Source organism: Streptomyces sp. NBC_01571, from assembly GCF_026339875.1.
Lineage (GTDB): Bacteria > Actinomycetota > Actinomycetes > Streptomycetales > Streptomycetaceae > Streptomyces.
On sequence record NZ_JAPEPZ010000001.1, the window covers coordinates 4742697 to 4800161 of the forward strand.

A 57465-nucleotide genomic window follows, 5' to 3' on the forward strand; every position below is an offset into this window, starting at 1 on the left:
GTCACGGTGGCGTGGACCTGCGCCGGCCCCTCCGAGTTCGACATCACCGCCGCCGGGAAGCCCCTCGCCGGGTCTCGGTGCGGGGACGGCACCGGCGTGTTCACCGCCGAAGTTCCGCACGCCCATATGCGCGAACTGGCATGGAAGTTCTCAGCTGCCCCTTCGGTGGTCTGGCGGATCGTCGTCACCCAGCCACCCGGGACGCAGAAATGAGCGCGCCGACTCCACCGCGCCGGCCGTCGCCGCGACCAGGGAGTGGAGCCGGACGCGCCTGTCCCGGCGTTGCGGCGGCGGCCGGGGCAGCCGGTCCGGGCTAGAGGAGGCCGAGGTCGCCGAGTTCCTTGTGCAGGTCCGCACGAGGGTTGTCGGCCGCCGTCCGCGGGGCGCGGCGGGAGGTTCCCCCGGTGGCGCCACCTGAGCGGGCGGGCGGGAGGGACCGTGGGCGCCGGTCCCGGAAGAGCCAGGCTCCGAGCAGACCGCCGACCAGACCCCCGAGGTGGCCGAGCCAGCTCACCCCGGGTGTCCCGGGTACGGCAACGGTGAGCAGGTAGGCGAAGGAGGCCGCCATGACGATGCCGATCAGCGTGTCGATCAGGTGCCGGTCGAAGATCCCGCGGACCACGACGTAGCCGAAGTACCCGAAGATCAGGCCGCTGGCGCCCACCGTGTCGACGCCGCCCCGTTCGAAGAACCACACCATGAGTCCGCTGGTCACCGCAACGAGCAGGCTCAGCCCGAGGAAGCGGACGACACCTCGGTACGCCGCGAGGAACCCGAACACGAACAGGGGCCCGGAGTTGCTCTCGATGTGTGCCCAACTCCAGTGGAGGAAGGGAGCGCTGAGGATGTCGGGCAACGCCCCGAGGTCGCCCGGGACAACCCCGTAGTCCCGTGAAAGGGCGTAGTGGTCCGCCGAGTTGGCCAACTGCACCAGCCAGACGACCACCAGGAACGCGAACATGACGAAGAACGCCTTGCGCGCCTCCGCGACCATCTGCTCGGGGTCGACCGGCCCTCCGCCCGCCCGCTCCTGATCCGGTCTGCCGCCCATGGCGCGTTCCCCTCCCCCGGCGGATCCGTATCCGCGTCACCGCGAACTCTACGAAGTCCCGGCGGGACCGCCCAGGGGGAGGCGGGGTGCGGAGTACGGGGGGGGGGAGGGGTGCGGGGCCGCGGGGTACGGGCTGGTCCTGGTCCGCGCTCCTACGGAAGGGGCTTCGCCTGGTGCGGCGTCGACTCCGGCGCGGCTCCGGCGACGCTCCCCCGGTCGCCCGACCCCGACCCCGACCCCGCTCCCGCTCCCGCTCCCGCTCCCGCTCCCGACAGCGTGACCGCCGCCGTCACGGCGATCGACGCCGTCGCCATCACCGTCATCGCCGCGCCGGGCGAGGTCAGTTGGGCGACCGAGCCCGCCAGGGCCGCGCTCGCGCCCTGCAGGGTCAGCATCCCGGAGGAGTGCAGCCCGAGGGCGTGGCCGCCGAGTTCCTCGGGTGTCAGCGCCATCAGCCGTTCCTGCTGGATCAGGCTCGACCCGAAGCCGATGGAGGCGACGGCCGCGCAGGCCGCGGAGACCGCGATGCCCGGGTGGAGGGCGAAGAGGAGGTACGGCGCGGCCAGGAGCACGAGGAACGGGACACCCAGCCGTGCCCGGACGCGCGGTGCGAGGAGACGGCCGGTGGTCACGTCGCCCACCAGCATGCCGAAGGCCGCCGAGGCGAAGAGGACACCCGCGTGCTCGGGGGCGTACGAGACGAAGAGGGACTCGCAGCCGACGATCAGACCGTTGGGGATCCAGAGGAGCAGATAGACGGTGCGGCGGGGACCGTACGACCACAGGAGGGCGTTCGTGCGCCAGGTCCGGGCGACCGACGGGCGGCCGGAGGCACGGGGCGCGCGGCGCGTCAGGCCGAGGCGGGTGCCGGCCGCCGCCGCCAGGTACAGCGCCGCCGCCGTCAGGAGTCCGACGCGGGGGGACACGGCGGCCACCAGGACGCCGCCTGCCGCGTACCCCGTGACCTGGGTGATCCCGCTCATCATGTTGAAGACGGAGCGGCCCAGCAGATAGCCGTCCCTGGGGAGGATCTCGTTCAGCAGGCCCCAGCGGACTCCGCCGCCCAGGGAGGCGATCAGGCCGAGCGCGAAGAGGATGCCGAAGATCGCGGCCACCGGGAGGCCCGGCAGCGCCACCGCCGCCGTACCGAACGCGAAGGCGAGGGCGATGCCCGTCGTCGTCGCGCGCGGCGGCAGCCGGTCCGCCGCGGACAGGAGCGTGGTCGCGCCGAGCACCTGGGCCAGGGACGGCCCGAACATGCTCAGGGCGGAGAGCAGGGGCGAGTCCGTCGCCCGGTAGACCAGGGTGCCCAGGGCCAGGCCGCCCACCGTCGAGGCCGCTCCCTGGAGCGCGGACGTCAGGAAGAGGGGGGTGAACTCCGGGGTGCGGAAGAGGTCGGAGTAGCTGCGCATGCGCGCAGTCTCGGGCGGGGTACGAGGCTGTCGGTATTGTTTCGCGGGGTGGCGAAAGCAAGGGGAGTACGGGGCGGCCCGGCGAGGAGGGTCGCCGAGCTGGACGGCCCGCCGGCACGTCCGGGGACCAGCAGGTATGCGGAACCGGAGGGGTGCGGGGGCGGCCGCATGGGCAGGAGCAGGCCCGGAGGGACAGGTCCGGGACGGGAACATGCCCGGGGACAGGCCCAGGGACAGGAAACGCCGGGGACAGGAAACGCCCGGGGCCGGAGCGGACGCCGGGACGGTTGCGGCGGAAGGGACAGGGTGCGGACATGGGGTGGTGGCAGGTCAATGCCGACACCCTCGCCGGCAGCCGTTTCGTGCTCTCGCCGCTCGCCGAGACCTTCGCCAGCCTGAAGGTGCTGCAGTCGGGCACGGCCGCGCACCCCGGCGAACGGGCCTGGCTCGACGCCCATCTGCCCGCGTACCGCCGTCGGCTTGCCGAGGATCCGGTCACCGCGCTGCTCATCCGGTCCGGGCTCGGCCGGGAGTGGATCGCGGACTTCCTGACGCCCACGCCACGGGGCGAGGCCGGCTTCGAGGAGGAGGTCGCACGGGTCAGGGAGGTGCCGGCCGCGGACGCCCGCGCCCACCTCGCCGTCGCTCTGCGCGGGCCGCTCCCCGACGCCCTGCACCGCGACGATCTGCCGGAGCGTGCCGCGGATCTCCTCACCGACGTCTGGACCGAGACCGTACGCCCCTACTGGGCCCGGCGTCGGCGCGTTCTGGAGGCCGACGTCGTCGCCCGCAGCGCACAGCTCAGCCAGGGTGGCTGGGCGGCCGCCCTGGACGCGCTGCGGCCCGGAATGCGCTGGCTCGGCGACAACCGGCTGCAGGTCAACCCTCACGAGTATCCGCCGCGCGAGATCTCGGGTGCCGAGCTGTACTTCGTACCCGTCACACCGCAGAGTCACGGCTGGGTGTCGTGGGAGGAGCCGCACCGGTACGCGGTGGTCTACCCGTGCGTCGGGGCGCTCGCCCACGCCGGACCCGAGGCCGTGCCGGCGAGCCTGGGCGCGCTGCTCGGTCCCGCCCGCGCCGGTGTCCTCGTCCTCCTCGGCTCTCCGCTGAGCACGACCCAGCTGGTGGCGCTGACCGGGCAGGGGCTGGGTTCGGTCGGCCGGCATCTGAGGGTGCTGCTGGACGCCCGGCTGATCCAGCGGCGGCGGGCCGGGCGGTCGGTGCTGTACTCCCGTACGGCCGCCGGCGAGGTGCTCGTGAAGGCTCAGGGCGGCTGAGTCCGGTGGCCGTACCGGGCGGAGTTAGCATCCGGTCATGACTACTGACAACTCTGTGTTCGACGTCCGGATCGATTCTCTGCAGGGCGGCTCCGCGGATCTCGGGCAGTACCGCGGCAAGACCGTGCTCATCGTGAACGTGGCCTCCAAGTGCGGGCTGACCCCGCAGTACGCGGGCCTCGAGCGGCTGCAGGAGCGGTACGCCGCCCAGGGCTTCACCGTGCTCGGTGTGCCCTGCAACCAGTTCATGGGGCAGGAGCCCGGTACCTCCGAGGAGATCGCCGAGTTCTGCTCCGCGACGTACGGGGTGACCTTCCCGATGACCGAGAAGGTCGAGGTGAACGGGGACGCGCGGCACGAGCTGTACCAGCGGCTGGTGGACAGTGCCGACGGTGAGGGCCACACCGGTGACATCCGCTGGAACTTCGAGAAGTTCCTGATCGGGCCGGCTGGGGATGTGGTGGCGCGGTTCTCGCCGCAGGTCGAGCCGGAGTCGGTGGAGGTCGTGGCGGCGGTGGAGAAGTCGCTCGCGTAGTTCGCGGCTCGGCTCGGGTCTCGCTTTCGGTGCCGGGGCCGGTGCCGGTGCCGTGCGGCTTTCGACTCCGCTTTCGATTCCGGTTCCGGTTCCGTATCCGTTCCGCGGGGTTTGACCTTGCCCCTGGGGCAGGGACCACTGTTCCTCGTCACCGGGCGGGCCTCGCCCGGTGACGGAGGATGGGCTCGTGCATCAGGAACTGCTCACGATCGGCGCGTTCGCCGCCCGCGCGCGGCTCTCGCCGAAGGCACTTCGGCTGTACGACCGGCTCGGACTGCTCGCTCCGGCATACGTCGACGAGCTCAGCGGCTACCGCTACTACCGCGCCGACCAGGTCGAACGCGCCCGTTTGGTCGCGCTACTGCGCCGGCTCAACATGCCGCTCGCGCGGATCGCGGAGGTGGTGGAGGCCGACGGGACCGACGGTGCCGCTCTGCTCGCCGCGTACTGGGCGGAGGCCGAGTCGCGGTTCGCATCGCAGCGGACGCTCGCCGAGTACCTCCGTGGACGGCTGTCGGGAAGGAGCTCCGAGATGTACGGGAAGTTCGTGGTCGAGACAGTGGACGTACCGGAGCGGGTGGTGCTGACGGAGACGCGGCACACGCTCGCGGATGAGCTGCCGGTGTGGATCCCCGCCTCGCTCGGGCGGCTGGAGGAGGGGGCGCGGGAGTGCGGGGGGACGACCGGGGCGCCCTTCGTCGTCTACTACGCCGAGGTCAGCATGGAGAGCGACGGGCCTGCCGAGTCGTGCGTGCCCGTCGCCGACGGGGACGCCGCGCGGGTCTGGGCCGAGCGGTGGGGGCGGGGTTCCGGGGTGGGGGTGCGGGTCGAACCGGCGCGGCGGTTGGCGTATGCGCGGATCGCCAAGGCGCAGGTGGCTCATCCGCAGATCGTGGCGGCGTTCGAGGCGGTGGAGGCGTGGGTTCGGGAGCGGGGGCTCTCGGTCGACGGGCCCTGTCGGGAGGTGTACTTCGGGGACTGGGATGCGGCGGGGCCGGAGGACGCGGTGTGCGATGTGGCGTTTCCGGTGACGTGACCCTCCGGGGGCGGGCGGAATTCCTCGGCCCCGCCGCCCCTACCCGACCTCTCCCGTACCTGGGGGCTCCGCCCCCGGACCCCCGCCTCGCCCGAAGGGCTCGTCCTCAGACGCCGGACGGGCTGAAAGACATGACCCCGGGCGTCGGAAATACGCGACCCCGGGCGTCGGCCTTCCAGCACCCTTTCGGCGCGGGCCCGCATCTCCAGCCCGTCCGGCGCTTGAGGACGAGGCCGTCCGGGCCGAACGGGGGTCTGGGGGCGGAGCCCCCAGGGGTCAGCGGAGTTCCTCCGGGCACGGGGTGCCCCTGGGGAGCTGATAGGGCGCCGCCAGGCGATACGTGCCGGGGCCCGGCGCCAGGAGTTCCGTCCATTTGTCGCCGGAGGCGTTCTCCTGGGTCTCCATCAGGCAGCCGTTGAGGTTGTCGTACGTCTTCGGGGCGCCCCCGGCCCGGTGCTTGGACTTCTCCGTCTCCTGCGGCGGCTTCACGCTCTTGCCCCCGGCGTCGACGAGGCCCAGCCACGGCGAGTACGGCACGCGGATGAGAACGCGGCCGGCCTTCTTCACCTCGATGGTCAGCTCGCCCTGCTCGGCACGGTCGACGACGGCCGGCGGGTCGGCGAGCGGCGTCGGATCGGTCACGGCGAAGAGCTGCCAGTTCGCGTCGCCCCAGATCTGCCGGAGATAGGGCATGCCGCGCTGGACCAGCTGACGTTCGCGTTCACCGCCGTTGCCGTCCGGCTCCCCCTTGGGCAGCACCACGTAGTGGACGGCCCAGCGCTGGAGCCACTCGTGGTAATTCGCCGAGTTGAGCGTGTCGTCGTAGAAGAGCGGGTTGCGCTCCATGTCGGCCTGCCGGTTCCAGCCGCGGGCGAGGTTCACGTACGGCGCGAGCGCGGACGCCTCGCGGTGGGAGCGGGCCGGGACGACCTCGACGCGGCCCTTCTCGGCACCGACGACCTGGAGCTGGTTCACGAGCGGGGCGAGCTCCCGCGCCCACGACGCCGCCGGTGTCGTGTGCACGATGTCGTCGACGGACTTGAAACCGATCCACCCGGTGAATCCGACGAAGGCGATGAGGGTGACGTACCACTTGCGCGTCCTCGGCACGGTGAAGGGAAGGGCCGCCAGCAGCGCCACCCCGGCGAACAGCATCGCCAGCCGGGTGATGTTGGAGCCGATCTGCGAGCTGATCAGCCAGACGAGGAGGACACCGAGGCCGTACACCGCCGACGTGATCCGTACCGTCTTCCACTCCTTGGGCACGAGCGCGAAGACCAGCACGGAGTAGATCAGCGGCAGCGAGGCCGAGCCCACGGACATCGGCTGGGTCCCGGAGAACGGGAACAGCCAGGCCGAGGCGGCCACCACGAGTGTCGGCGCGATCCCGAGCGCGTACGCCCCCGGGCGCCGCTTCTGGAGGAAGAGGGCCGCCGCGACCAGGCCCACGAACAGCCCGGCCACGGGTGACGCGGCGGTGGCGAGCGCGGCGAGGGGCGCCGCGCACAGGGCCTTCGCCCAGCGTTTGTGGCGCCAGCGGTAGGGCCAGCAGAAGACGACGGCGGCCGCGGCGAGCGCGAACACCATGCCCAGGCCGTACGTGACGCGGCCCGACGCCGCGTTGCACAGCAGCGCGAAGACCCCCGCGAACGCGGGCCACAGCGGCTTGCGCACGGCACGGCTGCGGATCAGGATCATCGTCAGCAGCCCGGCGGAGAGCGTCCCCGCGATCATCATGGTGGTCCGGACGCCGAGCACGGACATCAGATACGGCGACACCACGCTGTACGACACCGGGTGCATACCGCCGTACCAGGCGAGGTTGTACGCGGAGTCCGGATGCCGTCCGACGAACTCCGCCCAGGCGTCCTGCGCCGCGAGATCCCCGCCGCTGTTCGCGAACGAGAAGAACCACGCGAGGTGGAGCAGCCCGGCCAGCACGGTGACGACTGCGACGGGGTGCCGGTCCAGGAAGCCCTTCAGGCGGGCGGCACGGGTCCCGGGCTCCTCGTCGACGCTGTTCGGTCCGTCGACACCGTTCGGTCCATCAGCGCCGTTCGGTCCGTCGGAGTCGGCGGGACGTGCGGGTAGCCGTATTCGCGAACCCGCTCCGGGGCCCGGATCGGCGTCGTCGGCGTGTGTCGGCTCCGCTGTCGCCACTGCAAGGCACTCCTGTGTCCCGTTTTCCTCGCGCTCGCCCCGGGACCCGCGGCCCGCGACCTGCCCCGATCTCGCGACGCTAGCACGCACCCCGCCGGGGAGCGCCCGGGTGGGGCGCCCCCGACGGGGTGCGGCACGTTCGCGCTGCGCTCACCGCGCGTTCAGGTGGTGTTCCGGGGCACGCTCGCGGCGCACGGTGACGCACCGCCGTGAGCACGCCCCGCAGGAACATCCGCTCAGCTCACGCGGGTCAGCTTGGCGCCGAAGCCCGGTTCGGCGAGGTCCTTCTGGAGCGCGACGGGGATCTTGACGGCGTCGCTCGTACCGTCGCCGACCGTCAGCACCCCGACGGTCTCGCCCGCCTTGCCCGTGTGCGGGACCGCCTGTCCGCCCTCACCGATCGATAGCTTCGTCTTCAGACCGGGCCAGCCGACCGCCGTCATGTTCTTGGTGGCGACGACCGGGGTCCGGCCGCCGAGCTGGTCGTCCACGTACCCGACGACGTCGCCCTTCTTCACCACCGTGGCGGAGGTCAGGCCCCTCTGGACCTTGTCGATCAGCTTCTGGCTGTTGGTGAGGGCGAGCTGGAGGCTGTCCCAGACCTTGCCGGTCCCGGCGTTCTGGCCGAGGACCGCGCCGTAGATCGTCTGCTGCTTGCCGTTCACCGTCTTGGTGGCGGCCCACACCAGGTTGCCGCCGGCGGGGGTCGACGAGCCGGTCTTCAGGCCGATCACACCGACCTGCTTCACCAGCAGGTCGTTGTTGTTGTAGATCTTGCTGTCGAGGCCGGGGATCTGGGCGCTGGCCATCCCGACGATGCCGCGGAACACGTCGTTCTGCATGACCTCCTTGGCCAGCTTGAGCTGGTCGGTCGCGGTGCTCACCGTCGTCTTCTGGAGACCGCTCGGGTCCGTGTACGTCGAGTTCGTCATGCCGAGCTTCTTGGCGGCGGCGTTCATCTTGGCGACGAAGGACTTGCTGTCGGAGTCCCAACGGGCGAGCAGCCGCGCCGCGTTGTTGCCGGACGGGATCATCAGCATCTGGAGCATCTCGCGCTCCGTGAACTGCTGCCCCTTCGACATGGCGGCCGTCGACTCGTCCGGCAGCTTCGACTCGTCCTCGGCCTGCTGGTCGACGGTGATCTTCTCGCCTCCCTCGTTCCCCTTCAGAGGGTGCTCCTGGAGGATCACGTACGCCGTCATGATCTTGGCGACGCTCGCGATGGGGGCGGGTGCCTGCTTGCCGTCCGTGCCGAGGCTGCCGACGCCCTCGACCTCTATGGCCGACTGTCCCCGGCCCGGCCAGGGCAGGTCGAGGGCGCCGCCCTCGAAGGTGTACGTGGCGTTGGCGGTGAGCCCGAGAGACGCGCTCGGCAGGGGACGTACGGCCTGCGCGATCGCGAAGATCACCACGAGCAGCAGGACCAGCGGGGTCCAGATCTTGACGCGGCGCACCAGTGTGCGCACCGGAGTCTGCGGAGGCGGCGGCGTGTTCGTCAGCTCGGCGAGCAGGTCGAGCGGCGGCTTCGGCGGAAGCGGCTGCTGGGTGGTGCGCTCGGGGCCGACCTGGGGCATCGCGGTGGTGGCGTCGGCGGGGGTCACCCGCGGCTTCGCCGGTGCCGGTTCGTCCAGGGGCCTGAGGGCGACGAATTTGCTGGTGCGTTCGGCCTCGGCCTCGGTCTTCGACTTCGGCTTCGGCTCGCCCTCGGGCTTCGCTCCGGTCTTCGGCTCGGGCTTCGATCCCGGCTTCGACACGGGCTTGTCCGTCGGCGTTCCGGTGGATCTGGCGGCGGACTCGGCGACGGGCTTGTCCGTGGCCGCCTTCGCGTCCGCCTTCGCGCCAGGCCTCGCGTCGCCCAGCTTGAGCATGGTGGTGGGCTGGTCCACGGCCGGGCGCCGCGGTGCCTTGAAGACGGCGGTGGGCTGGTCGACGGGGGACTCCGAGGGCACGGAGCCCGAGGGCGTCGCCGATCCCCCGGCGTCCTTCGGGTCCTCGGAGTCGTCCCGCGAGTCCTTGGACGAGTCCTTCGGGGCATCCTTCGGGCTCGGCTCCACGTCCGACCTGGAGCCGAACTTGCCGTCCTCGACCGGGCCGCCATCGGAACGGGAGTCGTCACCGGACCCGGAGTCGGCCTCGGTTTCGGTTTCGGTCTCGGTTTCGGCGTCGGCGGTCTTCGTCCCGGCCGCGGCCTTCACTTCGCCGGCGGCCGCGGGCTCGGCGTCCTTCTTCGGCCCGGCGCCGGCGTCCACATCCGTGTCCGCCTCGGCTCCGTCGGCCACCGCACGATCGCCCTCGCCCTCGCCCTCGGCATCGGCAGCGGCATCGGCATCGTTGTCGTCCGCGGACTCCTCAGCCGACGCTCCGTCAGTCGCGTCGCCGGCATCCCCGGCATCTCCGGCGTTCCCGGCCGCCGCGTCGGCGTGCTCCTCGGCTCCGGCCCCCGCCTCCGCGTCCTCAGCGGCCGTCCCCGAGTCCTCCGCAGCCGTCTCCGCGCCCTTCGTGGCCGAGGTGGACTCCTCCGCCTCCTCGGCGCCCGCAGCCCCGCTCCCGGCCTCCTGCGGAACCTTCGGCTCCTCCTCGTCCGCGCCCGACACCCACGCGGCCACCGCGGCCCGCAGCCGGGCGTCCCCGCCGGAACCCTTCTCGCCGGACCCGCCGGAACTCTCCTCCTCGGACCCGCCGGAGGCCTTCTCCCCGGACCCCGCGGAAACCTTCTCCCCGGTTCCGGCGGAACCTTCCGCCAGGGCCCGCGTCGAGAACACCGCCGTGGCCTGATCCACCCGCACGGTGGCGGCCCGCTCGCGGGCCACCGCCAGCCGGGGGTCCGCCGACGCGGCCGCGGCGGACCGGACCGGCCCCGGAACCGCGGCGGGGGTCCCCGACGTCGCTTCTGCCGACGACGCCGACGACTCGTGCTGCTTCGACCTGTCGGGGGACTCGCCCGCCACCGATGCCTCCTCCGTGCGCCACCCACCGGGCGCCCAACGACCCATGAAACCCTTGACCCGCTGCCCGGACATCGCTGTCCGAACCATGTACCAGTGTCCTGTGTGCGGGCTTAACCCCTGCGGTAGACGAGAACGACATACCTGCCGGTTCCACTACGAACCGGTCACGCACTCTCGACAGACCATTGTGAGAGGGGTCACCCTGTCATTCATCCACGCGGGGAGGCATGGATGGGCAGGAGCCGCAGAACACTTCCGGAGGAGCTTCTGCTGCTGGCGTTGGACCCGACCACGGGTACCACCGCACAGCCGCAGTCGCTCGACCTCGGTCTGGCCGGAGCACAGCTAGTAGAGCTGGCGCTGGCCGGACGGATAGCCCCAGACGGGGATCGTATCGCCGTGGTGGCACCACGGCCGACTGGAGATCCAACACTGGACTGTGCGTTGGAACTGCTTCGCCGACGCGGAGCACCCGTACGCGCGGTCAACTGGATTGGCGGGCCCCGACTGGGACTTCGCCAGACCTACCTCTCGCATCTGGAGAGGTGCGGCATGGTGCATGCCGTGGCCGGCCAGATGTGCGGGGTGCTTCCGACGACTCGCTACCAAGCGACGGACACGGAGATCAGCCGGGAGATCAGGTCCCGGCTGGACAGCGCGATCCGCACCGGCGTACCGCCGGACCCGCGGACCGCGGCGCTCGCCGCGCTGGCCCATGCGGTCGGTCTCGGCAAGCACCTGTATCCGGGTAATGAGGGACGCTCGTCCCGCTCCCGGCTGCGGGACCTGATCAGACACGACCCCATGGGCGGCCTCGTGGCCCACGCGGTCATGGACGTTCAGAACGGTGTGGCCGCACAGCCGCGCCGCAGCCCGGCACCGGCAGGCCGTCCGGCCACCGCCGGAGTCAGGTCCGCACCGGAACCCGCCCGTGGGGTTCCGATGCAACCGCGCCACGGTTCCATGGCGCGCGCCGTGGTCCACTGAGCCGCAGTCCCTCGGCACGCACCAGCGGGCACCGTAGTACGCACCGGCCGCGCCGCGTTCGCACGGCGCACGCACCACACGCAGTACCCAGCACCGCCGGCACCACCCCAGCATCACCCAGCGCCGCACCGCAGTCCCCAGGATCCGGTTCGGGAGCCGCTGGCTCGCGCGGGGCGGTGGGCCGTACGTCCGGACGACGACACGGCTCCGCCGCCCCGCGCGGCCGCATTCCGGGGTGGCGCGCATATGCGCGCGGTATGCGCCGACGGAAGGCGCGGGTGCCCGGGAGGCACCCCGGTACGCGCCGCGTCCCCGAACTGGCCCGTACCCAGCGCATATCCGCGGTTTCCCAGCGGTAGAAAGCACCTTGGTGGCAATCTGCTCAACAGCAGATACGCAAAGTAGAGGCCCGCAGCCGGAGGTGCACGTCCCGTGGCGTCAAGTGTCAATCCCACCGTCCGGCGGCGCCGGCTGGGCCAGGAGCTGCGCCGGCTCCGTGAGCTCAAGGGCATGACGGCCGAAGAGGTCGCCGAGCGTCTGCTGGTCTCGCAGTCGAAGATCAGCCGGCTGGAGAACGGGCGGCGCAGCATCAGTCAGCGCGACGTCCGCGACCTGTGCGGGGTCTACGAGGTCGAGGACCACCGGATCGTCGACTCGCTGATGCAGATGGCCAAGGACTCGCGCCAGCAGGGCTGGTGGCACTCCTTCGGCGACATTCCGTACAGCGTCTACATCGGCCTCGAGACCGACGCGGCGAGCCTGCGCGTGTACGACCCCCAGGTCGTCCCGGGCCTGCTGCAGACCCGGCCGTACGCCGAGGCACTCATCGCGGGCGCGCTGCCCGAGACCGCGCCCGCGGACATCGACAAACGCGTCCAGGTACGTCTGCGCCGACAGGAACGTATCTCCGCCCCGGACAACCCGCTGCGCCTGTGGACCGTCCTCGACGAGTCCGCGCTGCGCCGGGTCGTCGGGAACCGCTCCCTCATGCGCGACCAGCTGGAGCACCTGGTGGAGCAGTCCCAGTTGCCGCACGTCACGGTGCAGGTGATCCCCTTCGAGATGGGCGCGCACCCGGGCCTCAACGGCCAGTACGCGATCCTGGAGTTCCCCGACGCGGCCGACTCCAGCGTCGTCTACATCGAGGGTGTCACCAGCGACCTGTACCTGGAGAAGGCGAACGACGTCCAGAAGTACAGCGTGATGTACGAGCATCTGCGGGCGCAGGCGCTGAACGTGGAGCAGTCGCGGCAGCTCATCGCGGACATCGCCAAGGAGTACGCGCGCTGAGGCGTGCTCCTGTGCTCCGAGCACACCCCTGATGGAGAAGTGGGGCACCCTACACTCCCCCTACTACGGGGCGGAAGACCCCACTGGAATATGCCACCCGGTCGAGTGAATAGTCGCTTCGCCCGCCGATGTTGGCGAGTAGCGTCGATCACGCCATCAAGCAACAACGTTGGCGTAAACCGCACCGCGGTTCCGTAGCGAATCCGCGGTGCGGTGACAGCAACTCGACGACTGGCTATCGGAGCAATCATGGCAATCCAGCAAGGCGCCACGGACACGTGGACCAAATCCTCGTACTCGACCGGCAACGGCGCTTGTGTCGAGGTCAAGTCCCCGGTTCTCGCGGCGATGGCCGTCCGGGACTCCAAGGTCCCCGAGGGCCCCACGCTGGCGTTCCCCGCGAACTCGTGGAACGCCTTCGTGGCAGAGGTGAGCCGGGGGGCTTTCGACCTCGCCTGATGCATCGACATCTTCGCCGACACCCACAACTGCACCGACCAACCGCATACGCATCACAGACAGAGCCCTCTCGACTGGCCCGCCGTCCCGGCCGAGGGGGCTCGGCCCTTTCCCGGCAGCTCCCCCGGTTCAGCGCAGGCGGTCCACGTACCGGTCCGTCCCCGGCACCGTGGGAACGAACGGCGCCACCAACTCGACCTTTCCCAGGCCGCCTTCGGCCACCTCCGCCTCCCGCCCGGCGAAGTACCCGTCCCAGCACTCCCGCGGATCCGTCTCCAGGAACCACAGCAGGGTCAGCCGTGTGCCGACGCCCTCGACCTGTTTCACGTACGTCATGCGGTCGCCGGGGAGCGGGGTGGGGCGGAAGACCGTGACCAGGGCGGCCGGGGAGTGCGCGAGCCGCCCGGGGAGGTGGCGGGAGCGCAGCCACTCCAGCAACTCGGCCCGCTGCTCCGGCCCTTCGGCGTCGATCACCTCCAGGACCAGCCCGGCGTAGGGGTGGTCGAGGGCGTGGAAGTCGCGGGGCCCCGCGGCGCCGTCCCTGTACACCGTCGCCTCGTGGTCCTGGAAGGCCGTGAAGACATGTGTCCGGTCCCGGTACACCCGGCCGTCGCGATTCAGCCGTTTGTTGATCCCGACGGTCCACCTCATGTGGTCGCCGTAGCGGCCCTCGGTGACCCAGTACGTCGAGAGGTAGCACCCGGCGGTGACGGGCTGGGCGATCGCCGACTTCTCCGGCCGGCGCAGGAGTTGGAGGTCACGGGTGGCGACCCAGCGGCGGCCCGCGTACATCCAGGGCATGGCCATCGCCCCGGCGTAGTAGTGGTCGTCCTCGTACCAGCGGTTGTACGCGTACTCGTGGCCCGGGTGCGGCTCGACCATGGTGATCAGCGCGTGGCCCGGACGGACTCCGTACGGGCCGAGGGCGGCCAGTTCCGCGTACACCTCGCTGCGGGTGTCCTCACTCACGTCGCTCCCCTTCCTTCCTCCGCCGGTCGCCCATACTCTGACGCTCCGTCAGGCAAAGCGCCAGAGCCACGGCGCCCCGCGGCACGTGGACCGGAGGGGCGGGCCGGCCCGGAGGCGGACCGAGCCGCAAGAGGGAGGGGAGACTGCGATGTCACTGCTCGCGGGCAAGACCGTGGTCGTTTCGGGGGTCGGCGCCGGTCTCGGCCATCAGGTCGCGGCGGCGGTCGTACGCGACGGGGGGAACGCCGTGCTGGGGGCGCGCACGGAGGCCAATCTGGCCAAGTCCGCGGCCGACCTCGACCCGGACGGCGCGCACACCGCGTACCGGGCGACGGACATCACGGACGAGGCGCAGTGCGAGGCGCTGGCCGCGCTGGCGACGGAGCGGTTCGGCCGGATCGACGCGATCGTCCATGTCGCCGCCTGGGACAGCTACTTCGGCGGCCTCCAGGACGCGGATTTCGCGACCTGGCAGTCGGTCATCGACGTGAACCTGCTGGGCACCCTGCGGATGACCCGTGCCTGTCTGCCCGCGCTGAAGGTGTGCGGCGGCTCGGTCGTCATCATCGGGACGCAGTCGTCGGTGGCCGCCCCGTCACAGGTGCGGCAGGCGGCGTACGCGACCTCGAAGGGCGCGCTGACGAGCGCGATGTACTCCATGGCGCGGGAGCTCGGTCCGCACCGGATCCGGGTCAACACCGTGCTGCCGGGCTGGATGTGGGGGCCGCCGGTGGAGGCGTACGTCCAGTTCACCGCGTACACCGAGGGCGTACCGGAGGCGGACGTCCTGAAGCGGCTCACCGAACGGATGGCCCTGCCCGAGCTGGCCACGGACGGGGATGTCGCGGACGCCGCGGTGTTCCTGGCCTCCGACCGGGCGCGGGCGGTCACCGGGCAGTCCCTGCTCGTGAACGCCGGCGAGATCATGCGGTAGCCGTACCAGTCCCGCCGTCCCTTCCCAGCCGTACGGGACCCGCATCCCGTACGCCCGTGTCACCTAGGTCGTCCTGTCGATGTGCTGGCGAAGTGCCCGCTCATGGTGTGGTCCGCGTCACGGACACGACAACAGCCCGGTGGGTAAAGTAGAGGCAAAATCGTTCTGCTTTCTGATCTGCGTTCATATCTGTGACCGCGAAGGGTCTTGACCGCCCCCTCCGAACGGCGGTTCAATCCCCGAAGTCCCCGCTCCCGCACGGGGGCGCCGCCCTCCCTCGTTCGGCTCCGCCCGAGCAGGGGGAACCCATGCGTACTGGCGAAGTGCCGTCCGGTATCTGCAGGTTCACAAGGCGGACCCCTGGAGGGGGCACATGAACGGTCTCGACTGGGCCGTCCTGGTCGCGTACTTCGGCGTCATGACCGCGATCGGCTTCTGGTCCCACAAGCGTGTGGACGACGTCAGCGACTTCTTCACCGCGGGCGGCAAGATGCCGTGGTGGCTGTCCGGCATCTCGCACCACATGTCGGGCTACAGCGCGGTGATGTTCACCGGGTACGCCGGCATCGCGTACACCTACGGCATCACGTCGTACGTCACCTGGGCCCTGCCCATCGCCATCGGCGTGCTGCTCGGCGCCAAGCTCTTCGCGCCCCGGCTCAACCGCCTGCGGTCCCGGCTGCACGTGGCCTCACCGCTCGAATATCTCAAGGACCGCTACAACGTCTCGACCCAGCAGGCACTCGCCTGGTCCGGCATCCTGCTGAAGATCGTGGACGTCGGCGCGAAGTGGGCGGCCATCGCCACCCTGCTGAGCGTCTTCACCGGGGTCACGCTCACCCAGGGCATCCTGATCACCGGCGGCATCACGGCCGTGTACTGCACGATCGGCGGACTGTGGGCCGACGCGCTCACCGAACTCGGCCAGTTCGTCATCCAGTTGCTGGCCGGGCTCTCGATGCTGATCATCGCGCTGAACAAGATCTCCGACCAGGGCGGCCTGTCCAAGGCGCTGGACTCACCGAAGCTGCACGGTCACGCGAACGGCTTCGCGGGTCCCTATCTGACCGTCTTCTTCATCGCGTACCTCTTCATCAAGCTCTTCGAGTACAACGGCGGCATGTGGAACCAGGCCCAGCGCTACATGGCGACGGGCAGCGCGAAGCAGGCCACGAAGTCGGCCTTCCTCTCCGCGGGACTGTGGTTCGTCTGGCCGGTGATCCTCTTCATCCCCATGTGGCTGTCGCCGCTGCTCGTCACGGCGAAGAAGCCGGACGGTTCCGACGCCTACGGCCTGATGACCGAACAGCTGCTTCCGCACGGGCTGTTGGGCCTGGTCGTCGTCGGCTTCTTCTCGCACACGATGGCCATGTGCTCCTCGGACGCCAACGCCATCGCCGCCGTGTTCACCCGGGACGTCGTGCCGGTCCTGTCCAAGGCCGCGCGGACCTGGGACACCCGGGCCGGGCTGATCGCCGGACGCGTCACGACCGTCGCGTTCCTCGGCCTGTCGATGGCGGTGGCCACGCAGGTCAACTCGCCCACCTTCAAGGACATCATCACGGTGGTCATCAAGTGGGTGGCCGGTCTGATGGGTCCGATCGCGATCCCGTTCATCCTGGGACTGCTGCGGCAGTTCCGGAAGTCCGGACCGACGGCGGCCCTCACCAGCTGGGCCTGCGGGCTGCTCGCGTTCTTCTTCGTCAACTACCACCTGGACTTCTCGCAGCGCACGGACGTGAAGCTCGAGTACCAGGTCTCCCTCCCGATGGTCATCTCCCTCGTCCTGTACATCCTCATCGGCCTGATCAAGCCCGAGGACACACCGGAGCGGGACGCGATCATCGAGAAGATCAACACGGACGACGACGGGGACGGGGCGGCCTCGGCGGCGATCCCGGCCCAGGCGGACGGTGCGTCGGCCAGCCCGTCGGGCGTCTGAGGGCAACGCCCTTCCGGCGCCCGCGCACGCGTCGTGAGGACCGACCCCGGGGACGGCGTTCCAGTACGGCCCCGGGGACGGCCCTCAGGCCCGCGGATAGCGGGCGAGCCACCCGGGGGACGACGCTCCGGGGCTGTGCAACGCGGGCCCCTGCGTCATCTCCATCGCGAAGTCGTCCGCGAGGACGAGCATCGTGGGACGGCCCTCCAGCTCGGCCAGCCAGGCCGGCGGGAGGGCCGTCTCGCCGTGCAGGGCCCCCAGCAGCCCCCCGGTCAGGGCCCCGGCCACCGCGGAGCGCCCGCCGTGGTTCACGGCCAGACACAGCCCGTGCCGGATGTCCTCCCCCACCAGCGCGCAGTACACGGCGACCGCGAGCAGCCGCTCCGCCGTGCCCTCCCCCGCCAGATCCTCCACCCGGGCCGGCGACGGCATCCCCTGCCGTACGGCCCCCAGCGCGTGCTGCAGGGCGTCGCTGACGGGCTGCTGCCCCGGCCGCGCGGCCAGGATCGCGAGCGCCCGCTGCACGGCGCTGTCGAGGCTCTCGCCGCGTGCCAGCGCGTGGACGATGACGGCGTACGCGCCCGCCGCGAGATACGCCGTGGGGTGCCCGTGCGTCTGCGCGGCGCACTCGACGGCGAGCTGCACCACCAGCTGCGGCTCCCAGCCGACGAGCAGTCCGAAGGGCGCGGAGCGCGCGGCGGCCTCGGGGCCCAGCTCGCCGGGGTTCTTGGGCGCGTCCGGCGTGCCCATGGTCTCGTCGCCCAAGCCGGTCAGGCAGGCCCTGGCGGGGTCGCGCCGGGCGTACAGCCACTCCTCGCGGGCCAGCCAGCCGTCGTCCTCGCGGCGCTCGTCCGGACCCCAGTCGCTCTGGGTCGCCGCCCAGCGGCGGTACGCGCGGTGCAGGTCGGTCGGCGGATGCCAGGCGCCGGTGTCGCGGCGCACCTGGGCGCGGACGAGGCCGTCGAGGGTGAAGAGCGTGAGCTGGGTGAGGTGGGTGACGGTGCCGCGGCGGTCGTGCCCGACGGCGAGGTCGTTCAGCCCCTCCGCGCCGTACTCCTGACGGATCTCCTCCAGGGTGAGCCCGTCGAGCGGAGTGCCCAGGGCGTCGCCGACAGCCGTGCCCAGCAGGGTTCCACGGACCCGGCTGCGGAAGTCCTGCTGTTCGGCACGGCCCCAGACGGCACCGGCTGTCGCACCCACCGAGACCTCCCCAGGCACCGTCCGCACGTCCGACAGTTCAGCACTGTAATCGACAGGGAACGGTCCGTTCAGAGCACGGAACGGTATGCGAAGTGTGACCCGACTGAACCAAGTGATCGCTTATGGACGCCGTTCGGTCGGCTTCTCCCGGATCACGCGAGGCGGGTCATCCGGGACGCGGGGCGGACCGGGCAGCCCGCGCCGCGGCGACGCGTTCGACGAGCGGCGCGAGCCGGTCCCGGTCGGCGCCGGGCGCGTGCAGCAAGGCGTCGAGCGCGTCGGACAGGTCGTCGAGGGCCCCTCCGCCCGGCCCGTCCCCGGAGCGGGGTCCCAGGGCGTGGTCCAGGTCGAGGCGGGCCTCCTCGTGGCGCCGCAGGGCGGTCAGGGCGCGGGCGCGGCACAGCAGCACGGCTGTCTCGTCGGGCCGCAGGGCCTTCGCCCGGTCGGCGTCGGACAGGGCCCCGGCGGCATCGCCCAGCCCGAGGCGGAGTTCCGCCCGGTGACGCAGCGCCCAGGGGTACTCCGGCACCAGGGCGATGGCCCGGTCCAGGTCCGCGAGGGCCTCGGCCGACCGGCCGAGGTCCCGGTGGCAGACCCCCCGGCTCGCGTACGCCGAAGCGTACGCGCCGTCGATGCCGATGGCCCGGTCGTAGTCGGCCAGCGCCTCCTCGTACCGGCCCGCCGAGCGGAGCGCGTCACCGCGCTCGCACAGTCCCCAGCCCCAGTCGGGCAGCAGGCGCAGGCCCAGGTCGAGGTCGGCCAGCTGCCGGGCCGGCTCTCCCAGGCCCCGCCAAACCCGGGCCCGGCGGCCCAGCGCCCAGGGGTAGTCGGGCTTGATTTCCAGCGCGCGGTTCAGATCCGCGAGGGCCTCGGCGAGCTGTCCGAGCCGCTGCCGGGTCGCTCCCCTGGACGCCCAGGCGAAGTGGTACGAGGGGTCGAGTGCGATCGCCCGGTCCAGATCGCCGATCGCCTCGGCGTCGTGCCCGAGGATGCGGCGGTACTCACCGCGCACGGAGATCGTCTCGGCGTCGTCCGGGGCGAGCGCGGCGGCCCGGTCCAGGTCGGTGATGCCGTTCTCGTAGTCGCCCAGACCGTTGCGGCCGAGGGCCCTGCCGCGGTAGGCCCGCGCCAGTCCGGGATCGAGGGCGATGGCCCGGTCGTACTCCGCCAGCGCCTCCTCGTACGCGCCGCCGTGCCGCAGCGCGCTGCCGCGGACCACCCGGGCGAGGGCCTGCCGCCGTTCGTCCAGTCCGCCGCGGTCCAGCAGCACCCCGAGCGCGGAGGCCACCCCGCCGTCGGCGAACGCCTCCGACAGGGCCCGCCCCCACGTCCGCACGGGCTCCGCGTCCGCGTCCTCGCCCGCCTCCGCCAGGACGCGTGCCCAGCGCCGGGCGGCGACGTCACCGCCGTCGCAGGCGTCCACGAAGTCCCGCAGCGCGGCGGGCAGCGCCGTGCGGGCGTTCGCGCACAGCAGGTGGTAGGTCTCCGCGAGCCGCAGCTCGCGCCAGCCCTCGTCCGCCCACAACTCCCCGGTGTCCCGGCCGTCCTCGGCCTCGGTCTCGGCCCGCCACCGCCCGAACGTCTCCGCGAGCCGGGTGTGCCGCTGCGCCCACCCTCGTGGCGAGCGCAGCCGCTGCAGGCGCAGCATCGGGGCCCGTACGACGTCGTGGTACTGGACGCGGTCCCCGCGGTCGCTGACGAAGGGGAGGCCGCGCAGCCAGCCGAACAGCGCGTCGGCCTCGTCCTGCGGGCAGTGCGCGGCGGCCCTGAAGACGTCGGCGTCCAGCCTCCTCGGCAGGGCGCAGGCGAGGGCCGCGGCCCGCCGGACGGGGTCCTGTTCCCACTTCAGGAAGCGCTCCACGGCCGTGGCGCTGGGGTCGCCCACGTCGTCCGGCCCGGTGGGCCGTCCGGCGGCGAGGGTGGACACCAGTACCGGCAGTCCGCCGGTGAGGCGCAGCACCTCCTCGACGACCGGTTCGGCCACCACTCCCTTGCCGGCGAGCAGGGCCCGCGCCTCGGCCTCCGTGAAGGGCGCCAGCGGTACGTCGGCCACGAAGTCGGCGAAGCCGCCCCAGCGGGCGGTGTCGAAGGGGCGCTGTCCGGCGGTGACGACCACGACGTTCGCCGGCAGGGCGCCGTGGCGGTCGGTCGTCATCAGCTCGTGCAGCCAGCCGTCGAGGAAGGGCGCGGTCCGCTCGTAGGTGTCGAAGAGCAGGACGAGCCAGGGGGCCTCGGCGGCGACGGACGTCAGCTCGTCCAGCAGGACCGGGGTGAGGACCCGCTCCGGTGACTGGACCAGCCGCACGTCCTCCTGGTTGCGCAGCCGGGCGCCGATCCCGGCCCGCAACCAGTCGGCTCCGTGGGCGAGTTGGTTCGGGTCGAGGGCTCCCGCGAAGGCGCCGACACCGGGCAGCAGGCCGAGCCCGACCAGGCTCGCGCGGGCGGCGGCCAGACTCGCGGGCGACGGCGGGGACGCCGGGGGTTCCGGCGTCTCCAGCGCTGCCGCCTCGGCTTCGTGCCGGCGCTCCCGGTGGGTGGCCAGCAGCCGGTCGAGGTCCTTGAACCGGTGGCCCTGCCGGGCGAATCGCTCGCTGACCGCCGCCATCGCCTCGGGCACGCTGCCCACACCCTCGTCGACGTACGCGGTCAGCGCCCCGCGTTCCCGGGCGAGCTGTTCCAACTCCCGGACCAGGAAGGTCTTTCCGACTCCCGCGTTCCCGTGCACATGGAACAGGAACCGGTGCCGCTCGTCCTCCGGCGACAGCTCGAAGTTCTCCCGGAAGGCGGCCCGTTCGGCGCCGCGCCCGACGAACCCCTGCCGTCTGCGCTGCCGGATCAGCTCCTGCATCGACGGCCGCCCCCGCACCATCCGCCCGTTCCCTCCGTCACCGCCCGCTCGGACCGGGCTCCAGTCTGGCGCATGGCATCGGGATCGGCGTGGGTCCGGTCCCGGCGGGCGACGCCGTCACTCGACCACCGAGACGGCCGTCCCCTTGCTGCCGAACTTCCAGACCGCGTCCCCGTCGGCGCTGTGCATCCGGATCGCCCCGGTCCGCGTCCCGGCGGACGGCTTGGGCGAGGAGCCGTCCTGGGCGTTGGAGAACGCGATCGAGACGCCGGAGCTGACGGTGAAGAAGACGATGTTCTCGACCTTCGTTCCATCGGTTCCCGTCTTCGAGGCGACGGTGGACGACACCGCGTACCGGCCCGGCGCGGGGCTCACCGTGCCCGGCCACACCGCGAAGGTGCGGCGGGCGGCGCCGGTCGCGTCGACGAGCCACACCCGGCGCTGGGCGAGGGAGTAGACGATGCGGCGGCCCGTACCCGAGCCGTCGGGGACCGCGGCCGGTGCGCTCTTCCTGGGCGAGGCGGAGGGGTGCGGGCTCGCCGACGCCGAGGGCTTCGCCTTCGGGGCGGAGGCGAGCGGGTGTGCCCCCTGGTCGGCCTGTGCGGCCAGGGCCGTGACGCCGACGAGCGCCGCCGCGGTCAGACCGGTGACCCAGACCCAGGAGGGAAGCCGTCGGGCAGGCACGGACACGCAACTCCTCAGCTCATGAAGCTTCCGGCTGACGAAGCTTCCGACCCTCGGCCGAGGGTCGGATCATCGTACTGCGAGACGCCGAGCGCCAACGCCGACCCCGGAGGCCCCGACTCCGGAGGCCCGACCCCGGACGCCCCGCCGCCCGAAGGCCCGACCCCGATACGCCGGTCCCGGAAGCCGCTCACCGCCACCGCCGGGTCCCTCACTCCAGCACGGGAAGCAGTTCCGGCAGGTGGCCGTCCGACGCCGCCGCCGCCCGCTGCCGCTCCTCGGGCACCTCGCCGTACAGGGTCGTCCGCGGCTTCGCCGGGCGCCCCGCCGCCTCCGCGACCGCGACGAGGTCCTTGACGGACTTGTAGGAGCCGTACGAGGAGCCCGCCATCCGGGAGATGGTCTCCTCCATCAGCGTGCCGCCGAGGTCGTTGGCGCCGGAGCGGAGCATCTCCGCCGCGCCCTCGGTGCCCAGCTTCACCCAGCTGGTCTGGATGTTGGGGATGTGCGGGTGGAGCAGGAGGCGGGCCATGGCGGTCACCGCGCGGTTGTCGCGGATCGTCGGGCCCGGCCGGGAGATGCCCGCCAGGTACACCGGCGCGTTGGTGTGGATGAAGGGGAGCGTCACGAACTCCGTGAAGCCGCCGGTCCGCTGCTGGATGCGGGACAGGGTGCGGAAGTGGCCGAGCCAGTGCCGGGGCTGGTCGACATGGCCGTACATCATCGTCGAGGACGAGCGGATGCCCAGCTCGTGCGCGGTCGTGACGACCTCGATCCAGGTCGCCGCGGGCAGCTTGCCCTTGGTCAGGATCCAGCGGACCTCGTCGTCCAGGATCTCCGCGGCGGTGCCGGGGATGGTGTCGAGGCCGGCCTCCTTGGCCGCGGTCAGCCATTCGCGCACCGACATCCCGGTGCGGGTCGCGCCGTTCACCACCTCCATGGGCGAGAAGGCGTGCACATGCATGCCGGGGACCCGCTCCTTGACCGCCTTCGCGATGTCGAAGTACGCGGTGCCGGGCAGGTCGGGATGGATGCCGCCCTGCATGCAGACCTCGACCGCCCCGACGTCCCAGGCCTGGGCGGCCCGGTCGGCCACCTGGTCCAGGGACAGGGTGTAGGCGTCGGCGTCCGTACGGCGCTGGGCGAAGGCGCAGAAGCGGCAGCCGGTGTAGCAGACGTTGGTGAAGTTGATGTTCCTGGTGACGATGTACGTGACGTCGTCGCCGACGACGGACCTGCGGACGTCGTCCGCGATGCGGCACAGGGCGTCCAGCGCGGGCCCGTCCGCGTGCAGCAGCGCGAGCGCCTCGTCGTCCGTCAGCCTCGTCGGGTCGTCGGCGGCCGTCGCCAGCGCGGACCGGACGTCGGTGTCGATGCGGGACGGCACCATGCCGGGGGCCGCCGCCTCCCGCAGCGCCTCCCAGTCGCCGTAGACGAGGTCGAAGTCCTCGCGGCGGTCGCCGGTGCGGCCCTCGGTGTCGATCGACGCGTGCAGGTCCGTACGCCCCGACGCCGTGAACGCCTCCTCGGGTTCCTGCCAGGGGTGCCCCTCGACGACGGCGCCGGGCAGCGCCAGACCCGTCTCCGGGTCGGCCAGTGCCCGTACGTGCGGCAGCAGCCGCGGGTCCAGCCAGGGTTCGCCGCGCTGGACGAACTCCGGGTAGACACAGAGCCGTTCGCGCAGTTCGAAGCCGGCCGCGCGGGACTGCTCGGCCAGCTGCTCGATCCGCGGCCACGGCCGCTCGGGGTTGACGTGGTCGATGGTCAGCGGGGACACCCCGCCCCAGTCGTCGATCCCCGCGCCGATCAGCCGACCGTACTCGGAGTCCACCAGGTTGGGCGGTGCCTGGAGGCAGGCGGCCGGTCCCATGATGTGCCGGGCCACGGCCACCGTGGCGACCAGCTCGTCCAGTTCCGCGTCCGGCATCCCGCGCATCGCGGTGTCCGGCTTGGCGCGGAAGTTCTGGATGATCAGTTCCTGGATGCCGTGGTAGGCGCGGGAGACACGGCGGAGCGCGAAGAGGGACTCGGCGCGCTCCTCGTACGTCTCGCCGATGCCGATCAGCAGCCCGCTGGTGAAGGGGACCGAGGAACGGCCGGCGTCCTCCAGGACCCGCAGCCGTACGGCGGGTTCCTTGTCCGGGGAGCCGTGGTGCGGCCCGCCGGGCTCGCTCCACAGCCGGGTGGCCGTCGTCTCCAGCATCATGCCCATACTGGGCGCGACGGGCTTGAGCCGCTGGAAGTCGGTCCAGGACATGACGCCCGGGTTGAGGTGCGGGAGCAGTCCCGTCTCCTCCAGGATGCGGATGGAGATGGCCCGCACATAGGCGATCGTGTCGTCGTACCCGTGCGCGTCCAGCCACTCCCGCGCCTCGGGCCAGCGGTCCTCGGGCTTGTCGCCGAGGGTGATGAGGGCTTCCTTGCAGCCGAGTTCGGCACCGCGCCGGGCGATGTCCAGGACCTCGTCCGGGGACATGAACATCCCGTGCCCGGCCCGGCGCAGCTTGCCCGGGACGGTCACGAAGGTGCAGTAGTGGCACTTGTCCCGGCACAGCCGGGTGAGCGGGATGAACACGCTCTTGGAGTACGTGATGACGCCGGGGCGGCCCGCGGCGTCGAGGCCCGCGTCACGCACCCGCGCGGCGGACGCGGCGAGGTCGTCGAGATCGTCGCCGCGCGCCTGGAGCAGCACGGCCGCCTCGGTGACGTCGAGCGCGACGCCGTCCCGCGCGCGCCTGAGCGCCCGCCGCATGGAGTTCGCCGTCGGCCCGGTCCCGGGAGTCGCGGAAGTCGTCATCCTTCGAGCATACGATCGCCGTGATCAGGCATTGGAGGGCGTGGGCGGATTCCTCCGGCCGGGCGTACCGGCACGGGGGCGGCCGGCGGCCGTGTGCGGGACCGGTTCCCCGTCGCCGGAGCGGTGCCCGCCTCGCGCGCCGCTTCGCCGAAAGCTGTCGATCCCCTTCCCTTGCACCACCGTTCACTGCTGAATACCAGGGTTGGACGGGATACGCCCGCACCACCCCTGCACCACCCATGTCAGCGACGACACCCTGGGAGCGGCAGTATGTGCGAGGACGAGCACGGCGACGGCATGGCCAGGCGCGCGCTGTTCGCGACGGGAGCGGCCGCGGCGCTTACGTTGGGAAGCGTGACCTTCGCGAGTGGCGCCGGAGCGGCCGGCCGTACCGGGACCCGGACGGTGTCGGGCACCCTGCCCGTCGGTGCGCCGGACTTCGTGTACCTCCCGGTCGAGGTCCCACACGGGGTGCGGGAGATCCACGTCGCGTACACCTACGAGAAGCCGTCGGTCCCGGCGGGCACCGCGGGCAACGCGCTCGACATCGGCCTCTTCGACGATCGCGGCACGGAGCTGGGCGGCGAGGGCTTCCGCGGCTGGTCGGGCGGGGCGCGTACGGAGTTCTTCGTCCGGGCGGACGACGCGACCCCGGGATACGTCCCCGGCCGGATCCGCCCCGGCACCTGGCACATCGCGCTCGGCCCGTACACGGTGGCTCCGCAGGGCCTGTCGTACGAGGTCACCGTCACGCTCACGTACGGGGAGCAGGCCGCGACGCCGGCCCCGGTGTACCCCCCGTCACGCGCGAAGGGCCGCGGGCGTGCCTGGTACCGGGGCGACTGTCATCTGCACTCCTGGCACTCGGACGGCCGCCGCACCCCGGCGGAGATCGCGGCACTGGCCCGGGCGGCGGGCCTGGACTTCATCAACAGCTCGGACCACAACACGCACTCCTCGCATCCGCACTGGGCGGACCAGGCGGGCGACGACCTGCTGATCATGCTCGGTGAGGAGGTCACCACGCGCAACGGCCATGTGGTGGCGCTCGGCACGGACCCGGGCACGTTCGTCGACTGGCGCTACCGCGCGCGCGACAACCGGTTCGGCCGTTTCGCCCGCCGGATCCGCCGCGCGGGCGGCCTGGTCGTCCCGGCGCATCCGCACGCCACCTGCATCGGCTGCGGCTGGAAGTTCGGGTTCGGGGAGGCGGACGCGGTCGAGGTGTGGAACGGCCCGTACACGCCGGACGACGAGGTGGCCCTCGCCGAGTGGGACAACACGCTGGTGGCGTCGGTCCGTTCGGAGTCGCGGTCCTGGCTCCCGGCGACGGGCAACAGCGACGCCCATCGCGACCCGGACGCGGTCGGCACGCCCCAGACGGTCGTCCTCGCCGACGACCTGACCCGGGAGGCCGTCCAGGAGGGCATCCGGGCGGGCCGCGCGTACGTGGCGGAGTCGAAACTCGTGTCGCTCTCCTTCTCCGCCACCGGTGCGAAGGGCGAGCACGTCGGGATCGGCGAACGCCTGCGGGTCGCCCACGACACCCCGGTCACCGTCCGACTGGAGGTCTCCGGCGCCCCGCGCTGCACGGCCCGCTTCGTCACCGACCAGGGCGTCCTGTTCACCGGTGATGTCCTGCCGGTCTCCGGCTCGGGCACGGTGGAGTGGCGGACGACCGCTCAGTACGCGGCGTACGTACGGGCCGAACTGCGCCACGAGACGGCGGCGGGTCCCGTCCCGGGGGCGTTGGCGGCGTTCACCAACCCGATCTTCCTGGGCACCTGACCAGCGGGTCTCACGCCCGGCCGAGGGCCGGCAGGAACACCAGGAGGACCGTCGGCGCGCCGTCGTCGTACTCGGGTCGCCGCGGCCCGTGTCCTGGGGAGCGTCGCTACGGCTGTTCCGGCGCGGTGTTGGAGAGCCGGTCGAGCCACTCCCCGAGCAGCGCGGACTCGCCGGGGGTGAAGGCCGGGCTGGGGGTCTGCCGGAGGAGCGCGCCGAGGCGGCTGGCGGTGGCGGGGACCGGTGCCTCGCCGGGGCCGGCCGTCGCGGTGCCGGACGAGGCGGGGGCGGCCGTGCCGGTGGCGGGGTCCGTCATCACCTCCGGTACGAAGACCGCGGTGTGCACGGCGTCCCGTACCCGGCGCGACAGGGTCCTGTCGTCGAAGGTGGCCGGGCGGGAGACCAGCATCAGGCAGACGCCCACGTTGGCGGACATGATCATCTGTGCGGCCAGTTCGGGGGCCAGGCGCAGCTTGCCCTGCTCGGCCGCCCGCCGGAGGTCCTCGGTGAGGATGCGGTGGGACTCCAGGGCGGCGGCGGGCGGGGTGCGCATCGCCGGGGAGTTCATCAGCCGGTAGAGGTTGGGGTTGCGCAGGGCGAAGTCCGTGTGGGTGTCCCAGCCGTCGCGCAGGTCCCGCACGGGATCGGTGCCGGGGCCGCGCTCGCGCTTGGTCGCCAGGTACTGGTCGAAGCCGTGGTCGACGACCGCCGAGAGCAGGCCCTCCTTGTCCCCGAAGTGGCGGTAGAGCGCCGGGGCGCCGACCCCGGCGGCCTCGCACACCGCCCGGGTCGAGACGTCACCGTCCGGGGACTGGGCGACCAGGGCGGCCGCCACCTCGAGGATCCGCGCCTTCGTACTCACGGGGCCGACGGTAGCGGAGGTCACGCGGCCCCTTCGCGCGGGGCCGGGCGCGGGGTCAGCAGGTCGTCCAGGCCGATCCGGGTCAGGAACTCGGCGCGGATGCGGTCCGCGACCCGGCTGACCTCCTCCGAGCCGTCGTCGGCCGGGTCCACGTGCACCCGGAAGGGCCGCTCGCCGTCCGGGGCGTCGACGACCTCGACGAGGGCGTCGGCGACGAGGGACGCGTCCGCGTCGGCGGGTGCCAGGGCCGCGAGGCGCCGGGCGACCTGGTCCGTGAGGCCCGCGTAGCGCTCCTCGTACGCCCGGATCACCGCGGCGTCCGCGGGGTGGCCGCCGTTCGCGAAGTGGGCGGTCCCGGAGGTGAAGGCGCCCGGCACCACGATGCTGGTCTCGATGCCGAAGCGGGCCAGTTCGGCGGCGTACGACACGGCGAGCGCGTCCATCGCGGCCTTGGCGGCGAAGTACGGCGCCAGGTAGGGCGGGGTGCCGCCGCGCGAGGAGGTCGAGCCGACCCACACCAGCAGGCCGTGCCCCTGGGCGCGCAGGTGCGGCAGCGCGGCCCGGTTGACCCGCTGGGTGCCGAGCACGTTCGTGTCGTAGACCGCGGCCAGTTCTCCGGGGGTGAAGGCCTCCGCCGGTCCGGTCACCATGTGCCCGGCGTTGTGCACCAGCACGTCCAGGGTGCCGGACCGCGCCAGCACCTCGGCGATCGCCGCGTCGGCCGACTCCTGGGAGAGGACGTCCAGTTCGACCGTACGGAGGTCCACGCCGTGTTCGGCGGCGTACTCCCCGGCGGCGGCGGCCCGCTCCGCGTTGCGGCCGGCGGTGTCGCGCATCGCCGCGTACACCGTGTGACCGGCGCGGGCGAGGGCACGGGCGGACAGTGCGCCGAAGCCCGAACCGGCGCCGGTGATGACGATCGTCCTGGGGGGGACGGGACGCGGATCGGCGTCCATGGCCGAACTCCTTCGAAGCCGAGGGGGGTGGGTCGAGAAGGGTGGGCCGAGGGGGATCAGGCGATGCCGCCGTTGGCGCGGAGCACCTGCCCGTTGACCCAGCGGCCGTCCGGGCCCGCGAGGAAGGAGACGACCCCGGCGATGTCCTGGGGGGTGCCGAGGCGCTCCAGCGGGGGCTGGGCCGCCGCGCGGGCGATGGTCTCCTCGTCCTTGCCGTCCAGGTACAGCGCGGTGGCGGTGGGGCCGGGGGCCACCACGTTGACGGTGATGTCGCGGCCGCGCATCTCGCGGGCGACGATCAGGGTCATGGCCTCGACGGCGCCCTTGCCGGCGGCGTAGCCGCTGTACCCGGGGAGTGCCAGCGCCAGCACGGAGCTGGAGAAGTTGATGAGGGCGCCGCCCGCGCGCAGCCGGCGCACGGCCTGCTGTCCGACGACGAACGTGCCGCGGATGTTGGTGCGGTGCATCCGGTCCAGGGCGTCGAGGTCGAGGTCGGCCAGCGGGGCCAGGGTCATGACTCCGGCGGCGTGGACGACGACGTCGACACCGCCGAAGCGGGCCTCCACCGCGTCGAAGAGGGCCGCCATCGCGGTCTCGTCGGCGACGTCGGCGCGCAGGGCGAGGGCCTCGCCGCCCGCGTCGGTGATCGCGGCGACGGCCTTGTCGGCCTCCGCCTCGTTGCCCGCGTAGTCGACCACGACGGCGTATCCGTCGGCGGCCAGTCGCTCGGCGGTCTCGCGGCCGATCCCGCGGGATCCGCCGGTGACGATCGCGACGCGCGGGGAGGTGCCGGTCCGCTCGCTCATGACGTTGCTCCTCGACCTTCGGGGGTAGCGGTGTTCGCAACCCGACGAGAGCAACGCTAACACTTATTCGATAGCAACGCTACCTTCCGGCGTAGCGACGTTACGGACCGGCCGGCCACCTCCGCCGTACGAGGGTCATCCCGGCCATACGAGGGCCTGCACCTCGCTGTACGCGTGCAGGGCGTAGGACCCCACGTCCCTCCCGACACCGCTCTTCTTGAACCCGCCGAAGGGCGCCTCCATGTTGCGGCCGACGGTGTTGATCCCGACCCCGCCCGCCCTGAGCCGCCGGGCGACCCGGAAGGCGCGGGCCACATCGCCCGACCAGACGTAGTCGATCAGCCCGTAGTCGCTGTCGTTGGCGAGCGCGATCCCCTCCTCCTCGTCGTCGAAGGGGACGACCACGACGACGGGCCCGAAGATCTCCTCGCGCACCACCCGCATGTCCGCGGTGCAGTCCGCGAGAAGCGTGGGAGCGACGTAGAAACCCCGGTCGTACTGCGGCCGTTCACCACCCGCGACCACCCGCGCTCCCTCCTTCCGGCCGAGTTCGACGTACGCCTCGACCCGGTCCCGGTGGGCCGCCGAGATGACCGGCCCGACCACCGTCCCCGGCTCCCGCGGATCCCCGACCGTCAACCGCCCGGCGTACGCCGCGAGTTCGCCGACCAGCCGGTCGTACACACCCCGCTGCGCGAGCACCCGGGTGGGCGCCGTACAGATCTGCCCGCTGTAGAACGAGTAGGTGGTGCCGATCCCGGACACCGCCGAATCGAGGTCGGCGTCGTCGAAGACGACCGCCGCCCCCTTCCCGCCCAGCTCCATCAGCTGACGCTTCATCCCGCGTCCGCACACCTCGGCGATCCGCCGGCCGACCGCGGTCGAGCCGGTGAAGCTGACCATGTCCACGTCCTCGCAGTCCACGGACGCCTCCCCGGCCTCCGCACGCGAACCGCTCACCACGTTGAGCACGCCCGGTGGCACCCCCGCCGCCTCCAGCGCCTCGGCCATCCGGTACACGGACAGCGGGTCCTGCGGGGCGGGCTTCACGACCACCGTGTTGCCCATGGCGAGCGCGGGGGCGACCTTGCCCGCCGGGTTGGCCCAGGGGTTGTTGTACGAGGTGATGCAGGTGACCACGCCGACGGGCTGGCGCACCGCGAGGGCGCCCATCACGGCCGCCCCGCCGAACGGCCCCACCTCGTTGATCTGCGGCGGCAGCGGCTGCTCGGCCGGCTCGACCCTGGCGTAGCGCCGGAAGCGGGCGGCACCCACCCCCACCTGCATCCCGCGCGCCGTCGCCGTCGTGGCACCGCTCTCGGCCGCGGCGAGTTCGGCGTACGGGACGAAATGGCGCTGGATGATGTCGGCCGCCCGGCCCAGCACGGCGGCTCGTTCCTCCGGGGGCGTCCGGGACCAGGGTCCGAAGGCCTCGCGGGCGGCGGCCGCCGCCGCCCGCACCTGGTCCCGGGAGGCCTCCGGCGCCCATCCGACGAGCCCCTCGGTCGCCGGGTCGGTCACCGCGTAGTGCCCGTCGTCGGGCGCGACCCACGAGCCGCCGATGAACAGCCGCTGCCCGTCGGCCGCCGGGCCGCTCCCGATGGCATCGCTCACCGCGTGCTCACCGTCCTCGTGTCCCGCCCGGAGCGGAGCACCTTCCCGGGGACGGCCCCGGTCACCGTGTCGTCGCGGATGGCCTCGACGCCGTTGACCCACACCGCCCGCACGCCGATCGCCTTCGAGTCCAGCCGCGGGCTGTCCCCCGGCAGGTCGTGCACCAGGGTGGCCTTGCCCGCGTCGATCCGCTCCGGGTCGAAGAGCACGAGGTCCGCGTGGAAGCCCTCCGCGACGCGCCCGCGTTCCCGCAGCCCGAAGAGCCGCGCCGGGTCGTCCGTGAGCATCCGCACGGCCCGCTCCAGTGGCACCAGTCTCCGCCCGCGCAGACAGTCCCCGAGGAACCGGGTCGTGTACGGGGCCCCGCACATGCGGTCCAGATGGGCGCCCGCGTCCGAGCCGCCGAGCAGCACGTCCGGGTGCTGCCAGGTCTCAGCGCGCAGCGACCAGGAGTCGGGATCGTTGTCGGAGGGCATGGGCCACAGCACGGTCCGCAGCTCGTCGGCGGCGCAGATCTCGACCAGGCACTCGAAGGGCTCCTGGCCGCGCTCGGCCGCGATGTCCCCGACCACCCGTCCGGTGAGTCCCTCGTTGGCCGCGCTGTAGGTGTCGCCGACGACGTACCGCCCGAAGTGCGCGAGCCGCCGGAAGACACCGGCCTCCTTCGAGCCGGCCCGGCGCAGCATCTCGGCCCGTACGTCCGCGTCGCGCAGTCGCGCGATGCGCTCCGGCACGGGCAGCGCGAGGACCGGTCCCCAGCCGGGGATCAGGTTCAGCGCGCAGAAGGTGCCCAGCGACATGTTCATGGGGGTGAGGATCGGCATGGTGAGGGCCACCACCCGGCCGCCCGCCTTCCGCGCCCGCTCGCTCGCCAGCAGCTGCCTCGGCACCCGTTCGGGAACGGCGGCGTCGATCGTCAGCACGTTCCAGTTCAGCGGCCGGCCCGCCACCGCGCTCATCTCGGCGAAGAGGTCGATCTCCGCGTCGCTGAACTGGTCCAGGCACCCGGCCACGATCGCCTCGATCTGGGTGCCCTCGTGCTCCCCCACCGCCCGGCTGAGCGCCAGCAGTTCGCCGGGTCCGGCGTGCCGTGAGGCGACCGGCTTCCCGTCACCGTCGGAGTGGGTGGAGGACTGGGTGGTGGACAGACCCCAGGCGCCGGCGTCCATCGCCTCGTGGAACAGCGTGAGCATCCGGGCCAGTTGCTCCCCGGTCGGCTGTCCGCCCACCGCGTCCGCGCCCATCACGTACCGTCGCAGCGCGCAGTGGCCCACCATGAAACCCGCGTTGACGGCGATCCGCCCCTCCAGGGCGTCCAGGTACTCGCCGAAGGTGTGCCAGTTCCAGGGCGCGCCCTCCTCCAGGGCGACCAGGGACATGCCCTCGACCTTGGACATCATCCGCCGTGTGTAGTCGGCGTCCTCGGGCCGCTCGGGGTTGAGCGGGGCGAGCGTGAAGCCGCAGTTGCCGCCCGCGACCGTGGTGACCCCGTGGTTCAGGGACGGGGTCGCGTACGGGTCCCAGAACAGCTGGGCGTCGTAGTGCGTGTGCGGGTCGACGAAGCCGGGGGCGAGGACGAGACCCGTGGCGTCCTCGCTCGTCCGGGACGGTTCGGTCACCGTGCCGATCACGGCGATCCGGCCGTCCCGGATGCCGACGTCGGCCCGGCGGCCGGGCGCGCCCGTGCCGTCCACGACGGTCGCGTCCCTGATGACGTGGTCGAGCATGGCCGCCACCCCCTTCAGGAAGCCTGGCGGAACCGGGTGGTCCGGTGCACCGGGTCCGTGTCGATCTTCGGAATCACGTGCCGGCCGATCAGCTCGATGGTCTGGAGCGTGTACTCGCGCGAGACCCCGACCGGCAGGCCGAAGGAGAGCTGGTCGGCGCCCGCCTGCTCCCACCGCTTGCACTGGGTGAGCACCTCGTCCGGGTCGCCGCAGATCAGCAGCTCCTCGGCGATCAGCAGCTCGATGAACTCCTCGTTGTACTCGGGGAGGGTCTCGGGCCAGACGGGGAAGCCCTCGGGGCGCGGGAAGGTGTCGTGGTAGCGGAAGACGAGGGAGGGCAGGTAGTGCAGGCCGCCGCTGACGGCGATCCGGATGGCCTCGTCGTGCGTCGGCGCGCAGATCGCGGTGGTCGTCACCATCACGTTGTCGTTGACGAAGTCCCCGACGGGTTCCGCCTCGACCACGGCCGTCTTGTACTGCTCCAGGACCCATTCCATGTCGGAGACCTTCTGCACGCTGAAGCCGAGCACGCCGAGCCCCTTGCGGGCGGCCATCGCGTACGAGGGCGGCGATCCGGCGGCGTACCACATGGCGGGGTGCGACTTCCCGTACGGCTTGGGCAGGATCTTGCGCGGCGGGAGCTGCCAGTGCTTGCCCTGGAAGCCGGCGTACTCGTCCTGGAGCCACATCTTCGGGAACTCGGCGATGGTCTCCTCCCAGATCTCCTTGGTGTAGTTCATGTCGGTGACACCGGGGATGAAACCGAGGATCTCGTGACTGCCGGCCCCCCGCCCGCTGCCGAACTCGAAGCGGTTGCCGGTGAGATGGTCGAGCATGGCGACCTTCTCGGCGACCTTCACCGGGTGGTTGACCTGGGCGAGCGGGTTGAAGATGCCCGACCCGAGGTGGATCCGCTCGGTCGCGTGCGCCAGGTACCCGAGGTAGACGTCGTTGGCCGAGAGGTGCGAGTACTCCTCCAGGAAGTGGTGTTCGGACGCCCAGGCGTACTTGAAGCCGGACCTGTCCGCCTGGATGACGTACTCCGTCTCCTCCATCAGCGCCTTGTGCTCCGCGAGCGGGTCGGTCTCGGCGCGCTTGCCCACGTATCCCTGTACAAAGAGCCCGAATTCCAAGGAGGTTCACCGTCCCCATCCGTATCTGACATTCCGTCAGATCTGCTGTCCGCCGACTGTCGCACCGGGCCCCCGAGGCGTCAATAGCTGACGGGACGTCAGATAACGCTGACACCCGCCAGCCAGCCCCCGTCGATCACGAACGGCTGGCCCGTGATGTACGAGGAGTCCTCGCCGGTGAGGAAGAGGGCGAGGCGGGCCACCTCCTCCGGCCGCCCGATCCGGCCGAGCGGCACGAGCTTGCGGTACAGCTCGTCCAGCGCCCGGGAGTCCGCCGCGTTGTCGGCGGGGTCGGCGTCCGGGTCCAGCTGGGCGGGGTTGCTCATCGCCGTGTCGATGGCGCCCGGGCAGACCGCGTTGACCCGGATCTTCTTGGCGGCCAGTTCCAGGGCGGCCACCCGCGTCAGACCCACGATGGCGTGCTTGGTCGCGGCGTAGGCACCCACCCAGGCCATCCCGGTGAGGCCCGCGTACGAGGCCGTGTTGACGATCGTGCCCCCGCCCGCGCTCGCGATCTCCGGCGCGACCGTCCTGATCCCGAGGAAGACCCCCACCTGGTTGACCTGCACGACCTGCTGGAACTCTTCCAGCGGGGTGTCGACGAGCTCGTTGAAGCGCAGGATGCCGGCGTTGTTGACCAGCCCGTCGATCCGTCCGTACGTCTCCTTGGCGACGGCGACCGCCGCACGCCAGCCGTCCTCCTCGCGCACGTCGAGGTGGACGTAGCGCGCGCCGATCTCCTTGGCCAGCGCCTCCCCCTGGTCGTCGAGCACATCCGCGACGACGACCCTGGCGCCCTCCCGCGCGAAGAGCCGCGCCTCCTGCTCGCCCTGCCCGCGCGCCGCGCCGGTGATGAGGACGACGCGTCCGTCCAGCTTGCCCATGTCCGTCTCCCTGGGTCGTGTCCGACAATCCGCGCCGCCCGGCCGACCGGCGGGGCAGCCCCGGCGGTTCAGCCGAGAAGGGGCGCCACGTCGGCGCCGAACGCGGCCATCTGGTCGACGAGTTCACCGCTCCCGCGCGACCGGAACCGCACCTGGATCTGGTCCACACCCATCGCGCGGTACGCCCGCAGCGACTCGGCGAGGGCCTCGGGCGGCCCGCTGAGGGTGCGGCGCCCGACCTCCCAGCCGGGCTCGCCCACGTACAGGGGCTCGGTGATGGCGCCGACGGTGAGCGGGTCGTGGACGCCCGCCTCCTCGCGCAGCCGCCGCAGCGTCTCGATCTGCCCGGGCAGCCGATCGCGCGGGTCGCCCTGCGGCAGCCAGCCGTCCGCCTTCAGCGCGGCCCGGCGCACGGCGGCGGGCGAGGAACCGCCGACCCACAGGGGCACCCTCGCCTGGGCCGGCCGGGGCCGCTGGCCGAGCCCCTCGAAGTCGTAGAGCTTCCCGTGGTGCTCGGGGAACTCGTCCCGCCCCAGCGCGGCCCGCAGCGCGTCGATCGACTCGTCGAGCACGGCGCCCCGGTGCCGGAAGTCGGCCCCCACCGCCTCGAACTCCTCCCGCACATGCCCGGCCCCGACCCCGAGGATCAGCCGTCCCCCGCTGAGGTGGTCGAGGGTGGCGTACTGCTTGGCCGTGATCAGCGGATGCCGCAGCCCGACGACCGCGACATGACTGAGCAGCCGCACCCGCTCGGTCACACCGGCCAGGAAGGCGAGCGTGGCCACCGGGTCGTACCAGACCGTGCTCATGGCGTCCGCGAGCCGCCGCGGGACGGCGACGTGGTCGCAGCACGCGGCATACGCGAACCCGGAGCGGTCGGCGGCCCGGGCGATCTCGACGAGATCGGCGGGACCGGCGCCTGCCTCCCATCCCTCGGCGTAGAGGGTGCTCTGCGACTGGACCGGGAGCTGGATGCCGTAGCGCAGGGGCCGGTCCGCGGCGCCCTGCGGCCGGGTCCCGTCCCCGCTCAACGGGCACCGCCCGGACCCGCCCACAGACCCTCCCGGGTCAGCCCCAGCAGCTCGATCGCGTTGCCCCGTACGATCCGTTCGACCACGTCCGGGTCGAGGTGCCCCATCTGGGACTCGCCGACCTCGCGGGACTTCGGCCAGGTGGAGTCGGAGTGCGGGTAGTCGGTCTCGTACAGGACGTTCGCGACGCCGATGGAGTCGAGGTTCCTGAGTCCGAAGGCGTCGTCGAAGAAGCAGCCGTGGACGTGGTCGGCGAAGAGCTCGGACGGCGGGCGGTGGACCTTGTCGGCGACGCCGCCCCAGCCGCGGTTCTCCTCCCAGACCACGTCGGCGCGTTCGAGGATGTAGGGGATCCAGCCGATCTGGCCCTCGGCGTACATCACCCGCAGGTTCGGGAAGCGCTCGAACTTGCCGCTCATCAGCCAGTCCACCATCGAGAAACAGCAGTTGGCGAAGGTGATGGTGGAACCGACGGCGGGCGGGGCGTCGGCCGAGGTCGACGGCATCCTGCTGCTGGAGCCGATGTGCATGGCGATGACCGTGCCGGTCTCGTCGCAGGCCGCGAGGAAGGGGTCCCAGTCGTCGGTGTGCACGGAGGGCAGCCCCAGATGGGGCGGGATCTCGGAGAAGGCGACCGCGCGTACCCCGCGGGCGGCGTTGCGGCGCACCTCGTCCGCCGCGAGCGCGGGGTCCCACAGGGGAATGAGGGTGAGCGGAATGAGACGGCCGGCGGCCGCCGGACCGCACCACTCCTCCACCATCCAGTCGTTGTAGGCCCGCACCGAGAGCAGTCCGAGCTCGCGGTCCTTGGCCTCGGTGAACGTCTGCCCGCAGAAGCGCGGGAAGGTGGGGAAGCACAGCGCGGACTGGACGTGGTTGACGTCCATGTCGGCGAGCCGCTGGGGGACGTCGTACGAGCCGGGCCGCATCTGCTCGTACGTGATGACCTCCAGGCGTATCTCGTCCCTGTCGTATCCGACGGCGGTGTCGAGGCGGGTGAGAGGCCGGTGGAGGTCCTCGTACACCCACCAGTCCCCGACCGGCCCGTCGTCGCCCGGCCCGCCCATCACCGGGGCGAACCTGCCGCCGAGGAAGGTCATCTCCTTCAGCGGCGCGCGGACTATGCGGGGCCCGGTGTCCCGGTACCTCGACGGGAGGCGGTCCCGCCAGACGCCCGGGGGCTCCACGGTGTGGTCGTCCACCGAGATGATCCTGGGGAAGTCGGAGGCGGTCGAAGGGGGCTGGGTGGTCTCCATACGGCCCACGGTAGCGCCGATCTGACAACCCGTCAGCTACCCGGAAGCGCTCCCGGAAACCCGCGACTCTGTGCGAACGTGTGCGGAGAGCGTGTGAAGGACATGTGATCTTCCGCGTCCGGCCCGCGCGCGCGGCTGTGATCGCCGTCTCCCACGGCTGACGCATCCGCCATGAACAAGGCAAACTGGCCTCGTTGCACTGACGGTTCGGCAGGGGGACAGCGATGGACGGTGTACCGCGAGTGCCGGAGCAGCGGCGCGCCGAGGAATCGGCGGCGTTGCGCTTCAGCGTGCTCGGACCGGTGCGCGCCTGGCGCGGCGAGGACTCGCTGCCCACGGGGTCCCCGCAGCAACGCGCCCTGCTGGCAGCCCTGTTGCTGCGCGAGGGCCGGACCGCCACGTCCGGCGAGCTGATCGACGCCCTGTGGGGCGAGGAACCCCCCTCGCAGGCACTCGCCGCCGTCCGCACATACGCCTCCCGGCTCCGTAAGGCCCTCGACCCCGGCGTGCTGATCAGCGAGTCGGGCGGCTACGCGATCCGGCTGTCCGAGGGCGCGGGCACGCTGGACCTCGCCGAGGCCCAGGAGATCTCCGCCGACGCGGAGAAGGCGAAGCACTCCGGAGACCTGTGCCTCGCCCGCGAGCTGCTGAACAGGGCGCTGGCCCTGTGGGACGGGGAGCCCCTGGCGAGCGTGCCGGGTCCGTACGCCGACACCCAGCGGGCACGCCTGGAGGAATGGCGCCTCCAACTCCTGGAGTCCAGGCTCGACATGGACCTGGAGCAGGGCTGTCACGCGGAGGCGGTCTCCGAACTCACCGCCCTGACCGCGGCGCACCCCCTGCGCGAGCGGCTGCGCGAGCTGCTCATGCTGGCGCTGTACCGCAGCGGTCGGCAGGCCGAGGCCCTCGCCGTCTACGCCGACACCCGCCGGCTGCTCGCCGACGAACTGGGCGTCGACCCGCGCGCGGGCCTGAAGGAACTCCAGCAGCGCATCCTGCAGGCGGACCCGGGCCTCGCCGAGCCGTCCGCCCCGACGGCGGAACCCGCGGCGGCACCGGTCCGCCCGGCCCAGCTCCCGGCCACGGTCACGGATTTCACGGGCCGCGCCTCCTTCGTCCAGGAACTCAGCGACGTACTCGCCGCCGCCTCCACCGAGGAGGGCCGGGTGATGGCGGTCTCGGCGCTCGCGGGCATCGGGGGCGTGGGCAAGACGACCCTCGCCGTGCACGTCGCCCACCAGGCGCGCGCCGCCTTCCCCGACGGACAGCTCTACGTCGACCTCCAGGGCGCCGGGGCAAGGGCGGCGGAGCCGGAGACGGTGCTCGGCGCGTTCCTGCGCGCCCTGGGCCACCCGGCCTCCTCCATCCCCGAGACGCTGGAGGAACGCGCGGCGCTCTACCGCTCGGTCCTCGACGGCCGCCGGGTCCTGGTGCTGCTGGACAACGCCCGGGACGCCGCCCAGGTGCGCCCCCTGCTTCCCGGCATGGAGGGCTGCGCGGCCCTGGTGACGTCCCGGGCGCGGATGGTGGACCTGGCCGGCGCCCATCTGGTGGACCTCGACGTGATGTCCCCCGAGGAGGCCCTCCAGCTCTTCACGAAGATCGTCGGGCAGGAGCGGGTGGCGTCGGAGCGCGAGGCGGCCCTCGACGTGGTCGCGGCCTGCGGTTTCCTCCCGCTCGCGATCCGTATCGCCGCCTCCCGGCTGGCCGCCCGCCGCACCTGGACGGTCTCGGTGCTGGCGGCGAAGCTCGGCGACGAGCGCCGCCGCCTCGACGAACTCCAGGCCGGCGACCTCGCCGTCAAGGCCACCTTCGAACTCGGCTACGGCCAGCTGGAGCCCGCCCAGGCCCGCGCCTTCCGTCTGCTGGGCCTCGCGGACGGCCCGGACATCTCGCTGGCCGCCGCTGCCGCCGTCCTGGACCTCCCGGTCGACGACACCGAGGACCTCCTGGAATCCCTCGTCGACACCTCCCTCCTGGAATCCGCCGCCCCCGGCCGCTACCGGTACCACGACCTGGTCCGCCTCTACGCGCGCGCCTGCGCCGAACGCGACGAACAGCCGCCGAGCGAGCGGGACGCGGCGCTGTCGCGGCTGCTGGACTTCTACTTGGCGACGGCTGCCGGGGTCTATGCGATCGAGCGTCCCGGCGACCGGCTGGTGGAGCACCTGGAGGCCACGAAGTACCCGGGGCTGGTGTTCGACGATCGGCATCCGGCGCATGATTGGTTGTACGCCGAAGCCAACGCGCTCCTGTCGTGCGTGCGCCAGTCAGTGGCGGACAGCCGGCTTCGGAGGGCTGTCGACCTGCTCTGGGCCGCCAAGGATCTTGCCGAGTCGGGGGCCAATTCGCGCGAGTACGAGGTCGCCGCGAACGCGGCGCTCGAGCGCGCCCGTGCCATCGGCGACGCGCGTGCCGCCGGGCGGGCACTGACTACGCTCACCGACGTTCACATGGTCGCGGGCCGGTTCGATCAGGCTGACGCGGCCGCCATCGAGGCCACCCGCATGGCGCAGGAGGCGGACGACCCCGTCGCCAGGTGCTGGGCCCCCAACACCCGGGGCATCATTGCCATCTACCAGAGCCGGCATTCCGAGGGCGAGCAGCACCTGAACTCGGCCATCGAGAACTTCCGCAGCAACAACAACCGGCCGGGCGAGGCCAGCGCACTGTGCAACCTGTCCCGCATCCACATGGCCACGGGGCGGGTCGACAGCGCCGTCACCCTCGCTCAGCAGGGCATCGACATCTACGACTCCACCGGGAACGCCCTCAGGGGCGCGAACGGGCGCTACGCCCTGGGCCTGGCGCTCACCCGCAACGGGGACCTCGGCCCGGCGGCCGAAAGCCTCGTGGAAGCCTTGGAGACCTTCCGGGACAGCCGTCAGCGGCTCTGGGAGGGAATGACTCTCTTCCGGCTCGCCGAGGTCGATCTCGCCGCCCGCCGGCCGGCGCAGGCCGCGTCCAACGCGGAGATGGCCCTGACCGTGCTGCGGGGCATCGGCGGGGAGTGGCGACGCGGGCTCGTGCTCACAGTTCTCGGTCGCGCCCTCAGTGACATCGGACAGACCGGTCGCGCCCAAGTCTGCTGGCGGGAAGCCCTGGGGATCCACGAGGAGTTGGGCTCACCGGAAGCGGACGAGGTGCGCGGCCTGCTGGCCGTGACCGCCGCTGTCTGACCGGATGCCGGCGCGTTCATCGAACGTTTATCACCACCCGACATGCTCACTCCTGTCGTTCCGTCGCGTCGGGGGGCAGGCGGATCGGCAGTGAGGCCGTGAGGTTAACCTGAACGGCCAATTGGTGCCCGTCCGGCGCCCATCGGGGGAGATGCCGGGCGGGCCCCAAGCCTCTTGCCTGCAACACAACCGGGGAGTTGACCGCTATGAGCGAGAAGAAGACCGAGCCCGTCGTCAAGCCACTGGACCAGCACGCGACCGGTGAGGAACTCGTCGCGATGGACCAGCACGCCACGGACGAGAACGTCATCGCGCTGGACCAGCACGCCACCGGCGGCGAGATCAAGCCGCTGGACCAGCACGCGACAACCGAACCGTCCAACTGACCACACACGACGGGGATCGGCCGCGGCGGCGCGGAGGGGGAGCCGCCGCGGCTGACGTGTGTCCGGGGCCGGCCGGGGTCACGGGGCGCCTCGCGCTACCGCTCCGACCGGCGATACCGTCCGCAGCGCTCGCGGCGCCCTCAGCGCCGCCGAAGGTCTCCCTTCACCACTTTCCCGCTCGCGTTCCGAGGGAGTTCGGTCACGAACTCGACCGTCCGGGGGACCTTGTAGTTGGCCATCTCGCGGCGCGACCAGGCGATCAGGTCGTCGCTGGTCAGAGCCGCTCCGGGGCGCCGTACGACGTACGCCCTGCCGACCTCTCCCAGCCGTCCGTCGGGCACGCCGATCACCGCCACGTCCGCGACCTCCGGGTGGACGCCGAGGAGCTGTTCTATCTCGGCGGGGTAGGCGTTGAAGCCGCCGACGATGAACATGTCCTTGATCCGGTCGGTGATGCGCAGGTTCCCGGCCGTGTCGAGGACGCCCACGTCACCGGTGCGCAGCCAGCCGTCCGGGTCAAGCACCGCCGCGGTGGCCGCCGGGTCCTCGAAGTAGCCCCGCATCACGTGGAAGCCGCGGACCAGCACCTCGCCGGGGGTGCCGGGGGCGAGGGGCGTCCCGTTCGCGTCCGCCACGCGGACCTCCGTGTCCGGGATCGCGCGGCCCGACGTGGAGGCGATCACGGCGGGGGCGTCGCCCCGGCGGCACATGGTGACGATCCCGCTCGCCTCGGAGAGCCCGTACGCGGTGAGGACGGTGCCGATCCTCAGCTCGGACCTCAGCCGCTCGACCAGTCGCAGGGGAACCACGGCCGCCCCCGTCACCACCAGTCTCAGCGCGGACAGGTCGTACGCGTCCCGGTTCGGGTGGTCCAGCAGGGACTGGTGGAGCGTGGGCGGGCCGGGGAGGACCGAGATGCGCTCCGCCGCCACGTTCGCCAGCACCGTGTCCACGTCGAACACGGGCTGCGGGACCATCGTCGCGCCGCGCATCAGACAGGCCAGCACCCCCGCCTTGTACCCGAAGGTGTGGAAGAAGGGGTTCACGATCAGATAGCGGTCGCCCGCCCGCAGCCCGGCCAGCTCGCTCCAGATCGCGTAGCCCCGCAGGCTCTGCGCGTGCGTGATCACCGCGCCCTTGGGCCGTCCCGTCGTCCCCGACGTGAAGACGATGTCGGACGGAGCGGCTGCCGCCACGGACGCCGCCCGCTCCCGTACCTCCACCGTCCCGACGCCCTCCCCGTCCGCGAGGAAGTCCTTCCAGGTACGGAAGTCGGCGGGGGCGTCGTCCGACAGCACCACCACCCGCTCCAGATGCGGGAGTCCTGGGAGCGGACCGGGTCCCTCCCCCTCGCCGGCCGCCCGGCGGAGCGACGCCACGTACGAGGTCCCCAGGAACGTCCCCGTCACGAAGAGCAGTCTCGCCCTGCTCCGGGCCAGTACGTACGCCGCCTCGGCGCCCTTGAAGCGGGTGTTGAGCGGGACCAGCACGGCGCCCGCCGAGACCGCGCCGAGCGCGCAGACGATCCAGTCGAGGGTGTTCGGCGCCCAGACGGCGACCCGGTCTCCCGTGCGCACCCCCTCGGCCAGGCAGGCCGCCGCGGCCCGTTCCACGCGGGCGCCCAGCTCCGCGTACGTGATGCGCGTCCGGCCCTCGACGACGGCCTCGCGGTCCGCGAACCGCCGCGCCGCCGACCGGATCAGCCCCGGGATGCTGCCCCACTCCAAGTCACCGCGCACGGCGGGCCTCCCCATGACCGACGACAGTTAGCTGACTACCCGTCAGATTAGCGGTAGCCTGACGCACTGTCAGCAGCCCCGGTTCACAGGGAGGCGCGCGCCCATGGCACGGAGCACGGCGGGGATCAAGGACGCCACGGCCGTCGTCGGCATCGGTCAGACCCCCTTCGCCAAGCAACTCCCCGATTCCGAGAAGACCTTGGCCTGTCGCGCGATTCTCGCCGCCCTCGACGACGCCGGGATCGCACCCGAGGAGGTCGACGGGCTGGCCTCCTACACCATGGAGGAGACCGACGAGGTCGAGGTCGCCAAGGCCCTCGGCTTCGGCGATCTCACCTTCTTCAGCAAGGTCGGTTACGGGGGCGGCGGTTCGTGCGCGACCGTCGCCCATCTCGCCGCCGCCGTCGCCACCGGGCAGGCGACGGTCGGGGTCGCCTGGCGGTCGCGCAAGCGCGGCAGCGGCCCCCGGCCCTGGAAGAACACGGTCGCCCAGCTCCCCACCCCGGCGCAGTGGACCCGCCCCTTCGGGCTGCTCAGGCCCGCCGACGAGATCGGCATGCTGGCACGGCGCTACATGCACGAGTACGGCGCCACCCGCGACCACCTCTTCAACGTCGCGCTCGCCTGCCGCAACCGGGCCAACCAGAACCCCGCCGCGATGATGTACGACCGCCCGCTCACCCGCGAGATGTACATGACCTCCCGCTGGATCAGCGAACCCCTCTGCCTGTTCGACAACTGCCTGGAGACCGACGGGGCGTTGGCGTGCGTGGTCGTGTCGGCCGAGCGCGCGCGGGACTGCCGGCGGCGGCCCGTGTACGTCCACTCCGTCGCCCAGGGCCTGCCCGCCCAGCACCACGGCATGGTCAACTACTGGAACGACGACCCGCTCACCGGCCCCGCCTGGACCGCCGCCCGGCACCTGTGGAAGAACGCCGACTTCACCCCGGACGACGTCGACGTGGCGCAGATCTACGACGCCTTCACGCCCCTCATACCGCTCTCCCTTGAGGGCTACGGCTTCTGCGGCCGTGGCGAGGGCGCCGCCTTCACCGAGGGCGGCGCGCTGGAGACCGGCGGACGGCTGCCCCTCAACACGGGCGGGGGCGGGCTCAGCGAGGCGTACGTCCACGGCTTCAACCTCATCAACGAGGGCGTGAAGCAGCTGCGCGGGACCAGCACCGCGCAGGTGCCGGGAGCCGCCACCTGTCTGGTCACGGCCGGGGAAGGGGTCCCCACCTCCGCGGTCCTGCTGCGAACCTGAGGAGCCGAGATGACACGACCCCCCGCCCCGAACACCACCGAACGCCTGCTCTCGCCGGTCGTGGACGACGACGGCGCGCCCTTCTGGGAGTACGCCGCCCGGGGCGAGCTGCGGATCCAGGCGTGCGCCGACTGCGGCGAGCTGCGCTTCCCGCCCCGGCCCTGCTGTCCCCACTGCCGTTCCTTCGACAGCCGGTGGCGGCTGATGAGCGGGCTGGGCCGCGTCTGGTCGTACGTGGTCCCGCATCCGCCCCTGCTGCCGGCCTACGCGGCCCGGGTGCCGTACAACGCGGCCGTCGTCGAACTCGCCGACGCCCCGCACATCCGCCTGGTGGGCAACCTGGTCGCCGGACCCGGCGCCCCGCTGGGCTCCCTCGCCCCCGACCGGATCCGGATCGGGGCGCGGGTACGGATCGTGTCCGGCGCCGAGGGGCTGCCGCAGTGGGTTCTGGAGCGGTCGTGAGCGGCGGGCTGCGGATCTCCTGCGACAAGGACACCGGGGTCGCCGTGCTCACCCTGGACCGGCCCGCCAGACTCAACGCGATCGATGCCGCGACCGCCGCCGAACTCACCGCCGCCTGGCAGGCGTTCCGGTTCGACGACTCCGTGCGGGCCGTCGTCGTCACCGGGGCGGGCGAGCGGGCCTTCTGCACCGGACTCGACCGTGCGGCCGAGGTGCCCCAGCCGGACTCGCCCTTCATGGTGGACGATCCGCTCCTGCGGATCGGCCCCAAGGCCAACGACCTGTGGAAGCCGGTCGTGGCCGCCGTGCGCGGAATGGCCTGCGGAGGCGCCTTCTACCTGCTCGGGGAGGCGGAGTTCGTCGTCGCCGACGAGACCGCGACCTTCTTCGATCCGCATACGACCTACGGCATGGTCAGCGCGTACGAGTCCGTCTACATGGCGCATCGGATGCCGTACGGGGAGGCCGCGCGGATGGCACTGCTGGGGACCGCCGAGCGGATGTCCGCGCGGCGCGCGTACGACATCGGGCTGGTGTCGGAACTCACGCCTCCCGGCGCGGCGTTGGGGGCCGCCGTCCGGTGCGCCGAGGTCGTCGCGTCCTGTCCGACGGAGGGCGTGCAGGGCACCGTGCGCGCCCTGTGGACGGCCCACGAGGCGGCCCGCGCCCACGCCTTCGCCCAGTCCCCCCAGCTCATCTCCCTGGGCAACCTGCCCCCGGCCCGGCAGGCGGAACTGTTCTCCACCCGGAGCCCGGACGGCTTCCGGACGCGCTGAGCCCGGCGGGACGTCAGCTCTCGGGGACGGCCCGTGGCTCGACCCGGCAGTGGTCGACGGACCCGGCGAGACCCGCGCTGCCGACGGGAACCCGGACAGTGGCCCGGCCCTTCGCGGACACCCGCACCCGCCCGGTGCCACCGACGACGGTGACGTCCGCGCGGTCCTTGAAGGCGACCGACACGACGAAGGCGCCCTCGCGTCCGTTCGGGTTGCGGACCTCGACCGTCGCGTAGGGGGCCTTCTCGGACGCGCACCGCACGAGGGTCGCGGTGCCGTCCGTCAGGGGCCGGGCGGTCCCGCCGGAGGAGGACGCGGTGGAACGGTGGGTGGGCCGCGAACGGTAGGAACCGCTGCCGCTGCCGTACGAGCCGCCGCCGCCCGACGTCGACGACGAACTGTCGTGATCCTGGTGGGAGCTGCTGCAACCGCCCCCGCCCCCGCCTCCCCTGTGCCGGCTGTGACTGCCGTGACGGCCGGTGGAAAAGCCGGTCAGGGCCAGCACCACCATCGTCGACACCGCCGTGAACCTGAGTATGCGCCCCCGCGTCTGCATACCGTCACCCTACCCACGACCGTCGCACCCGCCGGAAGCCCCCCACGCTCACGCCGTGCGGGCCGTCCCGGTGCCCTTCTCCGCGTCCAGGGCATACACACAGCGGTCCTTGCTGCAGGCGTACACGACACCGTCCTTGACGACGGGGGCGCCGGTGATCTCGCCGCCGGTCGCCAGCTTCCAGCGCAGGCGCCCGTCGTCGGCCTTCAGCGTGTACAGCAGATGGTCCGTGGAGCCGAAGTGGATACGGCCCTCGGCCACGGCCGGCGCGCCCACGATGTCGCCGCCCGCCTGGAAGCGCCACTTCGGCGTGCCCGTGACCGCGTCCAGGGTGTACAGGCCCTTTCCGCTGCCTACGTGGACATGCCCCGCGGCGACGAGCACCGGCTCGATGGAGGCACGGGCCTCGGTCGCGATGCGCCAGCGGTCGCGCCCGTCGGTGGCGTCGAGCGCGTACACCGTGCCGAGGTAGTCCGCGAGGTACACGCCGCCCCCGGCGACCGCGGGCCCCGGTACGAAGGTCGGCGGGCACAGGAAGACCGCCGGTGCCTCGAAGTGCCAGCGGACGTGACCGCTCGCCACGTCGACGGCGAGCACCCGGGTGCCCGCGGAGATGTAGACGTAGCCGTCCTCGGCCCGGGTCAGCCGGACCGGCACACCGCCGCACGACGCCGCGTCGCCGATCGGGTACGACCAGCGCTCTTCACCCGTACGGGCCTCCAGCGCGCGCAGCCGTGCGTCCTTCCACACGAACACCGTGCCGTCGTGCACGGCGGGTCCGGCCTCCGGGGACTCGAAGTCGGTCTGGGCGCCGGTGACCTCCCAGAGTTTCTGGCCGTTGGAGGCCTCCCAGGCCTGCACCCCGCCGCCGCGCGTCCCGGTGACGACCGTCCCCCGGTCGGCCTTGAGGGAGTAGACCCAGGCATCCGTCGCCAGCCGCCACAGATCGGCGCCCTCCCGGGCGTCCAGGGCGAAGAGCGTCGGGCCGTCGGAGGCGTGGATACGGCCGTCCGCCACCGCCATCGACCAGGCCACGTCCCGCGTCTTGAAGCTGCGGCGGCCGGTCGCCACGTCCAGGGCGTGGACCTCGAAGGACGTGACGTAGACGAGGTCGCCGGCGACCGTGGGCGTCCCCCAGACGTCGTTCGACATACGGAAGCGCCAGGGCCGCCAGCCGGACGGGGAGTCCGGCGGGGGCGGCGGCGCGATCGCCGCCACGGGGTCGGCGCCGTTCACGCCCACGCGCGGCCGCGACCAGGAGGCGGCGAGCCCCGCCTCCGGAGGAGGGGCCTTCACGGCGGCGGCGCGGGCGTCGGCGACGCGCGGCCCGGGGCCGATGGGCACCTTGGCACCCGCCAGCCGCACCGGACCGGTGTCGGGCGCGCCGACGACCGCGGGAGCGTGCGAGGGCGGCGGGGGCACCCCCTGGCGTCCGCCACCGCTGCGACCCCCGGACGGCGAGGGCTTCACCGGCGGACGGCCCCCGCGGCGCGACTCGATCAGGCCCACCGCCCGCTCGGGCAGCCAGGCCGATGCCGTACCGCTGTCGTCCGACCCCGAGCCGAACAGGTGGGGAGCCAGCTGCGCCTGGAGGTCGGCGGGGTTGGGGCGGCCGGTCGCCTCCATCTGCATACAGGACTCGATCAGCGGCCTCAGCTCGTCCGGGAGGCCCTCGAGGTCGGGGCCCTCCCGGAGCAGCATGAAGACCGTCTCGACCGGGTTCGCGCCGTGGAAGGGGGCGTGCCCGGTGGCGGCGAAGACGAGCATCGAGCCGAGCGAGAAGACATCGCTCGCGCCGGTGACGCTGCGCGAGTCCTTCGCCTGCTCGGGTGACATGTACGCGGGTGTACCGACGGCGACATTCGTCATCGTCAGACGGGTGTTCGATACGCCGGACGCGATACCGAAGTCGATGACCCGCGGCCCGTCCTCGACCACCAGGACGTTCGAGGGTTTCAGGTCGCGGTGGACGAGCCCCGCGCCATGGATGGACTGCAGGGCCTCCGCGACGCCCGCGGCCAGCCAGCGCACCGCCTGGGCCGGCATCGGCCCGCACTCGTTCACTATTTCCTCGAGGGAGGGCGCCGGAACGTACGCGGTGGCCAGCCACGGCACCGCGGCGCGCGGGTCGGCGTCGACCACGGCCGCCGTGTAGAAGCCGGAGACCGCGCGCGCGGCCTCGACCTCACGCGTGAAGCGCACCCGGAACAACTGGTCCTCGGCGAGCTCCGTTCTGACCGTCTTGATCGCCACGCGACGGCCGGAGGCCGAGCGCGCGAGATAGACCAGCCCCATGCCGCCGGCTCCCAGCCGCCCCAGCACCTCGAACGGCCCGATCCGACGCGGATCGTGCTGCGTCAGCTGATCCACCACTTGCCTGCCACCTCCCCGTACGAGCCACGTCATCCACGTATGAACGCAGCCCAGTGCAGCGTCTCACCACCGCACCGCCTTGGCGGCACGCACCCCGATTCTTCCTGTCCGCGCCACTGGTTGCGAACCCGGGGGCGGATCGGGGTGTCTCGGGATATAACGGCTTCTCCCCACCGGCGGACGGAGCTTCACCGCCACCGGCCGGGGCCGTTCACCGCTGGATGACGGCGAACGACGCCCCTTGATTGTCGGTGACGACGGCCACTTTTCCGTACGAGGTGTCGAAGGCGGGTACCTGGACCCGGCCGCCGAGCCGGTTCACCGTTCCGAGTACCGCCTCGACGTTCTCGACCCCGAAATGGACCAGGAAGTGCGGCGGCATCTCGGCCGGGAAGACGTCGAGGACGGGGGCCCGGCCGACGTCCGGGGAGGCGTCGGCGCCGAAGAGGGCGTCGTGGAAGAGGGCCCCGTAGAACGCGTCGACGACCCAGGTGTCGCGTGCGTACAACTCCGCCCAGCAGAAGGAGCCCGGCGCGTGCCGCTTTCCGAAACCGGGGTGGTCCCCGGCCTGCCAGAGGCCGAACACGGCACCCTCGGGGTCGGTGGCGAGGGCCGTCGTGCCGAAGGGGCCCACCGGTGTGGGAGCGGTGATCAGCTGTCCGCCCGCCGTGGTGATCCGGGCCGCCAGCGCCGCGGCGTCCGGGGTGGCGAAGTACACCGTCCAGACGGTGGGCATCCGGCCGTCCCCCTTGGGCGCCAGACCGGCGACGGGCTCGCCGTGGTGGCGCGCCCACACACCGGTCGCGGGCGGCCCGAACCCCTCCCCGAAGGTCCAGCCGAACAGCTCACCGTAGAAGCGCCGGCCCGCCTCCACGTCGGGAAGCTGCGCTTCCACCCAGCAGGGGACGCCTTCGGGGAAGGCACCGGACGCGTCGGAGGCGCCGGATGCCGGGGATACGGCCATGCGGCCAAGTTAACGGCGTTTCCCCCACCTCGCGCGGTGGCCCGCACCGGCCGGAAGGGCCCCGCGGACCCGGCCGGCGCCCATCTCACACCTCACCCACGCCCCACAACACCCCACCGCACCCCATTTGCAGTCGGCCGAATCGCGCTCCGATCACCCCTCGGTAAGCTGACGGCATGACAGGACAAGTGCGTACCGTCGACGGCCGCGTGGCCGGTCGGCGTGGGCAGGCGACCAGGCAGAAGCTGCTCGACTGCCTCAGTGAAATGCTCAGCTCCTCTCCCTACCGGGACGTCAAAGTCATTGATGTCGCCCGTAAGGCAGGCACTTCACCGGCGACTTTCTACCAGTACTTTCCGGACGTCGAAGGCGCCGTCCTGGAGATCGCGGAGCAAATGGCCGCGGAGGGCGCCGGGTTGACGGAACTGCTCGACGGGCGCTCCTGGGCCGGCAAGGCCGGCTGGCAGACCGCACAGGAACTCGTGGACGGGTTCCTGGAGTTCTGGCGGAAGAACGACGCCATTCTCCGCGTGGTCGACCTGGGCGCCGCCGAGGGCGACAAGCGGTTCTACAAGATCCGCATGAAGATCCTGAATTCGGTGAACAACTCCCTTACGGACACGGTCGCCGAGCTGCAGGCCAAGGGCAGGGTCGACAAGGACGTGAACCCCGCGGCGATGGCCGGCTCCCTCGTCGCGATGCTCGCGGCGGTGGCCTCGCACCAGAAGGGGTTCCAGACGTGGGGTGTCAAACAGGCTGAACTCAAGCCGAATCTGGCGCTGTTGGTGCACCTCGGCGTGACCGGGAAGAAGCCGACCAGGTAGAAATCCCCCTTTCTCCCCCTTACCCTGCGTTCCTTTACTTTCCCCTGCCCCACGTCCTGTCATGCAGGCGGCAGCCCCACGCCGGACGGACCGTTCCGGCGGGCTGCCGCCTGCTGTGCTGTGCGGGCCCCGCGCCGCGCCTCTCCGCGCCTCCCCGGCGGCCGTGACCGGACGACTCCCGCTTCTCAGCGGCGCGTGATCCGGAACAGCCGGATCTCACGGTCGATCCGCGCCTGGTACGTGGCGTACGGCGGCCAGAACACCAGCGCCGCCTTCCAGGCCGCCTCCCGCTCCTCCCCCGCCAGCAGCCGGGCCGTCACCGGGATGTCCGTGCCCTTCCAGTTCACCTCGGCGTCCGGGTGGGCGAGCAGATTGGCGGTCCACGCCGGATGGTCCGCGCGTCCGAAGTTGGAGCCGACCAGCAGCCAGCCGGCCGCGTCGGCCCCCTCCGGCATGCAGGCCAGCGGTGTCCGCCGGGCCAGCCCGCTCCTCGCTCCGCGCGTCGTGAGGACGACGCCCGGCAGCATCCGCGCGCTGAGCAGCACTCTGCCGCGGGTCAGCCGGTGCACCGCGCGGTCCACGGCGGGGACGAGACGCGGCGCGACGCGGGCGAAGGTCCGGGTCGAGGACACCTTCTGCACGAGCCGCACTCCGGGGAGCGCTCCGCGGGCCATCAGACCACCACCTCCCCGCCCTCGAAGAGGCGCGCGTCGTCGGCCGCGTGCGCCCGCAGCCGGTGCACGGGCCCGAAGAGCAGTTCGTCGCCGGACGCCCGCTTGAAGTACAGGTGGGCCTCGTGCTCCCAGGTGAAGCCGATGCCCCCGTGCAGCTGGATCCCTTCGGCGGCGGCTGTGCGCAGCGCCTCCAGGGCCTGGGCGAGCGCGAGCCCCCCGACCCGTTCGCGGCCGCCGCCGTCGCCGGCCGCCCAGGCCGCGTAGTAGGCGGCCGAGCGCGCCGCCTGCACCCGCACGTACACGTCCGCGAGGCGGTGCTTGACCGCCTGGAAGGTCCCGATGGCCCGCCCGAACTGTTCCCGCTGCCGCACGTACTCGACGGTCCGCTCCAACGCCCGGTCGGCGGCGCCCACGGCCTCCGCGGCGAGTACGGCGGCGGCACTCCGGCCGAGGCCGGCCAGCGCGCCGAGCGCGTCGGCGCCGTCCCCCAGCGGCTCGGCCGCCACGTCCCTCAGCTCCACCCGGGCCTGCGCCCTCGTCTCGTCCAGCGAGGTCTGCCGTGTCCGTACGAGCCCGTCGGCGCCCTCCCGTACGAGGAAGAGCGAGGTCCGCGACCTGGCGAAGCCTCCGGTGTGTGCGGCCACCACCAGGAGCCGCGCGCTGTGTCCGTCGAGCACATGGGCCGCCTGCCCGTAGAGCCGCCAGCCGCCGTCGGCCCGCCGGGCCTGCACCCCGCCGGCGCGCCCTCCGCCCGCCCAGTCCCCGTGGTGGTCGCCGACCAGTCCGAGGGCGGTGGGGAGCCCGGCACCCGGCACCGCCAGGGCCGCGGTCAGTTCGCCGCCCGCGACCCGGGGCAGCAGCGCGGCGCGCTGGTCCCCGGTACCCAGGGCCAGGATCAGCGGGGCCGCCAGGACAGCCGTGGAGATCAGCGGCGAGGGCGCCAGGGCTCGACCCGACTCCTCGCAGGCGAGGGCGAGTTCGGTGACCGAGCAGCCGACTCCGCCGTACCGCTCGGGAAGGGCGAGCCCCGGCAGACCGAGCTGCTGGGCGAACGTGTCCCACAGGCCGGTGTCGTATCCGGCGGCGGTCCGCACGGCCGCCCGCACCTCGTCCGGGCCGCACCGCTTGAGCAGGAGTTCCCGGAGGGTGCGGCGGATCTCGTCCTGTTCGGGGGTGAAACGGGCGTCCATGGGCAGGCCTCTCCAGATCTGACGGACCGTCATGTTAGGCCGCGCGAGGGGAGATGCACAGAGACGGGACGGGGCGGGGCGGGGCGGATGCCAGGCGGACGCGGGGCGGGGAAAGGTCGCCCTCCCCCGCACCAGCTATCTGATGTACCGTCAGATTCATGACTCCGGGGAAGCGCAAGGCCGCCGTGGTGGGTGTCGCCCTCTCCGGCTGCGGCCGGGTGGACGACGCGACCCCCTACACCCTGCACGCGCAGGCCGCCCGCCGGGCGCTCGCGGACGCGGGCCTGGACCGGGCGCGGGTCGACGGCTTCGCCTCGGCCGGGCTCGGCACACTCCCCCCGGCCGAGGTCGCCGAGTATCTCGGGCTGCGGCCCGCGTGGGTCGACTCGACCGCCGTCGGCGGCTCCACCTGGGAGGTCATGGCGGCGCACGCGGCCGACGCGATCGCGGCCGGCCACGCGCGCGCCGTCCTCCTCGTGTACGGGTCGACGGCGCGCGCGGACATCAAGGCGGGCCGCCGCACCGGCGACCTCTCCTTCGGCGCCCGGGGCCCCCTCCAGTTCGAGGTCCCCTACGGGCACACGCTCATCGCCAAGTACGCGATGGCCGCGCGCCGCCACATGCACCAGTACGGCACGACGCTCGAACAGCTCGCCTCCGTCGCCGTCCAGGCCCGCGCGAACGCGGCCCTGAACCCGGAGGCGATGTTCCGCGCCCCGATCACGGTCGACGACGTCCTGTCCGGCCCGATGATCGCCGACCCCTTCACCAAGCTGCACTGCTGCCTGCGTTCCGACGGCGGCGCGGCGGTGCTGCTGGTGGCCGAGGAGTACGTACGGGACTGCCGTACGGCCCCGGTGTGGATCCTCGGCACCGGGGAGCACGTCTCCCACACGACGATGTCCGAGTGGGCCGACTTCACGGTGTCCCCCGCGGCGGTCAGCGGGCGCCTCGCCTTCGAGCGGGCGGGGGTGCGGCCGGACGAGATCGACGTGGCCGAGGTCTACGACGCCTTCACCTACATGACGCTCGTGACGCTGGAGGACCTGGGCTTCTGCGCGAAGGGCGAGGGAGGGGCGTTCGTGGACGCGGGGAAGGGACGGCTGCTGGTGGGCGGGGAGCTGCCGGTGAACACCGACGGAGGTGGCCTGTCGGCTCAGCATCCCGGGATGCGGGGGCTGTTCCTGCTGGTCGAGGCGGTCCGGCAGCTACGCGGGGAGGCGGACGGACACCAGGTACGACTCGCGGACGGCGAACCGCCCCGGCTGGCCGTGGCGTCCGGCACCGGGGGCTGGTTCTGCTCGTCCGGGACGGTGGTGCTGGGGCGGTAGGGCCGCGACGCCCGGCTCAGCGGACGGTGCGGAGGAAGGCGGTCCAGGTGGTGGGGGTGACGGCGAGGGTGGGGGCCGCGTCTGCCGGGTTCTTGGAGTCGCGGATGTGGATGGCGGTGGGGGTGGTGGCTATTTCGAGACAGGCCTCGCCCTCGTTGTTGCTGTAACTGGACTTGAACCAGGTCAGTTCCGTCGTGTTCACAGTCGTCCCGCCTTCCTCTCGATGAGCTCCGCGGACTCCTCGGGATTGAACGCCTGGGCTCGCAACATCCCGAAGAGGTCAAACAGATCGCTCACCTGCTCCGACTTGTGGATCAACCTACCGCCGCCCTGGGCCTCGGCGTACACGAGATTGCGCCCCTCGTGGGTACTCATCAGTTGCATCGGCCCGACCAGCCCCGCATGCACCCGCCGCACAGTCGGCATCACCTGGATCGTCAGATGCTTCATCGTCCGGTTGCACTCCAGCATGTGCAGCAACTGCTCCCTCAGTACCTCCTGGTCACCGAGCGGCCGCTCCAGTACGGCCTCCTCGATCACATAGCTCACATAGGGCGGCGGATTGTGTGCCAGCACCGCCTGCCGTTCGAGTCGAGCCTCAACATGCTTCTCAATCTCTTCCTCGGTGTACGCCGGTCGTCGCACTTCGTACAGAGCCCGCACGTAGGCCTCCGTCTGAAGCAGCCCAGGAATCAGCATGGTCTCGTACCCACTGATCACACGCGCCTGACGTTCCAGCCGCACCCAATCCACGAAGGCAGGCGGATACTTCTCCTCCTCCATCATCTCGACGCACGCGATGAGCGCCCCCCGCGCATCAAGTGCCTTGTCCACGTCCCTCAAGAAATCGATCGTCGGAATCCGCTCGGCCCGCTCGTACGCCCCGAAACACGACTCGGACACGTGCACCAGGTCGGCGGCGTCCTTCTGCGTCAGCCCCAGCCGCCCCCGGTGAATCCGCAGCAACTCCCCCACCAGCCTGCGCCCCATGGACACCCCACCACTCGCCCCCACGACAACCACCGTCCTCCCCACAACCGGCAATGTGGACCGTGTTCACCTGGTCACGCTACGCAACCGCCGTCACGCTCATAGTCATGACGAACGAACTCACCCCGAATTGGGTCCCCAAGTCAGGTCTTCAACTACGTCTCGCCGGGGTCCACTTCGACGCCGTCCGTGTCTGCGGCGTCCGCGGGGAGGCCGTGCTGCACCACCTCACCGGACTGACCGACGGACGCCCCGGACCCGTCGTACGGGAGATGAGCGGCTGCCGGTGGACGTACTTCCTGCTGGCCCCCGGGGAGAGCGTGGAGCACGACTGGCCGCCGGGAGCCCGCCGCTTCACCCGGTCCGGGCAGGACGAGTACATCGGGGTCCCCGCGCCGGAGGGCAACACCTACCCGCTCGGCTGGGGCGCCGGCGCACCGGAGGCCGGGGAGTTCGTCGACGCCGAACTGCTGCACGGGGTGCTGATGGCGCAGCTCTGCCGTGCCCCCGAGTGATACTCGGGGCATGGGAACGGATCTTCACGAACTGCTGAGGTCGCTGCGGGTGTGGGACGTCGAGCTGCCGGACTTCGACCCGGCAGCCGCGCCCGCCGCACCCCTGGCCCTGTTCACGGAGTGGCTCGCGCAGGCGGTGGCGGCGGGTCAGACGGAGCCGCACACGATGTCGCTGGCGACGGTGGACGAGGACGGTCTGCCGGACGTCCGGATCGTGATGCTGCACGGCGCGGACCCGGACGGATGGGCCTTCGCGAGCCACACCACCAGCCGCAAGGGACGGCAGCTCGCCGCCCGTCCGTACGCGGCGATCGAGTTCTACTGGCCCGCCCAGGGCCGTCAGATCCGGCTTCGCGGACCGGTCACGGCCGCACCGCCGGAGGAGGGGCAGGCGGACCTGCACGCCCGCTCGACGGGAGCGCTGGCCGCCGCGCTGGTCGGCAGGCAGAGTGATGTCCTCGGCTCGGCCGAGGAGCTGGCGCTCGCCTCGGACGCCGCCTGGGAGCGCGCGGGGCGGGAGCCGGACGCGACGGCGCCGACCTGGACCCTCTACCGCCTCCAGCCGGAGGAGGTGGAGTTCTTCCAGGGAGACGCGCGGCGCCGCCACGTACGGCTCGTCTACCGCCGTGCGGGGCCGGACTGGCACACGGAGCTGCTGTGGCCCTGAGGGCTGAGGACGCGGGCCGCGCCCTCGAGGGAGCGCGGGGAACTGCGCGACAGCCCCACCCACCCGCACCCGCGGGACGAAGAACGGGGAACCCCCGCCACCGTCAGGCGGACACTCCAGCGGGACGCGACGCGTCCTTGAAGTCGTACACGTCGAAGTCGGCCACCGGCCGGTAGCCGATCCGCTGGTAGAGGCCGTTGCTGGTGGGGTTGGAGAGGTCGGTGAAGAGCAGGACGTCGTCCACGCCGGAGGCCAGCGCGGCCCGGCCGACCTCGACGGTGGCGGCCCCCGCGTACCCCCGGCCACGGAAGGGGGCGGGGGTGTAGACGGGCCCGACACGCACCTGTCCGGCGACCCGGGGGGTCGCGCCGGCCATCGCGACCGGGGTGCCGTCCGGCGCCTCCCAGAGGGTGATGCCGCCGTGGGCGATCCGCGCGGCGGCCCAGTCGTCGGGGTCACGCGCGGTCCGCTCACCGATCGCTTCGGCGAACTCGCCGCACCACCGGGCGAGCAGCCCCCGGTCGCCGTCCGCGGCGACCCGCGGCCGGCCGGGCGGCACGGGCCCCGGCACGGCCGGTGTGTCCAGCCGGTACAGGCGGTCGTGGCGGTACAGCGGGGCGCTCACACCCGCGCGGCGCCGCTGCCAGGCCTCGGCGAAGACCGCGGCGGTGGCCCGGTCGGCGGTGACGCCCGGCAGGTCGTGTCCCAGGTCCGCCAGGCGCGCGGCGAGGGAGTCTGCGTCCTCCTCGGACAGGGGCGTCACGTTCAGCCGGTGGGGCGGCGTGCGGAAGAAGGCCGCGCGCACGTCCCCGCCGCGCTCCAGCAGGCCGAGCACAGGCGCCTCCGCCCCGAACGTGCTCGGACCCCGGGTGCGCAGGGCGTGGGTCACCGTCAGCGGCACGGTGTGCAGAGCGGGCCGCGAACGGAGGAAGTCCCCCGCGCGCGCGAGGAAGGCGTCCACGTCGTGGGTGACCGCCCAGGTGTGAGGCTCACGAGGCATGCCGCCATGATTCCCTCCACGCCCGGCCGCCGCCTCCGGTTTTCCCGGACGGCGACCGGCCGGGAAACGGGACGGGCTCAGGAACGGAACCTCACGGGGCGCCGCGGCTAGGCCACGTACGTGTCCGGGTCCGGGTCCGGGTCCGGGTCCGGGTCCGCCGGCACCGGCACCGGGTCGGTCGCGACCCGCGCGTGCAGATGGACGTCCCGGAACGCGTCGAGCCGCCCGGCTTCGAACATCGCGCCCCTGAGCGTCCCCTCGTAACGGAACCCGCACCGCTCGGCGACCCGGCAGGAGGCCTCATGGCCGAGGGCGTGGCCCAGCTCCAGGCGGTGCAGACGGATCGCGCCGAAGGCGAAGCGGGAGGCCAGGGCGAGGGCGCGGGTGGCGACCCGGTGGCCGCGGGCCTCCGGCAGAACCCAGTAGCCGATGCGGGCGACGCGCATGACGTGGTCGATCTCGTTGATGCCGATGTGCCCCAGTGCCGTACCGCCCGACCCGTCCATGACGCAGAAGGAGACGCCTGTACCGTCGGCGGCGCTCTCGGTGCGTGAGCGGAGCGACTCGCGGGCGCTGTCGATGTCCCGGACGGGCCGGAGCGGGGTGTTCCAGCGCTGGAACTCCGGGTCGGACACACCGCGCAGCCAGGCCGCGACATCGACGTCGGAATCCGCGTCCCAGGGCCGCAGCAGCAGACCCTGGCCGCGCAGCTCGGGGAAGGGCTCGGCGGGGGACCTCACGTGGAAACCGGACACCCATTCATTGAAACGCGTCGGCGGCCCGAGCTCACACCCGGGGCGCTCGGGGCCCGTGGGGGTGCGCGGGCGGAGGGGCGGCGGGACGGGGACGGAAGACGGGCGTCCCTTCGCGGAACGCCACTTCCAGGTCCATGCCGATCCGCAGCGCACCCTGCGGGCACTCCACCACCTCGGTCATCATCCGCGGCCCCTCCGCGAGGTCGACGACGGCGGCGACGTACGGCACGCGGTCGCCGAACGGCGGGAGGTCGTTGCGGTGCACGACGGACCACGTGTAGAGCGTGGCGCGGCCACTCGCGGGCCGCCAGCGCACGTCCTCGCTCCAGCAGTGCGGGCAGAACTCGCGGGGGTAGTGGTGCGCCCGCCCGCAGGCGTCGCAGTGGCGCAGCAGCAGCCGCCCCGTCGCGGCCGCGTCCCAGTACGGCCGGGTGAAGGCGTCGGCCTCGGGCACGTCGAACCGGGCGCTCACCGGAAGAGCCCGATCGCGTCGTCCAGCGACCACGTCTGCCAGGACATCCCGAACAGGGCGACGGCCGAGATCAGCGCCATCATCGCGTTCTGCCCCTGCTCGGCCCAGTCGTGGATCATGAGCGTGAAGTACAGGACGTTGAGCAGCAGTCCCCCCGCGAGGGCTACCGGGGTCAGGAGGCCGGCCACCAGGCCGAGCCCGAGGGCCAGTTCGGCGTGGACGACGACGTACGCCATCACCTTCGGGCGCGGCGCCACGACCCTCTCGAAGCCTGAACGCACCGCGCTCCACCGGTGCTTGGCGGCCACGTCCGCGGCCCACGCGATCCCGGTCCCCCGCTCGAACCAGGCCGCCCTGTCCTTGTGCCGCCAGCTCTCCAGCCACCACAGTCCGAGCCCGATCCGCAGCACGGCCAGCCATTGCGCCCCGTCGAGCCAGATCGTGTCCATGGCCGAACCTCCTGCCGCCGCCGGTATCTGACGGTACGTCAGTTCAGCGTACGCGGGATGTCCGCGCAAGAGGCGTACACCGACCCCGCCTCCACGTCCGGAACACAACCGAGTGACCTACGCCACCAGCCGCACCCACTCCTCCTACAGCCGTGATCAGTTCGCAACCGATTCCGGGCTTGACCGAGACCTATCAATTGACGACGTGATTACGCTCGCGCTCATGGCCGACTCGACTGCTTCCTCCACACTCCGCCCGGTACCGTCCCACGAGGACCGACCCGTGTACGTGATCGGCGGCGGTCCCGGCGGC

General features: G+C 72.3%; 50 protein-coding genes (1 of these 50 cut by a window edge). 20 read left to right on the forward strand and 30 right to left on the reverse strand.

Features of this window, described 5'->3' with window-relative positions; genetic code table 11:
• Positions 1-6: 6 nt before the first annotated feature.
• The gene (locus tag OHB41_RS21350; RefSeq protein ID WP_266699826.1) at positions 7-213 is read left to right on the forward strand and encodes a hypothetical protein; all 207 of its coding nucleotides are present in this window, start codon (positions 7-9) and stop codon (positions 211-213) included.
• Positions 214-313: 100 nt separating this feature from the next.
• Here OHB41_RS21350 and OHB41_RS21355 read toward each other — a convergent pair whose 3' ends face one another.
• On the reverse strand, positions 314-1051 hold the full coding sequence (locus OHB41_RS21355; RefSeq protein WP_266699827.1) for a rhomboid family intramembrane serine protease: 738 nt from the start codon (positions 1049-1051) through the stop codon (positions 314-316).
• A 152-nt stretch (positions 1052-1203) separates the two neighbouring features.
• Positions 1204-2463, reverse strand: coding sequence for an MFS transporter (locus tag OHB41_RS21360; RefSeq protein WP_266699828.1), 1260 nt, complete (start codon positions 2461-2463; stop codon positions 1204-1206).
• Positions 2464-2777: 314 nt separating this feature from the next.
• Here OHB41_RS21360 and OHB41_RS21365 point away from each other — a divergent pair, with 314 nt between their 5' ends.
• The 3 genes from OHB41_RS21365 to OHB41_RS21375 all read left to right on the forward strand — a co-directional run bounded on the left by OHB41_RS21365 (position 2778) and on the right by OHB41_RS21375 (position 5314).
• Positions 2778-3743, forward strand: coding sequence for an ArsR/SmtB family transcription factor (locus OHB41_RS21365; protein ID WP_266699829.1), 966 nt, complete (start codon positions 2778-2780; stop codon positions 3741-3743).
• A 37-nt stretch (positions 3744-3780) separates the two neighbouring features.
• Positions 3781-4278 (forward strand): glutathione peroxidase, encoded by a 498-nt coding sequence (locus tag OHB41_RS21370; RefSeq protein ID WP_266699830.1) that lies wholly within the window; start codon positions 3781-3783, stop codon positions 4276-4278.
• Between the two features lie 187 nt (positions 4279-4465).
• On the forward strand, positions 4466-5314 hold the full coding sequence (locus OHB41_RS21375; protein ID WP_526024945.1) for a MerR family transcriptional regulator: 849 nt from the start codon (positions 4466-4468) through the stop codon (positions 5312-5314).
• Positions 5315-5590: 276 nt separating this feature from the next.
• Here the strand turns inward: OHB41_RS21375 and OHB41_RS21380 are convergent, their stop codons facing one another.
• Positions 5591-7474 (reverse strand): DUF8823 domain-containing protein, encoded by a 1884-nt coding sequence (locus OHB41_RS21380; RefSeq protein ID WP_266699832.1) that lies wholly within the window; start codon positions 7472-7474, stop codon positions 5591-5593.
• Between the two features lie 236 nt (positions 7475-7710).
• Positions 7711-10422, reverse strand: a complete 2712-nt coding sequence (locus OHB41_RS21385) for a D-alanyl-D-alanine carboxypeptidase family protein (RefSeq protein ID WP_266699833.1) — start codon at positions 10420-10422, stop codon at positions 7711-7713.
• A 231-nt stretch (positions 10423-10653) separates the two neighbouring features.
• On the opposite strand from OHB41_RS21385, the gene OHB41_RS21390 reads away from it, so the two are divergent.
• From OHB41_RS21390 to OHB41_RS21400, 3 genes are all read left to right on the forward strand, one after another.
• Complete coding sequence (locus OHB41_RS21390; protein ID WP_266699834.1) at positions 10654-11409, forward strand: GOLPH3/VPS74 family protein; 756 nt, start codon at positions 10654-10656, stop codon at positions 11407-11409.
• 432 nt (positions 11410-11841) lie between these two features.
• Entirely contained in the window at positions 11842-12699 is an 858-nt protein-coding gene (gene relB, locus OHB41_RS21395) for a type II toxin-antitoxin system RelB family anti-toxin (RefSeq protein WP_266699835.1), read from the forward strand.
• A gap of 249 nt (positions 12700-12948) precedes the next feature.
• On the forward strand, positions 12949-13158 hold the full coding sequence (locus OHB41_RS21400) for a DUF397 domain-containing protein (protein ID WP_148008907.1): 210 nt from the start codon (positions 12949-12951) through the stop codon (positions 13156-13158).
• 129 nt (positions 13159-13287) lie between these two features.
• Here the strand turns inward: OHB41_RS21400 and OHB41_RS21405 are convergent, their stop codons facing one another.
• Positions 13288-14127 carry a hypothetical protein gene (locus OHB41_RS21405; RefSeq protein WP_266699836.1) on the reverse strand — a complete coding sequence of 280 codons (840 nt, stop codon included), beginning with the start codon at positions 14125-14127 and terminating at the stop codon, positions 13288-13290.
• Between the two features lie 148 nt (positions 14128-14275).
• On the opposite strand from OHB41_RS21405, the gene OHB41_RS21410 reads away from it, so the two are divergent.
• Both OHB41_RS21410 and OHB41_RS21415 read left to right on the forward strand, forming a co-directional pair.
• Positions 14276-15061 carry an SDR family oxidoreductase gene (locus tag OHB41_RS21410; protein WP_266699837.1) on the forward strand — a complete coding sequence of 262 codons (786 nt, stop codon included), beginning with the start codon at positions 14276-14278 and terminating at the stop codon, positions 15059-15061.
• Between the two features lie 373 nt (positions 15062-15434).
• Entirely contained in the window at positions 15435-17003 is a 1569-nt protein-coding gene (locus OHB41_RS21415) for a sodium:solute symporter family protein (protein ID WP_266699838.1), read from the forward strand.
• A gap of 84 nt (positions 17004-17087) precedes the next feature.
• Here OHB41_RS21415 and OHB41_RS21420 read toward each other — a convergent pair whose 3' ends face one another.
• The 4 genes from OHB41_RS21420 to OHB41_RS21435 all read right to left on the reverse strand — a co-directional run bounded on the left by OHB41_RS21420 (position 17088) and on the right by OHB41_RS21435 (position 24532).
• On the reverse strand, positions 17088-18203 hold the full coding sequence (locus tag OHB41_RS21420) for an ADP-ribosylglycohydrolase family protein (RefSeq protein WP_266699839.1): 1116 nt from the start codon (positions 18201-18203) through the stop codon (positions 17088-17090).
• Positions 18204-18369: 166 nt separating this feature from the next.
• Positions 18370-21051, reverse strand: coding sequence for an ATP-binding protein (locus OHB41_RS21425; RefSeq protein ID WP_266699840.1), 2682 nt, complete (start codon positions 21049-21051; stop codon positions 18370-18372).
• Between the two features lie 117 nt (positions 21052-21168).
• Complete coding sequence (locus tag OHB41_RS21430; RefSeq protein WP_266699841.1) at positions 21169-21741, reverse strand: hypothetical protein; 573 nt, start codon at positions 21739-21741, stop codon at positions 21169-21171.
• A 205-nt stretch (positions 21742-21946) separates the two neighbouring features.
• Positions 21947-24532 (reverse strand): bifunctional FO biosynthesis protein CofGH, encoded by a 2586-nt coding sequence (locus OHB41_RS21435; protein ID WP_266699842.1) that lies wholly within the window; start codon positions 24530-24532, stop codon positions 21947-21949.
• A gap of 270 nt (positions 24533-24802) precedes the next feature.
• On the opposite strand from OHB41_RS21435, the gene OHB41_RS21440 reads away from it, so the two are divergent.
• Positions 24803-26320, forward strand: coding sequence for a CehA/McbA family metallohydrolase (locus tag OHB41_RS21440; protein WP_266699843.1), 1518 nt, complete (start codon positions 24803-24805; stop codon positions 26318-26320).
• Between the two features lie 106 nt (positions 26321-26426).
• Here OHB41_RS21440 and OHB41_RS21445 read toward each other — a convergent pair whose 3' ends face one another.
• The 9 genes from OHB41_RS21445 to OHB41_RS21485 all read right to left on the reverse strand — a co-directional run bounded on the left by OHB41_RS21445 (position 26427) and on the right by OHB41_RS21485 (position 36586).
• Positions 26427-27179, reverse strand: a complete 753-nt coding sequence (locus OHB41_RS21445; protein WP_266699844.1) for a TetR/AcrR family transcriptional regulator — start codon at positions 27177-27179, stop codon at positions 26427-26429.
• 20 nt (positions 27180-27199) lie between these two features.
• Positions 27200-28135 (reverse strand): SDR family NAD(P)-dependent oxidoreductase, encoded by a 936-nt coding sequence (locus tag OHB41_RS21450; RefSeq protein WP_266699845.1) that lies wholly within the window; start codon positions 28133-28135, stop codon positions 27200-27202.
• Between the two features lie 56 nt (positions 28136-28191).
• The gene (locus OHB41_RS21455) at positions 28192-28941 is read right to left on the reverse strand and encodes an SDR family oxidoreductase (RefSeq protein WP_266699846.1); all 750 of its coding nucleotides are present in this window, start codon (positions 28939-28941) and stop codon (positions 28192-28194) included.
• Between the two features lie 135 nt (positions 28942-29076).
• Entirely contained in the window at positions 29077-30555 is a 1479-nt protein-coding gene (locus tag OHB41_RS21460) for an aldehyde dehydrogenase family protein (protein WP_266699847.1), read from the reverse strand.
• On the reverse strand, positions 30552-32282 hold the full coding sequence (locus tag OHB41_RS21465; RefSeq protein WP_266699848.1) for an N-acyl-D-amino-acid deacylase family protein: 1731 nt from the start codon (positions 32280-32282) through the stop codon (positions 30552-30554). The genes OHB41_RS21460 and OHB41_RS21465 overlap by 4 nt, the downstream gene beginning before the upstream one ends.
• Positions 32283-32296: 14 nt before the next feature.
• Positions 32297-33415, reverse strand: coding sequence for an LLM class flavin-dependent oxidoreductase (locus tag OHB41_RS21470; protein ID WP_266699849.1), 1119 nt, complete (start codon positions 33413-33415; stop codon positions 32297-32299).
• A 98-nt stretch (positions 33416-33513) separates the two neighbouring features.
• Complete coding sequence (locus OHB41_RS21475) at positions 33514-34299, reverse strand: SDR family NAD(P)-dependent oxidoreductase (RefSeq protein WP_266699850.1); 786 nt, start codon at positions 34297-34299, stop codon at positions 33514-33516.
• A gap of 68 nt (positions 34300-34367) precedes the next feature.
• Positions 34368-35330: an LLM class F420-dependent oxidoreductase gene (locus OHB41_RS21480; protein ID WP_266699851.1), complete on the reverse strand. Its 963-nt coding sequence runs from the start codon at positions 35328-35330 to the stop codon at positions 34368-34370.
• Complete coding sequence (locus OHB41_RS21485; RefSeq protein WP_266699852.1) at positions 35327-36586, reverse strand: amidohydrolase family protein; 1260 nt, start codon at positions 36584-36586, stop codon at positions 35327-35329. Before OHB41_RS21485 ends, OHB41_RS21480 begins: the two co-directional genes overlap by 4 nt.
• Before the next feature lie 224 nt (positions 36587-36810).
• On the opposite strand from OHB41_RS21485, the gene afsR reads away from it, so the two are divergent.
• Positions 36811-39765 carry an SARP-family global regulator AfsR gene (gene afsR, locus OHB41_RS21490; RefSeq protein WP_266699853.1) on the forward strand — a complete coding sequence of 985 codons (2955 nt, stop codon included), beginning with the start codon at positions 36811-36813 and terminating at the stop codon, positions 39763-39765.
• Between the two features lie 206 nt (positions 39766-39971).
• Complete coding sequence (afsS, locus tag OHB41_RS21495) at positions 39972-40151, forward strand: co-regulatory small protein AfsS (protein ID WP_266699854.1); 180 nt, start codon at positions 39972-39974, stop codon at positions 40149-40151.
• 140 nt (positions 40152-40291) lie between these two features.
• Here afsS and OHB41_RS21500 read toward each other — a convergent pair whose 3' ends face one another.
• A complete protein-coding gene (locus tag OHB41_RS21500; RefSeq protein WP_323138389.1) occupies positions 40292-41890 on the reverse strand; it encodes a FadD3 family acyl-CoA ligase in 1599 nt (532 codons plus the stop codon).
• A gap of 103 nt (positions 41891-41993) precedes the next feature.
• Between OHB41_RS21500 and OHB41_RS21505 the strand changes: the two genes are divergently transcribed.
• Genes OHB41_RS21505 through OHB41_RS21515 form a run of 3 tightly spaced genes read left to right on the forward strand, consistent with a single transcriptional unit; the run spans position 41994 to position 44392 of the window.
• Entirely contained in the window at positions 41994-43154 is a 1161-nt protein-coding gene (locus OHB41_RS21505; RefSeq protein ID WP_266699856.1) for a lipid-transfer protein, read from the forward strand.
• A gap of 45 nt (positions 43155-43199) precedes the next feature.
• Positions 43200-43616: a Zn-ribbon domain-containing OB-fold protein gene (locus OHB41_RS21510; RefSeq protein WP_266706031.1), complete on the forward strand. Its 417-nt coding sequence runs from the start codon at positions 43200-43202 to the stop codon at positions 43614-43616.
• A complete protein-coding gene (locus OHB41_RS21515) occupies positions 43613-44392 on the forward strand; it encodes an enoyl-CoA hydratase/isomerase family protein (RefSeq protein ID WP_266699857.1) in 780 nt (259 codons plus the stop codon). The genes OHB41_RS21510 and OHB41_RS21515 overlap by 4 nt, the downstream gene beginning before the upstream one ends.
• A 13-nt stretch (positions 44393-44405) precedes the next feature.
• On the opposite strand, the gene OHB41_RS21520 is transcribed toward OHB41_RS21515, so the two are convergent.
• The 3 genes from OHB41_RS21520 to kbpA form a co-directional block, all read right to left on the reverse strand.
• Positions 44406-44948, reverse strand: a complete 543-nt coding sequence (locus tag OHB41_RS21520; protein ID WP_266699858.1) for a hypothetical protein — start codon at positions 44946-44948, stop codon at positions 44406-44408.
• A 48-nt stretch (positions 44949-44996) separates the two neighbouring features.
• Positions 44997-47321: a serine/threonine-protein kinase gene (locus OHB41_RS21525; protein ID WP_266699859.1), complete on the reverse strand. Its 2325-nt coding sequence runs from the start codon at positions 47319-47321 to the stop codon at positions 44997-44999.
• 211 nt (positions 47322-47532) lie between these two features.
• Complete coding sequence (kbpA, locus tag OHB41_RS21530) at positions 47533-48285, reverse strand: AfsK-binding protein KbpA (RefSeq protein WP_266699860.1); 753 nt, start codon at positions 48283-48285, stop codon at positions 47533-47535.
• A gap of 188 nt (positions 48286-48473) precedes the next feature.
• Here kbpA and OHB41_RS21535 point away from each other — a divergent pair, with 188 nt between their 5' ends.
• Complete coding sequence (locus OHB41_RS21535; protein WP_266706033.1) at positions 48474-49109, forward strand: TetR family transcriptional regulator; 636 nt, start codon at positions 48474-48476, stop codon at positions 49107-49109.
• A 185-nt stretch (positions 49110-49294) separates the two neighbouring features.
• Here the strand turns inward: OHB41_RS21535 and OHB41_RS21540 are convergent, their stop codons facing one another.
• Both OHB41_RS21540 and OHB41_RS21545 read right to left on the reverse strand, forming a co-directional pair.
• On the reverse strand, positions 49295-49783 hold the full coding sequence (locus OHB41_RS21540) for a nitroreductase family deazaflavin-dependent oxidoreductase (protein ID WP_266699861.1): 489 nt from the start codon (positions 49781-49783) through the stop codon (positions 49295-49297).
• Entirely contained in the window at positions 49783-50973 is a 1191-nt protein-coding gene (locus tag OHB41_RS21545; protein ID WP_266699862.1) for an acyl-CoA dehydrogenase family protein, read from the reverse strand. Before OHB41_RS21545 ends, OHB41_RS21540 begins: the two co-directional genes overlap by 1 nt.
• 158 nt (positions 50974-51131) lie before the next feature.
• On the opposite strand from OHB41_RS21545, the gene OHB41_RS21550 reads away from it, so the two are divergent.
• Positions 51132-52304, forward strand: coding sequence for a thiolase C-terminal domain-containing protein (locus OHB41_RS21550; RefSeq protein ID WP_266699863.1), 1173 nt, complete (start codon positions 51132-51134; stop codon positions 52302-52304).
• A gap of 16 nt (positions 52305-52320) precedes the next feature.
• On the opposite strand, the gene OHB41_RS21555 is transcribed toward OHB41_RS21550, so the two are convergent.
• Both OHB41_RS21555 and OHB41_RS21560 read right to left on the reverse strand, forming a co-directional pair.
• Positions 52321-52506 (reverse strand): DUF397 domain-containing protein, encoded by a 186-nt coding sequence (locus tag OHB41_RS21555; protein WP_266699864.1) that lies wholly within the window; start codon positions 52504-52506, stop codon positions 52321-52323.
• Positions 52503-53294: a helix-turn-helix domain-containing protein gene (locus tag OHB41_RS21560; protein ID WP_266699865.1), complete on the reverse strand. Its 792-nt coding sequence runs from the start codon at positions 53292-53294 to the stop codon at positions 52503-52505. Before OHB41_RS21560 ends, OHB41_RS21555 begins: the two co-directional genes overlap by 4 nt.
• 107 nt (positions 53295-53401) lie before the next feature.
• On the opposite strand from OHB41_RS21560, the gene OHB41_RS21565 reads away from it, so the two are divergent.
• Both OHB41_RS21565 and OHB41_RS21570 read left to right on the forward strand, forming a co-directional pair.
• A complete protein-coding gene (locus OHB41_RS21565; RefSeq protein WP_266699866.1) occupies positions 53402-53809 on the forward strand; it encodes a hypothetical protein in 408 nt (135 codons plus the stop codon).
• A 10-nt stretch (positions 53810-53819) separates the two neighbouring features.
• Positions 53820-54476, forward strand: a complete 657-nt coding sequence (locus OHB41_RS21570; protein ID WP_266699867.1) for a pyridoxine/pyridoxamine 5'-phosphate oxidase — start codon at positions 53820-53822, stop codon at positions 54474-54476.
• A 103-nt stretch (positions 54477-54579) separates the two neighbouring features.
• Here the strand turns inward: OHB41_RS21570 and OHB41_RS21575 are convergent, their stop codons facing one another.
• The 4 genes from OHB41_RS21575 to OHB41_RS21590 all read right to left on the reverse strand — a co-directional run bounded on the left by OHB41_RS21575 (position 54580) and on the right by OHB41_RS21590 (position 57152).
• Positions 54580-55476 (reverse strand): GNAT family N-acetyltransferase, encoded by an 897-nt coding sequence (locus OHB41_RS21575; RefSeq protein ID WP_266699868.1) that lies wholly within the window; start codon positions 55474-55476, stop codon positions 54580-54582.
• Between the two features lie 107 nt (positions 55477-55583).
• Positions 55584-56216 carry a GNAT family N-acetyltransferase gene (locus OHB41_RS21580; RefSeq protein ID WP_266699869.1) on the reverse strand — a complete coding sequence of 211 codons (633 nt, stop codon included), beginning with the start codon at positions 56214-56216 and terminating at the stop codon, positions 55584-55586.
• Positions 56217-56262: 46 nt separating this feature from the next.
• On the reverse strand, positions 56263-56703 hold the full coding sequence (locus OHB41_RS21585; RefSeq protein ID WP_266699870.1) for a Zn-ribbon domain-containing OB-fold protein: 441 nt from the start codon (positions 56701-56703) through the stop codon (positions 56263-56265).
• The gene (locus tag OHB41_RS21590) at positions 56700-57152 is read right to left on the reverse strand and encodes a DoxX family protein (RefSeq protein ID WP_266699871.1); all 453 of its coding nucleotides are present in this window, start codon (positions 57150-57152) and stop codon (positions 56700-56702) included. Before OHB41_RS21590 ends, OHB41_RS21585 begins: the two co-directional genes overlap by 4 nt.
• 223 nt (positions 57153-57375) lie before the next feature.
• On the opposite strand from OHB41_RS21590, the gene OHB41_RS21595 reads away from it, so the two are divergent.
• Positions 57376-57465, forward strand: partial view of a flavin-containing monooxygenase gene (locus OHB41_RS21595; RefSeq protein ID WP_266699872.1) — the beginning only. The gene runs 1104 nt beyond the window's last position; 90 of the gene's 1194 nt are visible here — the first part of the coding sequence; its start codon is at positions 57376-57378; the stop codon falls past the right edge of the window.

Bases quoted from the DNA above. Each gene is read 5' to 3' on its own strand.
- OHB41_RS21355 (WP_266699827.1), bottom strand. From the start codon at position 1,051: ATGGGCGGCAGACCGGATCAGGAGCGGGCGGGCGGAGGGCCGGTCGAC.
- OHB41_RS21360 (WP_266699828.1), bottom strand. From the start codon at position 2,463: ATGCGCAGCTACTCCGACCTCTTCCGCACCCCGGAGTTCACCCCCCTC.
- OHB41_RS21365 (WP_266699829.1), top strand. From the start codon at position 2,778: ATGGGGTGGTGGCAGGTCAATGCCGACACCCTCGCCGGCAGCCGTTTC.
- OHB41_RS21370 (WP_266699830.1), top strand. From the start codon at position 3,781: ATGACTACTGACAACTCTGTGTTCGACGTCCGGATCGATTCTCTGCAG.
- OHB41_RS21390 (WP_266699834.1), top strand. From the start codon at position 10,654: ATGGGCAGGAGCCGCAGAACACTTCCGGAGGAGCTTCTGCTGCTGGCG.
- OHB41_RS21400 (WP_148008907.1), top strand. From the start codon at position 12,949: ATGGCAATCCAGCAAGGCGCCACGGACACGTGGACCAAATCCTCGTAC.
- OHB41_RS21410 (WP_266699837.1), top strand. From the start codon at position 14,276: ATGTCACTGCTCGCGGGCAAGACCGTGGTCGTTTCGGGGGTCGGCGCC.
- OHB41_RS21415 (WP_266699838.1), top strand. From the start codon at position 15,435: ATGAACGGTCTCGACTGGGCCGTCCTGGTCGCGTACTTCGGCGTCATG.
- OHB41_RS21425 (WP_266699840.1), bottom strand. From the start codon at position 21,051: ATGCAGGAGCTGATCCGGCAGCGCAGACGGCAGGGGTTCGTCGGGCGC.
- OHB41_RS21435 (WP_266699842.1), bottom strand. From the start codon at position 24,532: ATGACGACTTCCGCGACTCCCGGGACCGGGCCGACGGCGAACTCCATG.
- OHB41_RS21440 (WP_266699843.1), top strand. From the start codon at position 24,803: ATGTGCGAGGACGAGCACGGCGACGGCATGGCCAGGCGCGCGCTGTTC.
- OHB41_RS21450 (WP_266699845.1), bottom strand. From the start codon at position 28,135: ATGGACGCCGATCCGCGTCCCGTCCCCCCCAGGACGATCGTCATCACC.
- OHB41_RS21455 (WP_266699846.1), bottom strand. From the start codon at position 28,941: ATGAGCGAGCGGACCGGCACCTCCCCGCGCGTCGCGATCGTCACCGGC.
- OHB41_RS21465 (WP_266699848.1), bottom strand. From the start codon at position 32,282: ATGCTCGACCACGTCATCAGGGACGCGACCGTCGTGGACGGCACGGGC.
- OHB41_RS21475 (WP_266699850.1), bottom strand. From the start codon at position 34,299: ATGGGCAAGCTGGACGGACGCGTCGTCCTCATCACCGGCGCGGCGCGC.
- OHB41_RS21485 (WP_266699852.1), bottom strand. From the start codon at position 36,586: ATGGAGACCACCCAGCCCCCTTCGACCGCCTCCGACTTCCCCAGGATC.
- afsR (WP_266699853.1), top strand. From the start codon at position 36,811: ATGGACGGTGTACCGCGAGTGCCGGAGCAGCGGCGCGCCGAGGAATCG.
- afsS (WP_266699854.1), top strand. From the start codon at position 39,972: ATGAGCGAGAAGAAGACCGAGCCCGTCGTCAAGCCACTGGACCAGCAC.
- OHB41_RS21505 (WP_266699856.1), top strand. From the start codon at position 41,994: ATGGCACGGAGCACGGCGGGGATCAAGGACGCCACGGCCGTCGTCGGC.
- OHB41_RS21520 (WP_266699858.1), bottom strand. From the start codon at position 44,948: ATGCAGACGCGGGGGCGCATACTCAGGTTCACGGCGGTGTCGACGATG.
- kbpA (WP_266699860.1), bottom strand. From the start codon at position 48,285: ATGGCCGTATCCCCGGCATCCGGCGCCTCCGACGCGTCCGGTGCCTTC.
- OHB41_RS21540 (WP_266699861.1), bottom strand. From the start codon at position 49,783: ATGGCCCGCGGAGCGCTCCCCGGAGTGCGGCTCGTGCAGAAGGTGTCC.
- OHB41_RS21545 (WP_266699862.1), bottom strand. From the start codon at position 50,973: ATGGACGCCCGTTTCACCCCCGAACAGGACGAGATCCGCCGCACCCTC.
- OHB41_RS21550 (WP_266699863.1), top strand. From the start codon at position 51,132: ATGACTCCGGGGAAGCGCAAGGCCGCCGTGGTGGGTGTCGCCCTCTCC.
- OHB41_RS21560 (WP_266699865.1), bottom strand. From the start codon at position 53,294: ATGGGGCGCAGGCTGGTGGGGGAGTTGCTGCGGATTCACCGGGGGCGG.
- OHB41_RS21565 (WP_266699866.1), top strand. From the start codon at position 53,402: ATGACGAACGAACTCACCCCGAATTGGGTCCCCAAGTCAGGTCTTCAA.
- OHB41_RS21570 (WP_266699867.1), top strand. From the start codon at position 53,820: ATGGGAACGGATCTTCACGAACTGCTGAGGTCGCTGCGGGTGTGGGAC.
- OHB41_RS21575 (WP_266699868.1), bottom strand. From the start codon at position 55,476: ATGCCTCGTGAGCCTCACACCTGGGCGGTCACCCACGACGTGGACGCC.
- OHB41_RS21590 (WP_266699871.1), bottom strand. From the start codon at position 57,152: ATGGACACGATCTGGCTCGACGGGGCGCAATGGCTGGCCGTGCTGCGG.